Genomic DNA, 55,818 nt, shown 5'->3' with positions numbered 1-55,818 from the left:
CGCGCCGCCGCACCGTGGCACCCACCGCCACGGCGCGGCGGCCCGGCGGTCGGCGACCGCCGGGCCCCGCCGTGACCGACGACCCGCCACACCGGCCCGTCGGCCCCGTCGCGGGTCGGCAGGGGCAGAGCCGTCGTCGCCCCGGTGAACCGGTGGTCCGGGCGGGCGCGGTCGTGGGAGGCGGCCTCCCTCGTCACCGGGGCCGCGCGGCCCGGAGCAGTGGTGGACGGCCGGGACGGCAGAAGGGACCTCATGACCCCGCAGGCCGCTCGGCCGGCTTCGTCAGGGGGGATTTCTCGACGGCGGTGATGACCCACCGTCCCTTCACCTTGGCCAGGTCGACACTGCGGTGCTGGGTGTAGGGCACTTTCATGGAGAACCCGCCCTTCTTCAGGTAACCGGGGTCGCCCGCGGTGAACTCGATGACCGTGTCCATCTCGACCTTGGCGGTGGTGCGGTCCTGGAACACGGTCGACCGGTACCAGGCGGTGTTCTTCTGCCGGGTGGCGAGCTTGTTCGTGCGGAAGAGGGCCGTCAGCCGGGTTTCGTAGCCCTGAGCCCCGAGCCGTTCGGTGAAGGCGGGGGCGTAGAAGGAGAACTCGTCCCGCACGCTGGTGGTGATCGAACGGAAGTCCCGGTTGTCGGTGACGGCGGAGTGCAGCGCGACCGCCTTGCGTACGGCGGTGACGTCCGGATCGTCGTCGGGCAGCACCTTGATCGTCTTTCCCCGGCCGTCGATGAGGGACCACAGGGACTCGGCGGCCGCTCCCGTCGGCGGGCCTCCGTTCGGTGTGGCGGACGACGCGGCTCGGGCGGAGGGGGTCTCCTTCGTCGGCGGGGTGGAGTCGCAGCCGGTGAGCAGCAGGACCAGGGCGACCGGCAGGACGGCGAGGGCGGTGGTGGGCGGGCGCATGGGAGAGAAGGGCTCCTGGGGCTGAGGGCCGGGGGCGCGCCCCTGCCTGAAGGTGGAAGGTCAGGGGCGCGCCAAAGGGGTCACGGAATGCTCAGGACGCCGGTTCGCGGGTCCACTGGCTGCTCCAGTACGTGGTGGGCACGGCACCGTACTGGACGAGCCCGGTGGCGTTCTCGGTGTGCATGTACTGGCCCGTCTGGCGGTTCCGGAACCGGATGCGGCCGTCGACGGTCTCCTCGGTCCACTGGCTGGTCCAGTAGGTGGCGGGGACGGCGCCGTACTGGACGTTGCCGGTCGCGCCTTCCGTGTGCATGTATTCGCCGGTCGCGCGGTTCTTGTAGCGGTACCGGCCGTCGAACGGTTCGCGGACCCACTGGGAGGTGGGGTCGGTGGCCGGGACGTTGCCGTACTGCAGGTTCCCGGTCTTGCCCTGGATGTGCATGTACTGGCCGGTCTGGCGGTTCTTGAAGCGTTCGTAGGACGTGGGGTAGCCGCCGTTCTTCTTCCACACGCGCAGGTAGTCGACGCTCCACGTCTTCGGCCAGACGTCGTTGTGCTGGCCGGAGCCGGCGTCGGTGTAGAGGCCCAGGATCATGCCCATCGGCATGTTCGGCGCGTCGTTGATGGTCTTGTAGAGCTGGTTGTCGTAGTAGAACTTGAGCTCGGTCGGGGTCCACTCCATGCCGTAGACGTGGTACTCCTTCGTCGGCTGACCGCTCGGGACCGGGTCCTCCGACAGCGACCAGGACCCCAGGAACTCCGGATCGCCCCAGCCGTAGGCGGCGATGCGCCAGGTGTCGGGCTTGCTGAAGAACGTCTCGATGAAGTCGATCTCGGAGTTGGCCGAGGCACTGCTGGTGTCCCGGGTGCCGACCAGCCAGAGGGCCTGGTGGCCACCGCCGCCGACGTTCGACATGCGGGCCCTGGTCTCGAAGTAGCCGTACTGGGTGGTGTAGCCGTTGAAGTCCGGCTCGTGGTGGTCGTTCGGCATGGCCGAGTTGAACCGGTGCCACCAGTCCTTGTTGTACGTCTGGATGCTCGAGATCTTGACCGTGCCGTCGTACTTGGGGTTCCAGGCGGGGGTGTCCGGGTCGAGGCGTTCGGTCAGCACGCCGTTCGAGACGGTGTAGCGGGCCTTGGCGTTCTCCCGGTTGGACGTCCAGTGGGGGAGGTAGTACGGCAGCCACTTGCTCGTGTCGAGCGTGGTGCCGTCGAACTCCTCCTGGAAGTCGAGGGTGTAGCCCTCCTTGGTCGTGGGGTTGGCCGGGAAGTCGGCCGCCTGCGCGGTCTGCGCACCGGTCGCCGAACCGAGCAGGCACAGCCCGGCGGTCAGCACACCGGCGAGGGCGGCGCGGAGAGGACGCTGTCTCACCATGTCTCCTTCGTCATGGAGTTTCGAAGGCAACTTTCCTTCGATAGAGCCCGCAATGTGCCTGCCCGCGACGGCCGTGTCAACCGTTCATCGCCCGCGTCAGCCGCTCATCATCTGTTCCGTCATGGTGGGCATGCGCTCCCGCACCAGGTCCCGGGCCGCCTCGACGGCACCGACGGTCACCGGGTCCTCGCTCAGGGCGGTCAGCGCCACCGGGGGCACCTCGTAACAGATCTCCGCCAGTCGGCGCTCGATCGGTTCGAGGACGGCGGTGCCCTGCGCGGCCAGACCACCCCCCAGGACGATCAGCCGGGGATCGACGGCCAGCACCATCGCGCCGATGCCGTCGGCCAGCGTCCGCGCGTACGCGTCCACCGCCGCCCGCGCCTTCGGGTCACCGTGCAGCGCGCGGGTGAGGACGAGCGCCCCGGCCTCGTCGTGGGCGTCGTGCGGCGAGCCGGAGGCCGCGGCGAGCCGGGCCGGCGCGTCCTCCCAGCCCAGTCCCGGGTGGCGGCCGATCTCGCCGGCCGCTCCGCTCTGCCCGGTGAACGGCAGGCCGCCCACCAGGATGCCCACGCCGAGCCGCCGGTCCATCTGCACGTACAGCAGGTCGGACGTGCCGCGCGCGGCACCGATGCGGTGCTCGGCCAGGGCCGCCAGGTTGGTGTCCTTCACGGTCACCACCGGGCATCCCAGCCGCGCACCCAGCTCCTCGCCCAGCCGAACCCCGGCCCAGCCCGGGATGGCCGCGCTCACCCGCACCACGCCGGTCGCGTCGATGATCCCCGGCGTGCCCGCCGCCAGCGCCCACAACGGGACCTTCCGCCCCTCGATCCGCTCGCTCACCACGGCCGCCGCGGCATCGAGGCGCTCGGCGGCGCCGGCTTCGGCGGGCAGGGGGCGGTGGCCGGCGGCGACCGGCTCGCCGCCCAGGTCGGTCACCCGGACCCAGACGCCCTCCGTGTCGAACCGGACTCCGGCCAGCACTCCCGCGCTCCGGTCGAACGCGTAGCGCTGGGCCGGGCGTCCTCCGGTCCGCGCCGGGGCCTGACCGTCCAGCGCGAGCAGCTCCGCGTCCAGCAGCGAGGTGACGATGCCCCGCACGGTCGGCCGGGACAGGCCGGTGACCCGGGCGAGCGCGTTGACGGTCAACGGCCCTCCGTCGTAGAGGATCCGCAGGATCTTGCTGGTGTTCAGATGCCGCAGCGCGCTCTGGTCGCCCCCCGGCAGAACCCTGACGTCGTTCATCGCTCCCTCTTGCTGGGCCCGTGATGTACGCCACTCCGAAAGAAATTTTCTTTCGTAACTGTTGGGATGTGGCTACTCTCCCGACTCGTCATCCTGCCACATGGCGCCGCCGCCTTTTCTAGGAAGAACTCTCCCTCATGAAGATCAGAAACGTCCTGGCCGGGGCTGCCCTCGTCGCGCTCACCGCGACGGCCTGCGCCCCCGGCGCGGGCAGCGACACCGCGGCGGAGCCCTCCGGTCCGGTGAAGACGGGCGTGCCGGACGGGAAGGCCACCCTGTCCCTGGTGTCGACCCCCGAATCGGGCGCGGCCGTCAAGGCCATCATCAAGGCGTTCGAGGCCAAGCACCCCCAGGTGCGGATCGAGTACCAGGACACCAACTACGACGACTACAACAAGAGCCTGAACCTCGCGCTCGCCTCCGACCAGGCCCCCGACATCGCGCTGCTCAACTCGGTCGGCACCACCGTCAAGGACAAGCTGGTGCGCGACCTGTCGCCGTACGCGAAGGCGTACGGCTGGGAGAAGAGCTACCCGAGCAGCCAGCTCGACCAGTGGAGGGTCGCCGCCGACGGCACCACGCTCGGCGAGGGCGGCCTGTACGCGGCGCCCGCCGGGTTCTCCCTGGTCGGCGTCTACTACAACAAGGCCAAGGCCGCCGAACTGGGCATCACCAAGCCCCCGGCGACCCTGGCGGAGTTCGAGAACGCCCTCGCCAAGGCCAAGAAGGCCGGTGAGGTACCGCTCCAGCTCGGCAACTCCCAGGGCCACGCCTCCTTCACGGTGCAGCTGATCGGCCAGTCGACGGACGGCGCCGGAGCCGCGGCCAAGTGGACCTTCGGCCACGAGGGCAGCACGTTCGACACCCCGGGCAACCGCACCGGCGTCGACAGGCTCGCCCAGTGGGCGAAGAAGGGCTACCTGCCCAAGAGCGCCAACGGCACCGACCTCCAGGGCGCGGTGGACAAGTTCACCAAGGGCGAGGGCGTGTTCTTCGTCGACGGCAACTGGGACGCCGCGAAGATCGGCGACAAGCTCGGCAAGGACGCCGGGTTCTTCAGCTTCCCCGGTACCAAGGCCACGGCCATCGGCACCTCCGTCGCCTACGCCGTCTCCACCAGGAGCGAGCACCCGGACGCCGCCGCGGCGTTCCTCGACTTCCTCCACTCCCCCGAGGCGTCCGCCGAGCAGCTCAAGGCCGGCTTCATGCCCGCCGACATCACCATCGCCAAGCCGGAGGCCGGCACCGTGATGGCCGACGTCGTCGCCGCCTGGACGAAGGTCAACCACGACAACGGACTGGTCGGCTTCAACAACAACGCCACCGCCACCATGAACGACAAGCTCACCGCGGCCACCCAGGAACTCATCGCGGGCAGGACCGACACCGACGGCTTCGTCAAGGCCGTCCAGGACGAGTGGGCCGCGACCCATGGCTGATGTGCTCGCACGCGGTGACCGGGCGGCCGGAACCGTCCGGCCGCCGGGCACGCCGCCCGCCACCACGGCGCGGGCGGTCCGCCGCCACCGGCTCGTCCCCCTCCTCTACGTCGCGCCCGCCCTGCTCTTCTACGCCGCCTTCGTCATCCTCCCGTGGCTGCACAGCGTCTGGATCTCGTTCTGGGAGTGGAACGGCATCGGTGTCGCCACCTGGGCGGGCCTGGGCAACTACGCCGACGTGTTCGCGGAGCCCGCGCTGCGCAGCGCCCTGCTCCACGCGTTCGTCTTCGTCCTCTTCTACACGGTGGTCCCGGTCGCCCTGGGCCTGGTGCTGGCCGCCCTGGTCGCCGCCACGCCGTGGCGGGCCATGCCGGTGATCCGTACCGTCGTCTTCCTGCCCCAGGTCCTCCCCCTGGTCGCCGTCGGCGTCGTCTGGAAGTGGATCTACAGCGAGGACGGCCCCCTCAACGAGCTGCTGCACGCCGTCGGCCTCGGCGCACTGGCCCGTGCCTGGCTCGGCGACTTCACCTGGGCCCTGCCCTCCGTGGGTCTGATCGGCACCTGGGTCTCCACCGGCCTGTGCTTCCTGCTGCTGCTCTCCGGCATCGGCAAGATCGACCCCTCGCTGTACGAGGCCGCCGAACTCGACGGAGCGGGCCCGCTGCGCAGGTTCCGGCACATCACCGTGCCCGGGCTGCGCAACGAGATCGGCGTCGCCTGCACCGTCACCGTCATCGCCGCGCTGGCCGGGTTCGACGTGGTGTACGTGATGACCGGCGGCGGCCCCGGCTACTCGACCATGGTCCCCGGCGTCCAGGTCTACCAACTCGTCTTCACCGCCGGCCGCGTCGGCACCGCCTGCGCGCTCGCCACCGTACTGTCCGTCCTCACCTGCGCGGCCATGTACGCACTGAACCGGCTCACCCGGGAGCGATGACATGACCAAGTACCTGCCCCGTCTCGTCCTGCTCCTGGCCGCCGCCTCCGTCCTCTTCCCCTTCCTCGCCCTGTTCACCGCGGCCCTCCAGCCGCAGACCAACCTCTCGCCCGGTCTGGAGTGGCCCGACGACCCGCAGTGGGGGAACTTCGCCACCGCCTGGACCACTGCGGGCTTCGGCTCGCTGCTGAAGTCGAGCGCGGTCATCGCCCTCGGCGTGGTGCCGATCGCCCTGGTGCTCGCCACCCTCGCCGGCTACGGCCTGGCCACCATGCGCCTGGCCGTGAAGGGGCCGCTGTTCGCGCTGCTGATGCTGGGCATGGCGCTGCCCTACGAGGCCATCGTCATCCCGCTCTACTACGACCTGCAGAGCGTCGGCCTGCTGAACACCTACTGGGCCGTGATCCTGCCGCTGATCGGCCTGTTCATGCCCTTCGGCGTCTTCTGGATGCGGACCCACTTCGAGTCGCTGCCGCACGAGATCAGCGAGGCCGCCTCCGTGGACGGCGCCGGGAGCTGGCGCACGCTGACGAAGGTGTTGCTGCCCACCGCCGGCCCCGCCCTCACCACGCTCGGCCTTCTCTACTTCATGTGGGCGTGGAACCAGTTCCTGCTCGCCCTGGTGCTCATCCAGGACCCGATGATGCGGACTGCCCCTTCCGGACTCGGCAAGTTCGTCCAGCAGTTCGGCAAGAACATCCCGCTGCTGTCCGCCGGAACGCTCATCGTGATCGCCCCGATCGTCCTGCTCTACCTCTTCTTCCAGCGTCACTTCATCAAAGGCATCCTCCAGGGTGCCGTCAAATAAGGGGGAACCTTCTCCGTGACCGTCACTCTGGCGATCGTGGGTGCCGGGGCCCGAGGGGCCTCCTACGCCCGCATCGCAGCTTCCGAGGGCCTCGCGACCATTACGGCCGTCGCCGACCCGGACCCCCTGCGCCGGCACGCGCTGGCCGAGGAGTTCGGCCTGCCCGCCGACCGCGTCTTCCACGACTGGGCGGAGCTCGCCGCTCGGCCCCGCCTGGCCGACGCCGCCGTCGTGGCCACTCCCGACCGGCTCCACGCGGACCCCGCCGTCGCGCTCGCCGACCGCGGCTACGCGCTCCTGCTCGAAAAGCCGATGGCACCCACCGAGGACGAGGCGCGCCGGATCGTCGACGCCACCGTCCGCAACGACGTCCTCCTCGCCGTCTGCCACGTCCTGCGCTACACGCCCTACTCCCGCAAACTGAAGGAACTGATCGACGGCGGCCGGATCGGCGACGTCGTCAGCGTCGAGCACCTCGAACCGGTCGGCTGGTGGCACCAGGCGCACTCCTACGTCCGCGGTCAGTGGGCCGTGGAGGCGGAGTCCTCCTCGATGCTGCTGGCGAAGTCCTGCCACGACATCGACTGGCTCGGCCACCTGGTGGGCCTCCCCGTCGAGCAGGTCTCCTCCTTCGGCGGGCTGTACCACTTCCGCCCCGAGAACAAGCCCGCGGGCGCCGGTGACCGGTGCGTGAGCTGCCCGGTCGAACGCGACTGCGCGTACTCCGCGGTCCGCATCTACGAACGCTTCCTCGGCGATCCGGTGCACGAGCGCTGGCCGCTCGGCGTCCTCACCGAGGACGTTTCCGAGACCGGGCTGCGCAAGGCCCTGACGGACGGCCCGTACGGCACGTGCGTCTACTCCGGGCGCAACGACGTGGTGGACCACCAGGTCGTCAGCCTCCAGTACGCCGGAGGGGCCACCGCCTCCTTCACCATGACCGCCTTCACCCCACTGGACTTCCGCAAGACACGGATCTTCGGCACCCGCGGCTCCCTCGACGGGGACGGGCGCCGCATCGTCCTGCACGACTTCCTCACCGACACCACCGATGTCTTCGACCTCGACCCGGACGGCGGTGCCTCCGCGGCGGACGGCCACGGCGGCGCCGACAACGAACTGCTCCGCGCCTTCCTGACGGCCGTCGCCACTGGCGATCACTCCCCGGTGACCTCGGGCCCGTACGAAACCCTCCGCTCCCACCAAGTGGTCTGGGCCGCCGAACAGGCCCGTCACCAGGCCGCCGTCGTGAGATTGGAGCCGGAAACCACCTGACTCGGAGCGCGGGCCGACCGTCTGCCTGAGGCCGCCCCCCGGGAGTGGGCACCAGATTTCACGCGGCGAGTGCCAGTGCAGCCCATGTCGACGGTACGGGCCTCCTCTCCGCCCCGGCGAACTGTTGTCCTTGGACGGTGAAGCCAGTCGCTCTGTCACCCCATCGAGGCGTTTGACGGCGAACCCGGACGTCCCCGCCCCAGGTCGTCCCGGGAGAGCCGGGATCCGCCGGACGCCCGCCTCGTCGACGGTCTACCGTGCGGACACGCCATGGCCCCACGAGGAGGAAAACCGTGTCATCGCCCTGTGACCCCCAGCACGCTCCCGCCGGTGATGTCGGGGCAGCGATCATGATGATCGACTCTCGGCTCAAGCAGATCCACGGCGGCAGGACCAAGACCGACCCCGACCAGCAGGCGATGATCGGCCAGTACATCGCGTCCCTGGGCCCCGGGGGAGTCGATGACGTGTTGGACGGCACGTGCACGCTCATCTACATGTTCATGCAGTGGCTGCGGGCGGCCTACGAGGACCACGACGAGGACGTCATCGCGTGCGTGGTGCCCAACCTCGTGGCCACGATGCGCATGATGCCCAAGAGCGTCCGCCCCGAGGCCATCCCCACCATGGCCGGCCTGCTCGTCGCCGCGGGCACCGGTCTGAGTCCCAACCTGTGGCGCAAGCAGTACGGAGACTGGACCGAGGACGAGCTGACCCCCCTGGAAGCCACCACCTTCCTGCTCGCGGAGCACATCAACCGCCTCACCGACGACCCCGACTTCGCCACCCGCATGGTCACCGAGGCCCTGTCCAGTGCGGACGAAGACTGATGTGCCGCATCCCCCGCCGGAGCCTCCTCGCCCGACGGCGTCGCACCGGCCGGTGACGGTGTTCGCCGCGCGTCCGTGGAGTCGACCCGAGTACCCGGTCGGACTGCGCCCACTGTCCGTTCGCCTCGCGTGGACGGCAACGGACAACCGCTTTCCCCTGCCGTCCGGTCGATGCGTGCGTCAGGGGGCCCAGCCGTCCACGAGCGGGCCTTCCATCGGGGCGCCGATCGGGGTGGTGTCGCCGGCCGGCGGGAGAGCCGCAGCGCGCGGTGCTCCCGTGCGCTGGTGAAGGAGGTACTCGAAGTCCCGACCGCCGGCACGGGAGCCCCGTCGGTTCCCGTCCTGTCGTACCCGATCTGCCTCGTCCGGCGGTCGCCGCACGCCTCGACCACCTGCAAAGGCGGCTGAGCGTCGTCGGTGACCAGGTGAACACCACCAAGGGCGGACGGGAGCACGTCGCTCGCGGGCCGTCCGGCGCCTGACCCCGCACCGGGCGGTCCGTCGCGGTCGGGCCTGCGAAGCCGCACCACCCACGGCTCTTCTGGAAGGCGGTCGACAGGCGGCAGGCGGTGGGTGGCGGTCAGCGGGCGAGAGGGGGAACCGTCTCCCACTCGGCCGGGCCGGTGGTGGTCGCCGCCTCGTCGCGGTGGTGACCGCGGGGGGGCGCGGCTCGGCGTCGTGGTGCCGGGCCGGTCGGCCGGTCGGTCGGTCGGTGGGGGAACGCCGGAGCCCCGGCCGGTGCTGGTCGGGGCTCCGGTCGCGCGGGGTGGGTCAGTGGAGCTGGGTGTAGGTGTTCCAGCCCTTGCCGAGGCTCGTGCGGGTGGTGAAGGGGTTGGCCGTGCCGGTGTGGGCGGCGACGTAGCGGTACAGGATGCCGCCGGAGGTGACGGCCAGGAGGTCGGCGCGGCCGTCGCCGGTGATGTCGCCGGGGGCGACCAGCTTGGTGTAGGCGTTCCAGCCGGTGCCGACCTTGACCCGGGCCTTGAACGGGGCGTTGGCGCTGCCGGTGCCGGCGTACAGGTACAGCGTGCCGCCCGGGGTGCGGGCCAGCAGGTCGGCGCGGCCGTCGCCGGTGATGTCGCCCGCGCCGGCCAGGGCGTTGTAGGCGCCCCACCCGGTGCCGACGCCGACGCGGCCGGAGAAGGCGTAGCCCTTGCCGTCGCCGCGGTAGAGGTAGAGGGTGCCGCCGGTGGTGCGGGCCAGCAGGTCGCCCTTGCCGTCGCCGGTCAGGTCGCCGGGGCCGGTCAGGGTGTTGAACGCGTCCCAGCCGCGGCCCAGCGAGTGCACGCCGCCTTCGGCCCGCTCGAAGTTGTACAGGTGGCCCCGGTAGACCTCCAGCAGGTCGGCGTGGCCGTTGCCGTCCAGGGAGCTGGGGAAGTGCACGCGGGCGCCCGTCCAGCCACCGGTGCTGCTGATCTGGTCACGGGCGGTGAGCGTGCCGTTGTTGCGCGAGTAGTACAGGAACAGCGTGCCTTCCCGGTCGAGGCCCAGGATCTCGGCCTTGCCGGTCTGCGGGATGCCGCCGGCGCCGACGATCAGGTCCGCGACGTTCCAGCCGGAGGTGGCGAACGTGGTGCGCGCGGTGGGGCGGCCGGTGGTGGCGTTCGTGCCGTAGTAGTACAGCGCGCCGCCCGTGGTGCGGGCGAACAGCTCCGGGCGGCCGTCGCCGGTGATGTCGTCGGAGCTGCTGAGCTGGTTGTAGGCGTGCCAGCCGGTGCCGACCTTGACGCGCGTCTTGAACGGGGCGGCGGCCTTGCCGGTGCCCGCGTAGAAGACCAGGTCGCCGCCCGGGGTGCGGGCGTACAGGTCGCCGCGGCCGTCGCCGTCGGCGTCGTTCACGCCGACCAGTTGGTCGTAGGCGTGCCAGCCCGTGCCGACCTTGACGCGGGGCTTGAACGGGGCGTGGGGCACGCCCGTGCCGCGGAACAGGTACAGCTCACCGCCGAACGTGCGGGCCAGCACGTCGACCTTGCGGTCGCCGGTGACGTCGCCGAGCGAGAGGACCTTGTTGTAGATGTTCCAGCCGGTGCCGGTCCACTGCGGGCCGGTCGTGCCGCTGCCGCCCTGGTACGTCCCGCGCAGCGACAGGACGCCGTAGGGGGAGAGCGTCAGCACGTCGGCCGTGTTGTCGCCGGTGACGTCGCCGACCGGGATGACGTCCTTGAACTTCTCGCCCCCGCTCCCGTACAGGGAGAACTCGATGTCGTTGGCCGGGTCCTCGGAGCGCTTCAGGTAGTACCTGCCGTCGAGCCCGCGGTACAGCAGGTCGCTGGAGCCGTCACCGGTGAAGTCGTGGCGGGACGGCGCCGCGGCGCCCTTGGTCGCCCCCGTCGACATGCGGGTGCGCTCCTTTGGGAACTGCCCCTGCGGCAGCTCGATGCCGGGCGTGGCCCGCTCGACCGGCGCGCGGCCGGCCGGGGCGCCGCTGCCGTCGTCCGCGACCGCCGTGCCGGCCGTGCCCGACAGCAGCAGGCCGGAGGCGAGGGCGAGAGCGGTGCACGAAGCGAGTCTGCGGGCACGCGCGTGCGCGCGGCCCGTACGGTGAAATGCCATACGTACCCCCCCTGGGGTGAGTGATGAGAGGCCGCGAGCACGGCAGGCGTCGCCCGAAGGGGCGCACGCGCGGCTCGGCGGCGCATGGAGCATACAACTGGATCCCGAACCCCTGTAGGGATTTGTTGACACGTGGTCACGGGCGGGCCCCTTGCCGGTCGCGGAGCGGGGGGTGCGGGCGGCACCAGGGCCGGGGGGGGGCGCCAGGGCCGGGGCGGTGGCGAAGCGCGTACCGGGCACCCGTCCCCCGTCCCCCGTGGCCACCGCGCCGGTCGGCTTCGCGTGGCCCCGCTCCCCGTACGGACGGGCCCGGCCCGGGGCGAGTGACCGGCCCGGCCGGTCGTCGCGGTCCCGCCCGCTGTCGGTAGGGTGGGCGGGCTCCGGAGCACCGGAGCCCGCTGTGTCACGTCGTATGGGGTGGGGAATGCCGAAGCACCGGTTGTCCAGGAAGAACCGTTACATCGCCTTGGCCGCGACGGGTGCCGTCGTCGTGGCCGGTGCCGTGGTCGCGGCGCAGACCTCGATGGCCGCCCCGGCGTGGCCGGCGCAGAAGACCTACACGGGCCGGGCGTTCGACGCCTGCACGGCGCCCTCGCTCTCCGCGATGAAGGCGTGGAAGAAGAACGCCTACTACGGCGGCGTCGCCGTCTACGTCGGTGGCAAGAACCGCGGCTGCGCCCAGCCCAACCTGACCAAGTCCTGGGTGAAGTCGGTCGACACGCTCGGCTGGCGGGTCATCCCCCTGTACGTCGGCGCCCAGCCGCCCTGCCAGAAGAGCAGGAACAAGGAGAGGTTCACCGCGGCCACCGCGGCCTCGGTCGGGGTGAGCAACGCCAACGACGCGGTCGCCAAGGCGTCGGCGCTCGGCATGAAGGCCGGCAGCCCGATCTACCTCAACATGGAGTCGTACGACATCACCGACAAGGCGTGCAACGACGCCACCCTCGCCTACGTGCGCTCCTTCACCAAGACCCTGCGCGCCAAGACCTACCGCGCCGGCCTCTACGGCTTCAGCAGCTCCAGCGCCAAGGCGATCGCCACCGCCAAGGACCGCACGGACCTGCCGGGCAACCTCTGGTACGCCCTGTGGAACGGCCAGGAGACCACCACCAAGGACTGGCCCTGGGACCCGAAGCTGTACACCGGCCACAGCCGCGGCCACCAGTACCAGGCCAACAGCAAGGAGACCCGCCGCGGCTACACCATCACCGTCGACCGCAACGCCTGGGACGCCCCGGTCGCCATCATCGGCTGACCGGCGGCCCACCGGCCGTTCCGGTCCGGTGCCGCGCCGACCGGTCGGCGCGGCCGGTCACGCGCACGGCCGTGCCGCCACGCCGCCCTTGCCGGCCCTCGGCCACCGGCCGTCCCGCCTCCGGTCGACTTCGGCCGGGGCCGGCCACGCGGCGTGACGGCGCGGGGAGCGGCCGTGCGCCGCTCCTTCGGGTCGGCGGGCGGCGCGGTCCGCGACGCGGCAGCCGCACAGGGCCGGCGCACGCGGGACCAGTACGCGCTCAGGATCAGCGCACGCGGTTCGGGGCGCCGGGGCCGTGTGGAGCGGGCACGGCCCCGGCGCGGTGCGACCCGGTCAGTCCTGGAGCTCGCGCAGGTACTTCGCGAACTTCTCCAGGCCGTCGATGTTGCGCGGCCCGCTGACGCCCTCGTTGTAGTCGAGGATGAAGAAGTTGTTCTTCTTGACGGCGGGCAGTTCCTTCGTGTGGGGGGAGTTCTTCAGGAAGTCGATCTTCTTCTGGGCGGGCAGGTCCCCGTAGTCGAGGATCATGATGACTTCCGGTTCCGCTTCGGTGACGGCCTCCCAGTTCACCTGGGTCCACCGCTGGTCGAGGCCGTCGAAGACGTTCCTGCCGCCGGCGGTCTTGATGATGTCGTTGGGCGGGACCTGGTTGCCCGCGGTGAAGGGCTGGTCGGTGCCCGAGTCGTAGAGGAAGACCGGCACCGGGTCGCCCTTGGGTGCCTTCGCCTTGACGGCCTCCACCCGCTTCTTCAGCCCGTCGACGACCTCTTCCGCCTTGTCCTCGACCCGGAAGATCTTGCCCAGCCGATCGAGATCGGTGTAAAGGGCCTCGAACGGGGACAGCTTCTCCGGGTACTTCGGGTAGTTGAAGCAGCTCTCGCTGTGCATGAAGCTCTGGATCCCGAGCTTGTCCAGGATCTCCGGGGTGATGCCCCGCTCGTCCTTGAAGCCCGAGTTCCAGCCGGCCACCACGAAATCGGACTTGGCCTCGACGACGAGTTCCTTGTTGAGGAGGTCGTCGCTGAGCATCTTCACCTTGGCGTAGTCGTCGGCCCACGGTGACTCCTCCACCGGCGGGTTCGCCGGCGGCATCACGTAGCCGTGCACGTGGTCGACCAGGCCGAGGCTGAACAGCTTGTCGGCGCTTCCGCCCTCGTACGCCACGGCGCGCTGGGGGAGCGTGTATTCGACCGGCTCACCGCACCTGTTGACGGTGACCTTCTCGGACGCCTTGGCGTCCGTTTCCACCTCGGCGCCGCAGCCGCCGAGCAGCAGCGTGGCCGCGAGCGCGGAGCCGAGGACGGTGTGCTGCCGCACCGAGCGGGGGGATCGAGTCGTGGTCATGATCTGGTGGTGCCTTTCACAGGGAGGGGTTGAGCGAATACAACAACTGGGGGTCACCCGTGAGCGGGTGGGACACGACGCTGGCCTTGACGCCGAACACCTCGTCGACGAGTTCCGCGGTGAGTACGTCCTCGGGTGCGCCGGTGGCGACCAGGCGGCCTTCGCGGAGAACGCCGAGGCGGTCGCAGGCGGCTGCGGCGAGGTTGAGGTCGTGCAGCACGACGAGGACGGTGAGTCCCGAGCCGCGCAGGAGCGAGAGCAGTTCGACCTGGTGGCGTACGTCGAGGTGGTTGGTCGGCTCGTCGAGCACCAGGATCCTCGGCTCCTGGACGAGGGCCCGGGCCAGCAGGACGCGCTGGCGTTCCCCGCCCGAGAGCGTCAGGACCCCGCGCCGGGCGAGGTGGCGGATGTCGAGCCGGTCCATCGCCCGTTCGCACAGCTCCCGCTCCCGGCGGCTGAGGGCCTGGTTGCCCTGCAGGTGCGGTGTGCGTCCGAGTGCGACGACCTCCTCGACCGTGAAGTCGAGGTCGACGGCGCCGTCCTGGGTCATGGCCGCGATGACCTGCGCGGAGCGGCGCATCGTCAGGCCGGAGAGCTCCTCTTCGCCCACCCAGACGGTGCCGGAGCTGGGTCGGAGCGCGCGGTACACGCATCTGAGGGCGGTGGACTTGCCGCTCCCGTTGGGGCCGACCAGGCCCACCACCCGGCCGCTCTCCACCTCCAGGGACAGGTCGCGCACCAGGCTCTTACCGTCGGTCACCACCGAGAGTCCGTCGAGTCTGAGTTCCATCTTCAGCGGCCTCCGAACATGTAGCCCTTGCGGCGCATCAGGGTGATGAACACCGGCACCCCGACGAGTGCGGTGATGACGCCCAGGGGCAGTTCGCGCGGTGCCACCAGCGTCCGGGACACCAGGTCGACCCACACCATGAAGATCGCTCCGGCCAGTGGCGCCACGGCCAGCACGCGGGCGTGGGTGGCGCCGACGACCATCCGCACCAGGTGGGGCATGACCAGTCCGACGAAGGCGATGGCGCCGCTGACGGCGACCATCACCCCCGTCACGAGCGAGGCCAGGACGAGCAGGGCCTTGCGGTGCCGGTCGGGGTTGACGCCCAGGCTCGCGGCGGTCTCGTCCCCGAGGGCCAGCACGTCCAGCGCCCGGCCGTACCGGTACAGCACGACCAGGCCGAGGACGACGACCGCGGACACGACCGGGAGCGCACCCCAGCTCGCGGCGCCGAAGCTGCCCATCGTCCAGTACAGGACCATGCTGGTCGCCTCGCTGTCCGGCGCGAAGTAGATGATCAGGCTCATCACCGCCTGGAAGCCCAGCGACATGGCCACGCCCGTCAGGACGAGGCGCAGCGGGGAGAGCACGCCCCGGCTGGAGGAGGCGGCGTACACCAGGAGCGACGCGACCAGGGCCCCGAGGAAGGCACCGGCCGACACCGCGTAGACGCCCAGCGCCGCCAGCCCCCCGGTGACCGTGACGCCGACGGCCCCGACGGACGCGCCCGAGGAGACGCCCAGCACGAAGGGGTCGGCGAGCGCGTTGCGCACCATGGCCTGGATGGCCACGCCGATCGCGCTCAGCCCGGCCCCCACGAGCGCCGCGAGCAACACCCGCGGCGTACGGATCTGCCAGATGATCTGGTACGTGGTCACCTCGTCCGCGGCGATGCGGCCGCCGCTGACGGCCGCCCACACGTACCGGGCGGTCTCCCCCGGGGTGATCACGGCGGCCCCCAGGCCGATGGCCACCACGACCGAGGTGAGGAGGACGACGAACAGGACGGCGCAGGCCAGCGCCAGGCCCTTGCGGGAGGCGAGCCGGCCCTTCACCCCCGTCGCGGGGTCGGGGGGCGCCGCGTCGGCTGCCGTACCGGCGCCGCTGCTCGCCGGTGGCGCGGAGATCGCTGGGGGTGACACAGAACTCGGCCTTCCAAGTCGAACGGAACGTACTCATCAGGTGCGTGGTGTCCGCCCGTCGCTCCGGACGGACACGGGTACCGCGCTGCCACGCGGAAGCAGGTGCGCCGCTTGCTCCTTCCTGATCCACCCGGCCGCTCGACGCGGCCGGACGGCGGCCCTCGGCGCCACGACGCCCGGGGCACCGAAGACGACGGCGACACCCTGGCCGCCCGCCCGGGGCCGTGCCCGCGGCCCTGTCCGGTGGCGGTGGGGCGGCTCGTCCGCCCCTTCCGGCGCGGACCGGCTCAGGGCAGGTCGAAGGGCAGGGTCGTGCCGTCGAGCGCGCGGGCGGCGAGGGGCTCGTCGCTCTCGGGGAGCATCCCGGCGGCACCGAGCACGACGCAGCGGAGGCACTGGGTGTTCTCGGCGAAGACCTCGAAGACCTCTTCCCGGCCCGGCGTCTCCACGGTGACGCGGGAGACGGGGTCCTCCCGCAGCGACGCGTCGAGAATCGTGTCGCCGATCCGGTCAGCGGTCTTGTCGGGGTGCCCCTCGGTCACGGACTGCGGGGCGAAGAGAAGGCGGGGCATGGGTCTCCTGGGGGTCGACCGATCTGCGGGATCGGCCTGAGGTGTCGGCCGGCGGTCGGCAGGGGGCGGGCGCCCCGGGGGCGGCGGGGCGGGGCGACGCGACGGAGGCAGCCCGTGCCCACGAGCGCGGTGAAGTCGATCGTTTCGCGGCCCTCGGCGAGCAGGTCCGCCGTGAACCGCCGGCGGACGCGTTCCACCGCGGCGGCGGACAGGCCGTCGAGCAGGCCACCGCACCCGGTGCCGGGGAGCAGGGACCACAGCAGGGCCGGGTCGCCGGGCACGGCGAGCGGGACACGCCGCACGTCGACGCACGACAGCGAGCGGGCGGCGAGCCAGTCCCGGAACGACTCGGGTGTACCGGGGGGTTCGAGCGGGTCGGCCGGCCGCGGGACGTCGGCGAGGTGCGGCCGTTCCGGCACGACGGCCCGGCGGACCAGCTCGGTCAGCGGCGCGAGCGAGCCCCGGGACCAGATGGTCACGGTCAGCCGGCCGCCGGGCCGCATCAGCCTCAGCAGGCGCTCCGTCCCTGCCGCCGGGTCGGGGAACGAGGAGATCCCGAGCGAGCACACGACGGCGTCGTAACCGCCGGGAGGTGCCGGCCAGTCGAGGACGTCGCCGTGCGCGAAACGCACGTTGCCGAGACCGCGGGTCGCGGCCTTGGCGCGGCCCTGGTCGAGCAAGGGCCTCGCGAGGTCGACCGCGTCGACCACGCCGAGCGGGCCGGTCTGTTCGGCGGCCGGGATCGCGGACGCCCCCGAACCGCAGCACGCGTCGAGCACGTGCGCACCGGGGCGCAGGCGCGCGGCCTTGACGGTGGCCGCGCCGATCGGTGACCACAACGCGTTGAAGAGGTGGTCGAGGCTCCCCGTCCCGTCTGCGAAGTCGGCGGCCACGTCGCACTGTTCCATGCAAACTCCCGTCCGAGGGTGACAGCGGAGTCAGCGTATATGAAAATGATAATCAACACTACCGCCTTGGACGATCGTTGTCGGAGCGCTCACCGGAGTCGCCCCGAACGCCGGTGACGAGCGGGGGCGGACCCGGAACGCGATCGAGCGGCGCGCAGACGAGGCCGGCGATCGACGACCCGGCCGGCGCACCCTGGGGCGCGGCGGCGGTCACGGGCGGCCCCCCGCAGGGCCAAGGGGTGTTTGCGGTGCATCGCGGCCGGGTCGAGGGCGTGCGGGGCGACGGGAGGGTGAGCGCGCCGCCGCGATCCCACGTTTCGACTGATCATCAGGTTGTATTGACAATCGTTTTCACTTGTTGAATGCTGCTCACGCCCCGCACCCTTCCGCGCCGCCCCGCGGCCGTGGTCCGGGGTCCACCACGTGAGTCCTGGGAGCAACATGTCGATCCTCCGTAGCCGCCGAGAGCCCCTCGCCCTGCGCGGCACCGCCCCGACCGGCCCGCGGCGGAACGATTCACCGGCGGGGCGGCGAGGCCACTGACCGGCGGCCTCGGCACCTCCCCGGTCAGCGGCGGCCCGGTACGCGGCACCGCCGGCACCGCCCTGGTGCCCGGCGCGGTGACGCTCGCCGTACTGCCCGGTGTCGTGTCCGGTCTGCGCGGGAGCGGCAGCCCGGGCCGGGCGGTCACGTCGGTCGCCCCGGCGCTGAACGCCGCACCGGACTTCGTGCCGACACCGCCGTCCGTCGCCGGGTCACCCCTCGAGCCCGGTTCGCCGCCCACCACCCCGGCGAGGGTCAGGACGGCGGCCCTGCCCACCGAACCCGCGCCGCCGGCCCGTTCCCGGCACCGTACGCAGGAGGCACTCCGATGGCCCCGCTCCTCACCCTCCGCGGGCCGACCGCACGCCTCGGAGGCCCGGTCCCCCTCGACGCGGTCGGCCTCGCCCTCGAACCCCTCGCCGCCGACGCCCACCACGTCGTCGCCATCGACGACGGGCACGTCGTCGTGACCGGCACCCCCGACGAGGTGCTGCGCGCACCCCGGGCCACGCTCACCCGGCGACCCGTCAGCGCCATGGCCCCCGGTGGGGAACGAGCGGTCACGGACCTGACCGCACCGACCGCATCCGGCTCCTGACCACCCCAACTCCCCCTTCCCATCCGATCACGGAGGACCCATGACCGACCGGACCGCAGCCGACGCCCCGACGTTCCAGGACGACGCCCGCGCCCTGCTGGAATCGCTGCCCGACACGCTGCCCGAGGACGAGATCCTCGCCATCAACAGCGGCTCCAAGTCCGACATCCACACCGAGCGGACCTACGACTACAACGGCTGGACGTTCACGCTGCCGCCGGGGGTCTTCAAGCCGGGCGACACCAGCCGCATCGTCCACGACCGCCTGCTGGACGGCACGATCCCCGTCAAGGGCCGCTCGTACGCGGCGATGGGCGTCGGCCTCGGCGTCGAGGCCGTGATCGCCGGCACCCTGGGGGCGCGGGAGGTCTACGCGGTCGACATCCACCCGGACAGCGTGGCCACGGCGGCCGAGCACTACGCGCGCATCGTCGGGGACCGGCCGGGCACCCTCTTCCGGCCCCTGGTGTCGAACCTCTTCGAGGAGTTCCCGGACTCCGCCCGGCTGGACGTCATCACCTTCAACCCGCCCGCGGTGAGCACGAGGACGAGCGACGACCCGACGGTGGTGCGGAACGTCTGCGTGGGCGCCGAGATCGTCCTGCGCTTCTTCGACCAGATCGTCACCCGCGACCTGCTCGCGCCGGACGGTGAGATCCACCTGATCGTGTCCAACACCGCCGAACTCAAGCGGATCGTCGGCCACGGCATCGACGCCGGGTTCCGCCCCGTCGTGCTGCACCGCCAGACGTGGGAGGGCGACAACTGCCAGGCGTACCTGTTCAAGCTCATCCGGCACGACGCCGTCTGACGGGAGGACGAGGACATGCACGAGCACATAGCCGAGGCCGTCAAGGAGCCGGACGTGGTGGCCGTCCCGCCGGGGGCGATCTGTCTGCGCTTCGAGACCATGAAGCTGTACTCGGCGCTCGGCGCGGTACGCCATCTGCTGGAGACCGGGCAGGTCGAGCCCGGTGACACCCTCGTCGACAGCTCCAGCGGCATCTACGCCCACGCGCTCGCCCTGGCCTGTCACCGGTACGGCCTGAACTGCCACATCGTGGGCTCCACCACGGTGGACCGCACGCTCCGCGTGCAGTTGGAGATCCTCGGCGCCACCCTGGAGCAGGTCCGGCCCTCCAAGAACCTGCGCCTGGACCAGAACCTCCGTGTCGAGCGGATCGGCCAACTGCTGCGGGAGAACCCGCACTACCACTGGATGCGCCAGTACCACGACGCGATCCACTACCTCGGCTACCGCGACGTCGCCGACCTGATCCGCAAGGAGGTCCCCGAGGGCCCCCTGTCGCTCGTCGGAGGCGTGGGCACCGGCGCGTCCACCGGTGCCATCGCCACCTACCTGCGCGAGGCGGACCGGGACGTGACGCTCGTCGGGGTGCAGCCGTTCGGGAGCGTCACCTTCGGCGCCGAGCACGTCTCCGACCCCGACATGATCATCGCCGGTATCGGCAGCTCCATCCCGTTCCAGAACGTCCGGCACGACCTGTACGACCGCGTTCACTGGGTCAACTTCGACTACGCCATGTCGGGCGCCGTCGAACTCCTGCGGGTCAGCGGGATCTTCGCCGGCCTGTCCGCGGGCGCCGCGTACCTGGCCACGCTCTGGGAGCGCGAGCGCGACACCGACCGGACGTACGTCTTCCTCGCCGCCGACACCGGGCACCGCTACGTCGACAGCGCCTACGCCCACCACTCGCAGGCCAAGGGCCTCGGCGCCATGCGGCCCCACGAGGTGAGGGCGCGGGACGAGCTCAGGCACCCGTGGTCCGCCATGGACTGGCCACCGGCCGACGGCGCGCTGCCGCGTGGCGCGCCCGTCCTGGTGGCCGAGACGGCCTAGCGTCCGACGCGGGGCGGGCCGCCCGCTCCCCTCCCCCACCCGCGCCGACCGGAAGGTGCCTCCATGTCCCCCGCCTCCCACGACTCCCTCGACGAGCAGCTCGCACGCGGTTTCGTCCTCCTGCCGCGGCTCCTCGGGCCCACCGAGACGAGGGCCCTGGGCGAGGCGGCGGAGTCCGTGCTGGCGCGTGTGACCGGGAAGGCGCCGGACGGCGCGGCCGAGGTCACCGTGTGGCCGGACGGACACCGGCTGGAGAAGGTGGACGGCACCACCGTCCACTGGGAGCCGGAGGCCCGCCCGCCCGCCGTGCGCAGCCTGTCGCCCGTCACCCACCTGGACCCGGTGCTCGACGCCCTGTGGACCGACGACCGGATCACCGCGCCCGTGCGCCGGATCGTGGGCAGCGCGCGCCTGGGCAGGTTCACGTCCAAGGTGAACTTCAAGCGGGCGGGCGTCGGCTCGGAGTTCCACTGGCACCAGGACTACCCGTACTGGTACTGCTGCGCGGGCGCGGACGCCCGGGACGTCGCCACCGCGATGGTCTTCCTCGACGACGTCACCGCCGACAACGGCGCCCTGGAGATCGTGCCGGGCAGCCATCTGGCCGGGCCCGCGCCCCGGGACCGGTCCGAACCCACGGGGCTGCTGGTCGACACCGCGCGCACCGACGTGCGCGGCGCCGTGACCGTCGAGGCCCCGGCCGGTTCGGTGTTGGTGTTCCCCGGCCTCGCCGTGCACCGCTCCGGCCCCAACCGGACGGCCTCGGACAGGCGTTCCCTGCTGCTGTGCTTCCAGCCGGCCGGGCGGCCCGAGCTCGCCGCCCTGCCCTACCGCGCCGAGCGGCTGGCCGACCTGCCCTGACCCCCTCCCCGTACCGCGCCCCACCCCGCAACCCCCGCGGCACTTCCCGGTGCCGCGCACGCCCCTGCCCGCACCCACACGAGAAAGAACCGCCATGTCTCCCACACAGCCGCAGTCCGTGCCGGAACTCCAGCAGGCCGTCCTGGAAGGCGCCTTCGGGCCGCTCCCCGGCGAGCTGGCCGTCACCAGCGCCTTCTGGCTCCACCACACGACGCGCCTCGCCGGCAGCCAGGTCACGTACCGCAACCACTATCTGCTGCTCCGCTCCGGGGACGCCTTCGGCGCCTGCTCCTTCGAGGCCGGGGAGCTCCCCCCGGACTTCTGCGCCGACGCCTCCGGACACACCCTCGACACGCTGATCCGCCACGAGTCGGCGCCGGTGCGCGTCGCCGCGCTCGACGCCTACCTCGGACGCGTACGGCCGCACCGCGACGCGGCGACCGCCGAGACCGTCACCCTGCCGACCGGCACGCCGGAGGTGCGGGCGCAGGCCAGGGACGCGGCCGTCGCCGGGCTCCTCGACATCGCCCCGGGGGCGAAGGTCGCGCTCATCGGGGTCGTCAACCCGCTGGTCGCGGCGATACGCGAGCAGGGCGGCGTCCCGCTGCCCTGCGACTTCAACCTGCGCGCCACCCACTGGGGCGACCCCGTCACCGACGACATGAACCAGGTGCTGGCCGAGGCCGACGCGGTCGTCGCCACCGGCATGACCCTCAGCAACGGCAGCTTCGACCGGATCCTGGAGCACTGCCGCAAGCACGCGATCCCGCTGGTGGTGTACGCCCAGACCGGCAGCGCCGTCGCGCGGGCCTTCCTCGGCGCCGGCGTGACCGCGCTGTCCGCCGAGCCGTTCCCCTTCTCCCAGTTCAGCGCCGACGCCACCGCGCTGTACCGGTACCGGGCGGAGCGGGCATGAGCAGCGAGACCCGGGGCCCCGCGGCCTCTCCGCAGCCCGCCGGGGCCCCGCCCGGGCCGGCGGGCGACACGGGCCCGAACGCCGGGGCCGTACCCGGCGACCTGCGGATGGCCCGCCTCCTGTGGCCCTTCATGCTGGCCTCCGCCGTGGGCCTGGTGCCCTTCACCATCTACAGCACCTTCCTCGTCCCCATCGCCGACGAGTCGGACGGCGGCGTCGCGGCACTGGGCCAACTGCGCGGCCTCGGCGGCCTGGCCGCCCTCGCGGTGGGCACCGCGCTGGCGCCGCTGATCGACCGCGTGCGCAGGGAGTGGGCGGTCGCGGGCGGCCTGGCGGTGCTCGCGGTCTCGGCGGCGCTCGGCGCGAGCGGTGACCTCCTCCTGTTGGCCGCCTTCTGCCTGCTGGTCGGCGCCGGTACGGCCGTGCTGAACCCGGCGCTGACCGCCGCCGCGGCCGACCGCTTCGACAACGACGCCGCCGCGGGCCGTGCCGCGACCCTCATCACGGCCACCCAGTCGCTGACCGCGCTCCTCGCGGCGCCGCTCGTGGCGCTGCCGGCCCTGGTGTGGGGCTGGCGGGGCGACCTGTGGGCGATCGCCGCGCTCTGCTCCGCACTGGCCCTGTACTTCCTGCTGCGCGGCCGCCGGAAGGCCGGGCCCGGTGCGGAGGCGGAGGCCGCCGACCGGGCGAAGCGGCCCGGCTACCTGGAGTCGTTCCGGCTGCTGGGGGCCCTGCCCGGAGTGGTGCCGCTGGTTCTGGTCGCCATGCTGCGCACGGCCGCGTTCATGGGCTACCTCGCCTATCTCGCCGCGTTCTACGACGAGCGGTTCGGGCTCGCGCCGGAGCCCTTCGCGGTGGTGTGGACGCTCAGCGGCACGTCGTTCTTCCTCGGGAACCTGTTCGCCGGCCGGTTGCTGAGCGCCGAACGGGCGAGGGTCCCCGCGGAACGCCTGATGACGTTCGCGCTGGTGGTGGCGCTGGTCGCCCTGGTGGGCGTCTTCTTCGCCCGGTCGCTCTGGCTGGCCCTGCCGCTGACGGCGCTCGTCGGCGCCGGGCACGCGACGGTCGCGGCCTGTGTCACCACGCTGCTCGTACGGCGCTGCGGCTCCCTGCGCGGCACGGCCCTGAGCGTCAACGCCGCCGGGATGAGCTTCGGTGTCTTCGTCGGCGCCGGGCTCGGAGGGGTGGGCCTGGCCCTCGGCGGCTTCGCGGGCACGGCGGCGGTCCTCGGCGGACTGACCCTGGTGGCGCTCGTCCTCGCCCGCGTGGTCGCCCGGACCTCCGCTTCCGCCGGGACCTGAGCTTCCGCCGGGACCTGAGCGGGCGCCCACCGCGTGCTGTCGCGCACAGCACGCGGTGGCCTTCACGGCCCGGGGCCCGGGCCCCGGGGAACAGCAGCGGCCGATGGGGGCCGGCCGTGGCCGTCACGGCGGCCGGGGCGAACAGGCGCGCGGCCCGGCCGGCGCGCGGGCGACGCCGACGCCGCGCGCGACGACGCGGGAGAGGGGCGCTACCGCCCCGGGAACGGACACCGCCACCACCTCGTGTGCCGCCGCCGCGACGGGCCGCCGGACACGGACGCCGCCGAGGACCGGGTCACCACCGCCGTACGGTCGGCGGGCTTCCCGGGAGGTGCTGGCGCAGGGCGGCGGCGACCAGACCTTCGAGGGCCTCGCGCGGCACGTCGCCGCCGCTCACCAGCCGGTCGAAGACCAGTCCGTCGACGCAGGTCAGCAGGGTGTGAGCGCGGTCCTCGACGTCCCTCACGCCCTGATCGGCGAGGAACAGCCGGACGGCCTCGCGGGCGGCGTTCTCGCGGGGTACGAGGATCTCGCGCAGCTCCGGGTCGCGCACGCTCTCGACGGCGCAGGCGTAGCGGGCGAGCGAGCGGCGACGGCCCTCGCCGGTGAGTCGGCGCCGGGTGAGCAGCGCCATGCCGTCCACCAGCTCCTCGGGGGTGCGAAAGGGCGGGAGCCGCTCGGCCATCGTGTGCAGTTCCTCCTGGTCGAGGTGGACCAGGCGGGTGACGAGTCCGGTGAGCAGCGCGGCCCGGGTGCGGAAGTACGCCGACGTGGTGCCGGGCGGCAGGGAGGCTTCGCGGTCGACCGCCCGGTGGGTCAGGCCGCGGATCCCTTCGTCGGCGAGTACGGCGAGGGCCGCGTCCGCCAGGAGGGTGCGCCGGTCCGAAGTCATGGCTCCTTTCTACACCTGTAGAGCTCCAGGTAAGATCATTCTTCTACAGGTGTAGAAGGATCGGGGGTTCGACATGGGTGGCTCGGCAGTGGTGGTGGGAGGGGGCATCGGCGGGCTGGCCGCTGCGATCGGCCTGCGCCGCATCGGCTGGAAGGTGACGGTGGTCGAGCGCGCGTCCGTGCTCGACGACGCGGGGGCGGGCATCTCACTGGCCGCCAACGGCCTGCGGGCCCTGGACGAACTCGGCGTCGGCGGGGCGGTGCGGGCGGCCTCGCGAGGCCAGTACAGCGGCGGCACCCGCACACCGGGGGGCGGTTGGCTGGCCCGGATGGACGGGGCCGCGCTGGAGAGGGCGGTCGGCGCGCCGATCATGGGCATACCGCGCTCCACCCTGCACCGGCTGCTTCGCGAGGCCCTGCCCGCCGAGGCCCTGCTGATCGGCTCCGAGGCCGGCCCGGTCCGGCAGATCGACCCGGGGACGGTTCGGGTGAACTGCGGCGGCACGGCCCTGGACGCCGATCTGGTGGTGGCGGCCGACGGCATCGGCAGCAGGGTGCGCGGCCTCCTCTTCCCGGCCCACCCCGGCCCGGTCCACAGCGGCTCGACGGTGCTGCGCGCCATCACCGGGCGAGCGGTCGGGCTGCGCACCGACTTCGAGCTGACGTGGGGGCGGGGGGCCGAGTTCGGCCACATCGCCTTCCGCGACGGGCGGGCCGAGTGGCACGCCGTCCTCAGCCTGCCCGCCGGGACGCGGTTCGCCGACCCCCTGGCCGAACTGCGCCGGCGCTTCCACGGCTGGCACGACCCGATCCCCGCGCTGCTCGACGCGACGCCTCCCGACGCCGTGCTGCACCACGACGTCAACGAAGTCCGCACGCCGCTCCCGTCGTACGCGGTCGGCCGGATCGCGCTGCTCGGCGACGCGGCACACGCGATGACCCCCAACCTCGGCCAGGGCGCCTGCCAGGCGCTGGAGGACGCCGTCACCCTCGCCGCCGCCCTCGCCTCCGAACCCACCGTCGAAGCCGCCCTCGCCCGGTACGACGCCGAACGCCGCCCGCGCAGCCAGGCCGTCGCCCGCGCCGCCCGGCAGGCCGGGCGGATGGGGCAGCAGCTGTCCCACCCACTGGCCGTCGCCCTGCGCAACACGGCGATGCGGCTGACGCCTTCCCGGGCCGCCGTGCGCATGATCCTCCGGCACCACGGCTGGGTCCCCCCACGGTTGGGCTGACCCGCCCCGCACCCGGGCGACCCACCGGCGGACCGTGCCGCGCGGCGCGGGCGTTCCCGCCGGGGCCGCCGGCCGCTCCGGTGCCACCGCCGCTGCCGGCCCGGCGCCGGTTTCGCGACCGGACCGGGGCCGTCGCCCGGCCGCGCCGCGCACCCCGCCCCTCCCCCGCCGGCCGGGGCCGCGGCTCGGCGAGGACCGCCACCCGCCTCTGAGGCACGGCACCCCACCCGTGAACGCCCGTCACCGCGTCCCCCACGGCTCCGGACCGGGCGAGGCGCGCCGGGCGGTTGCGCCCGCCCCGGGCCGTTCGGCCACGAGGCCCCGCGGGCCGGTCGGGCCGCCACCCCGCGGGGCGCGGGGACGGGGCCGGGGCCGGGGCGGGGCCGTACGCCGTGGTCTGCGGGAGGAGGGGTTCGGGATCGTTCCGTGGTGGCCGTCCCGTAGCGGCCGTTCCGTGGCGGCCGTTCCGTGGCGCCGGACGCCCCACCGGGAGGAGACGGCCTCTCAGCCGCTCCGGAGCGGTGGGGAGTCAGGCGCTGATGGCCTGGTGGAGGGTGGGGCAGCAGTCGATGACGGTGTCGAGACCGACCAGCCGGATGGTGCGGAGCACGGGTTCGGTGGGTGCGGCCAGGCGCAGCCAGCCGCCCGCCCCGGTGACGGCGTGGTGAGCGGCGATGAGGAGGTTGATGCCGCTGGAGTCCATGAAGGTCACCTGCCCCAAGTCGAGCACGACACGGGGACGGGGAACGCCCGAGGTGTCCAGTGCCCGACGGAGCCGGTCGCCGGTGTGGTGGTCGATCTCGCCGGCCAGGGTGAGGACGCGAACGCCGTCGGTGGTGGTGGAGACGACCGACAGCTGGTCCGGCTGCTCAGCCTGTTCAGTGCCTGCCATCCGTTCATCAGCCATGTCGGTGATACTGGCACACCGGGGCCTTCGCCGGGAGGACCGCCTGCCGTGGTACAGGGCTGCCCCGTGTGGCGGAAGCAACAGTGGCGCGCAGGGCGTGCATCACCGACGTGGGGGTACGCGCGGGGGAGCGAACGGGGTAGCGAAGGCGGCCGTGATGGAACCAGTTCCCTCGGGAGAAGACGGCACGACACCGGACGGGTGCGCCACACGGGTCACGGCCGCACTGGCCGGGGACGGCGCGTGCATCGCCCGGGCCCGGCACTTGGCCGCCGACTTCCTCTCCCGGGTGCGGGTCGAACGCGGCCTGCCGGTCTCGCCCCGGGCCGTGGACCTGACCCAGCTGGTGGTGAGCGAGCTGGTCACCAACGCCTGCAAGTACGCGCCGGGCCCGGTGCTGATGGACCTGTGCATCACCGGCGAGATGGTCGAGGTGGTGGTGCGGGACTCCGATTCGGAACTGCCGGTGGCCCGCGCCGCCGAGGTCGGCCGGGTGGGCCAGCACGGCCTGGAGATCGTGATGGCCGTCGCCCAGGGCTTCGAGGTCCAGCGCGAACCCGTCGGGAAGCGCGTCACCGCCCGCATCGCCCTGCTGGACGACCCGGGCGGCGCCGTCGCCGGGCGCCGGCCCCTGTGACGGGCGCGGTCAGGCCGCGTCGCTTCAACAGGTGAACCGGCGGTGCCCGATGGCGGCCCGGGGCGGCCGATGAAGGCCGACGAGAGCCGACGGGGGATCCCGGCGGTCGGCGATGCCGGTGAGGGCGAGGGAGCGTTCACCGGGATCGACGCCGCCCGGTGGTCAGAAGCTCCGCTGATCAGAAGCTCCGGTGGTCAGAGGCTGGAGAACAGGTCGTCGAGCGGGGCCGGGACGCGGTCGGGGTCGAGGGCCTCGACGAGGACGCGACCGTAACGGATCTTGCGTCCCTTCTTCGTACCGAGGAAACGCCTGAACTGCCGCTGCGGGGCGCGGCCCCGCTGTGCGGGCTGGCGCAGGAAGGTCTGAAGGGCACGCAGGTCGCCTTCCGCCCCGACGAGTTCCTCCACCCGTGTCACGCCCAGCGCGCGGATGAGCTCGTCCTCCAGGTCCGCCGCGCAGACGAAGAAGTCCTGCCGTGCCGCACCGGCCCGTTCGAAGGCGCGGGCGTAGTAGGAGCGCTCCGCCTCGTCGCACAGGCCCGTGAGGCGGAGACCCAGGCCGGTCGGGCCGAGGAGCCGGACGTACCGTCCGATGCCCATCGCACCGCCGATCGGCAGGACGCAGATCCCCTCGGCCGCCAGGTTCCGGCCGCGTCTGTCTGCCAGGGCGTCGACTGCCGCGACGTCGCTCGCCCCTTCGAGCAGGACGGCCACCCGAACGGGCAACCGCGCGGCCAGCTCGCGCGCGGGGTCGCCGGGGCCGCCTCCCGCCCATGCGGTGACCGCGTCCCGGAACTCCCCCATGTCAGCCATGTGACGAGTCTCAGCCCGTCCCGGCCGCAGCGCGAGGGAATTTCCGCTCCGGTCCCGTCCGGGCTCGCCGGCTTCGGGCATGACGGGGGCGTGGGGACCGAGGGCGACGGTCGGGCCGGAGTGCCCGGGCCACCGGAGGGGCGTGACGACGGGCTCCCCGGCTCCGAGGACGGCCGGAGCACGGGCTGTCGGGGGGCGGAAGCCGTCCCTGGTGGTGCGGAGCTGACCCTGGTCACCACGTCGATGGTGAAATCCCGCCACGCCCAAAAAGCCTCCGCCCGGCCCTCCAAGCGGATGGGACCTCCCAGAACGCCCCCCGACAGGCGGGGTTCGGCTCACCTCCCCTCGCGTGGAGGTGAGCCGTGGCCCCGGCGGACGTGACGACGGCGATCAGCAGCAGGAGCCGGACGTACTTCGTGGTCTTCGCCCAGCGCGTCACCGCCGAGGTGATGAGTCGCTGGACCGGCTCGCCGGCCGTGTCGGCCGCGGGGTCCATCCCGTGGCCGACGGGCGCCCGCCCGCCCCGGTGGCGTCGAGCCGCACTTCCTGCCGCCGTACTCGCCGGAGCCGAACCCCGATAAACCCCGACGAACCGGTCCACGCGGACCTCAAGCACGACCTGCCCGAGCAGCACCGGACCGGGGGTCCGACCGAACCCGCCACCGAGACCCGGCGCTTCCCGAAGACGCCGACGCCGGCCACGCGTCGTCCGCTACGCCCGGAACGAGATCCCTTCGGGTTTCTGGTCGACCACTGTCCGGTGGCTCGGGTCGAGTTGCTCAGGCCGAGCACTGGCATTCCGCCGCACCCCCTCCGGACTTCTCATCTTTCACGAAAAGCCGGATGGCGCCGGAACCGCACTCGCCGTCCCGTCGACGCTCCGGCCTTGTGTGATCCGCCTGACAGTGGTCCGCCGTCCCCGCCAGACTGTGAGGCGTGCTCCAGCGAACTCCCAGGCGCTCGCGCCTCCGTACCGCCCGGGCCCTCTCTTTCGGCGCCCTGGCCTCGGCCGGACTCGTCTTCGCCGTCTGCGTGGCGGCTCAGGACAACAGCGACGCCCGCGACACCGTGGCCGCGATCGCCGGCCTGTTCGTCGGCCTGGCCGCGCTGGTCCCTCCGCTGTTGGAGTACTTCCGCACCGCGGAGGCGCCTCCGGATCCCGCCGCCCTCGCCGACGACCTCGCGCTCAAGCTGAGGGAGCAGTGGCTCGACGAGGCCCAGGGGCGCCGCCTGCGCGATCCGCGGGTGCTGCCGTTGGCGTGGGCGACGACCGGGAGGGACGTCGCCGACACCCTCCGCACCGGCCCCGCCGGTTCCCGCGTCCTGCGGGTGAGGCTGGACGGCCGGTTGGAGGGCCGGTTCGACGACGTGATCGCCCGCCTCGCCGAAGGCTACGACCGCGTCCCCAACCGCCGCCTGGTCGTCGTCGGCGAGCCCGGCTCCGGCAAGACCGTCCTCGCCGTCCTCCTCACCCTCGGCCTGCTCGCCGCCCGGGAGCAGGGCGCGCCGGTCCCCGTCCTGTTGCCGGTCTCCTCCTGGGACCCGGTCCGCGAGCGGCTGGACGACTGGATGGTCCGCACCATGGCCCAGCCCTACTACAACGGCCGCACCGACATCCCCCGCGCCCTCCTCGCCCACGGCCTCCTGATCCCCGTCCTCGACGGCCTCGACGAGATCCCCGAGTCCGCCCGCCGCAACGCGATCCGCGCCCTCAACCGGGCCACCGGCACCGACCTCCCCCTGGTCGTCACCTGCCGCGCCGTCGAGTACGAGGAACTGATCCGCGGCGGCGCGCCCACGCTGCGCCAGGCCGCGGTCGTCGAGGTCCTGCCCGTCGCGCCGACCGACGTCATCACCTACCTCCAGGACGCGGACCGGCCGCCCGGCGTCGACTGGGAACCGGTCTACGCCCACCTCCGCACCCAGCCGGACAGCCCGTTGACCAGGGCGCTGTCGACTCCGCTGATGGTCACCTCCGCCCGCCTGGTGTACTGCCGCGGCGGCGACCCCACCGAACTCCTCGACACCAGCCGCTTCGACTCCCAGTACGCCGTCGAGGAGCACCTCCTGCGCGGCCTGGTCGACGCCGCCTACGCCCCCGAGGACACCCGGCACCGGGGCCCCTGGACCGCGGAACAGGCCCACGCGTACCTGGCGTTCCTCGCCCGCTACCTCCACGAGCACCGCGAGCGGGACCTGGAGTGGTGGCGGCTCAGCGGCCGTCTGCTGTCCCCCCGGGCGGGCGTGTGGCCCGGCTTCGGGCTGGGAGGGCTGCTGATGGGGGGCGTCATGGTGTGGTCGCTGCTGAGTGGGGACCCGGGGCCGGACAGCCACGCCGGCGCGTTCGCCCTTTCCATGGTCGTCGGCATCGTCTTCGCGCTGCTCAACTCCCTTGTCTGGTACGCCTCCCGGTCACGTCCGCCGGGGCGGTTGACCTGGTCGTTCACACAGTCCCGAAGGCGGCTGTACGAGGGGTTCCGTACGGGAGCGAGCCTCTCCGCGCTGGTCCTCCTCCCCCTCAGCGCCACGTTCTTCGGGGTTGGCGTCCTCGAAAACCCGGCGAACAGCCGGACGCTGTCGGGGCTGGAGGAACTCGCGGAACTGTTCGGTGCCGTGGTCGCGCTCATCGTGGTCGCCGGCCTGGGCTTCGCCGTCCACAAGTGGTTCGACGCACCACCGGCGCACGCCGCCCAGGTCAGTCCGGCACTCCTGCTGGCCCAGGACCGGCGTTCGTCGATCGTCAGCGCCGGTGCGGCGGGGACGGTGGTGGCCCTGTTGGGAATGCCCGCTTGGTTCGCGGGGTGGTTCGGCGGTGATCTGCTGCTGCGGTCCCTGACGAACTGGGCGGGGCGGCCCGCGCGGTTCGACCTGACGATGCTCCTCGCGGAAAGTTGGGAGGACGTCTACGGAGGCTTCGAGGACTGGCGTGACCCGGTCGGGGCCGGTCTGCTGCTGCCCGGGGCGGTCCTGTCCCTCCTGCTGCTCATGAGCCGGGCCTGGCCCCGTTTCGTGGTGGCCCGGATCTGGCTGGCGGTGACGGGGAAACTGCCGTGGCGGCTGATGGGCTTCCTCGCGGACGCGCGGCGGCGCGAGGTCCTCCGCCAGGTGGGCGGCGCCTATCAGTTCCGCCACATCCGGCTGCAGGAGACGCTGGCCGGTGAGGCGGCGCCTCCGGCTGCCGAGGTCGCCGACGCGGGCGTCGACGTCCGGCGCAGGACGCTCCTGGTGGCCGGCATCGCCGTCGTGGCCGCCGGCGCCGCCGGGGCGTTCGCCCGGCGCCACTGGGACTCGAGTGTCGCCCAGTTCACCGGCCCCGCCGGGCGACCGGTGAGGGCGGTGCGGTTCAGGCCCGGAACGGGCCGTCAGATCGCCTTGGCCCTCGACGAAGGCCCGGTGCTGCTGTGGGACGACTGGTCGCGTGCCGCCTCGCGCTTCCCCGGTGGCGGACGGGGCGGCGGGCTCCGCGAGGTACGGGGGGCGCCCGTCGACACACGCGGCCTCGAGTTCTCGGCCGACGGAGGCGCCCTCTTCCTCCTTGGCGACCAGGGCGTTTCGGCCCTGCGGCTGAGCGATCTCACCGTGGCCGGCACGCTGGTGCCGGGTCCGCCGGAAGAAGTGGAGGGCGTGGCCTCCACGCTGCATCTCGCTCTCGACCCCGGCAACCGGTACATGGCGGCCTTGTACGACTACGGCGACGTGATCGTCTGGAAGCTGGGCGGCCTCTCCGCGGAGCCCCGGGGCGGCGGTCGTCCCTACCGGGTGCGCGGCACTCGGCTCGACGTGCCCCTGGAGGCTCCGACCGGCCTCGCGTTCCTCGACGACGGCACGCTGCTCGTACTGGGACCCCCCGGGGCCTGGCGCAGCGGGGCGTTCGACTCCGGTCGGGGGGAAAAGGCGCTGGCAGGCACGCGGTACGCCCTGACCACCGACGGCCAACCCTTTGAGATGACGGACGGCGGCTTCGGGAACTCGCTCCTCGTGAGCCGTTTCGACGGGCGGCTCGCCGCGGTCGGCCCGGGCAGGACGGAACTGTGGCGGGCGTCGGACGACGGCGGGGAGGGCCGGTGGTCCCCGCCTCAGCACCTACCGGCCATGCGCGCCGGGGCCTTCCACCCGACGGCGCCGTTGCTGGCCCTCTCCCAGTACCGGGGCGACGTCGCCACGGGGGACGCCCCCGCGGACGAGTACGCCATCGACTTCGAGGGCGGTGAGGTCCACCTCTACCGCTACGGCGAGGACGCGTGGAGCCTCCCCCGGCGCCTGGCCACCTTCCGCGGTCACGCGGCCCCCGTCCTCTGCCTGGACTTCAGCCCCGACGGCAGGTACCTGGTCACCGGGGACGACGAGGGCACGGTCCGCGTCTGGGACGTGAGCGAGTGGTCGCACAACGGCCTGTGACACCCGCGGCCGTCGAGGCGGACGGGCAAGCCCCGAGCCCGGCCGCCTACCCGCCGCTTCACCCCCGTACCGGCCGCCTTCAGCGGTGCCCGAAGGCCGCCGCCACGTCCTCACGGCCCCGCCGACGACCCGGAAACCGCCACCCTCTCGGGTCAGTACGCGACATCGTCCACCGCGAGGAACCCACGGCCCATCGGAACCGGACCTCCCCGCCCGGGGGCGTTGCACGCTCAGACGAGCACGGTCTGGTTTTCGCGCTCCTCTTCCGGAAGGACGACGAACACGCCGGAGCCGATGGGGTGTTCCGCTGACGCCCTGCGGACGCGGGCGGCCCATTCCTCCGAAGGCCACCGGGTGTTCTCGTCCCAGCGAACCCACGCCAGGTCGTGAGCGTCGAGGTCTCCGCCCGTGAGGTCCTCTCCGAGGAAGTCGTTGGCCGCGGCCATGAGGTTCTCGCAGGCGGCGGAGAGATCCGCGAAGAGGCGCGTGCCGAGATCGTGCGTGTGCCAGAAACCGAAGTCCCAGGAAAGCGTCCGGGTCATGTGCTCGATCACGTGGGCGACCCGGTGGTCGAGGGAGAAAGCGAGTGGGAGCGCGTCGTTCAGCAGGTGGCGAAGCCAACGGGCGGAACCCCGCTGACCGGACTTCTCGGCCAGGGCCGCCGTGTACCGCTGCACCGTCCTCAACCGGTCCGCGAGGGCCAGGAGCGTGTCGCGGTGCCGCAGTCTCGACGCCGCCGGCGCCCTCCTCCACTCCGCCGTCACCACGGCGAGACCGACCGATCCGACCAGGGCGTCGGTGGCCGTCGGTGCGACGGCCCGACCGCCACCACTCCTGGGTGCGGGCGCGGGTCGGAAGCCCGGCGAGCGGCGGGACACCACGGCCACGACACGGCCGACGAAGGATTCGGCAGCGAGGCTCACACCCCACCCCCGCTGCTCGCCGGGGGCGTGGCGTTCGGCTGGCCGGCGGTCGACGACGGTTGAGCGGGCGGCGGGACCGCCTGCTGCTGGGCCTGCTCGACCACACCGTTCAGGGCGGCACGACCCGCACTCCTGACCATCAAGGGCGCCAGTGTCGCGGCCTGTTGAACGGCCGTGAGCGCACCGAGCCCGACGAGAAACGACACCAGGGGATTGACGGCCTGGGGATAGCTGGCGGCGATGACGCCGGTCAATGCCCCACTGACGAACAACCGGAGCACGGTGGCGACACCGTAGGCCCGCCACCCGGGTGCCGGAAGACGTGTTTCCCCGGGCCGCACATCAGGGCTGCGCAGTGGTGGGTCGATGGTCTCCGACTGCACGTTCCAGGGCAGTTGCCGATGCCATTTGATGGATTTGATGATGTCGACGGCCTCCATACTGGCACCGCCGGCAGCCCCCACCCACGCCGCCATGAGCCAATCCATACTCGGAGAGTAGGCGGGACACGGGCCGGGGGGAAGCGGATTCGCACGTCCGGCGACGGCGGTCGTAGCGGGCGCGGCAGCACGAGGAACGAGACCGGCCCTCGGCCGGGTGAGCGTGGGCCCACCCGGGCCGGACCTGCCGCTCACGGGGTCGCAGGGCCTTTGCGGGGTGGAGCACTCGGGACTCGCGGGGACCACGGTCACGGGCGAGCCCGTCACCGGGCGGCGTTCGAAGCCGGTGGCCGCCCGGGGGCCGGCACCCCGGTGGCCTTCCGGGGGCCGGCACTCCGGTGGGTCCGGTCCGCCGGGGCAGGGGCGTCCCGTCGTCCGCGGATCCGGAGGGTGGAGACGCCGAACAGCGGGGCCTCAGACGGGTGCGGGGGCGCGGAGGGCGGCGGTGCGGCCGGCGGGGCCGGAGCCGACGGTGACGACGGCGTCGCGCCTCTCGCTCACGCCGTCCCCCGCTCGCTCACGCCGCCTTCTCCGGGGCGATCTCCTCGATCAGGCCCTCGACGAGGGTCTTGATCTCGTCGCGGATCGGGCGTACGGCCTCGACGCCCCGGCCGGCCGGGTCCTCCAGCCTCCAGTCCAGGTAGCGCTTCCCGGGGAAGACCGGGCAGGTGTCGCCGCAGCCCATGGTGACGCAGACGTCCGACTCCTCCACGGCGTCGGCGGTGAGGAGCTTCGGCGTCTCCCGGGAGATGTCGATGCCGACCTCGGCCATGGCCTCGACGGCGGCCGGGTTGACCTGGTCGCCGGGGCGGGAGCCGGCGGAGCGGACCTCGACGCGGTCACCGGCCAGGTGGGACAGCCAGGCGGCGGCCATCTGGGAACGGCCGGCGTTGTGGACGCAGACGAACAGGACGGACGGCTTGTCGGCCATGGTGATCGTTCTCTCCCGTCGCGCGGCGGAACCCGGCCGCCGATGACTTCAGCCCCCGCTGATACCAGCAGTTGGTGATGTGACAGTATCAGCACATGCTGACTTCAGTCGATCCTGATGTGATCCGGGCGCTGGGCGATCCGCTCCGCCTGAAGATCGTGACCCTGCTGGCGCGCGAGACGCTCTGCACGACGCACCTGGTCGAGGAGACCGGAGCCAAGCAGACCAACCTGTCCAACCACCTGAAGGTCCTGCGCGAGGCCGGGCTGGTGGAGACCGAGCCGTGCGGACGCTTCACCTACTACAAGCTCAGGCCCGAGGTCCTGGCCGGGCTCTCCGAGCGGTTCGCCGAACTGGCCGCCTCCGCCCGTACCGCCGGCGAGAACAAGAGGGCCTGCCCGTGACTCCCACCGAGCCCACCACCGCCCCCGCCCGGGGCGCCGGCCCGGCCGGGGACGACTCGATCGTCAAGAAGCTCTCCACCCTCGACCGCTACCTCGCCGTGTGGATCCTGCTGGCCATGGCCGCCGGCCTGGGCCTGGGCCGGATCGTCCCGGGCATGAACGACGCGCTGGCGAAGATCGAGATCGGTGGGATCTCCCTGCCGATCGCGCTCGGGCTGCTGACCATGATGTATCCGGTCCTGGCGAAGGTCCGCTACGACAGGCTGGACGCCGTCACCGGCGACCGCAGGCTGATGGTCTCCTCCCTGGTCGTCAACTGGGTCCTCGGGCCCGCGGTCATGTTCGCGCTCGCGTGGGTCTTCCTGCCGGACCTGCCCGAGTACCGCACCGGCCTGATCGTCGTCGGGCTGGCCCGCTGCATCGCCATGGTGATCATCTGGAACGACCTGGCCTGCGGCGACCGCGAGGCGGCGGCCGTCCTGGTGGCCCTCAACAGCGTCTTCCAGGTCATCGCGTTCGGCCTGCTGGGCTGGTTCTACCTCGACCTGCTGCCCGGCTGGCTGGGCCTCGGTGACGGCGAGCACCTGGACGTCTCGATGTGGGAGATCGCCCTGAACGTGGTCGTCTTCCTCGGCGTCCCGCTGCTGGCCGGCTTCCTCACCCGCCGGATCGGTGAGCGGAGGATGGGCCGCGAGGGCTACGAGGCGAAGGTCCTGCCGAAGATCGGGCCCTGGGCGCTGTACGGGCTGCTGTTCACGATCGTCGTCCTCTTCGCGCTGCAGGGCAGGACCATCACCTCCCAGCCCCTGGACGTCGCCCGGATCGCGCTGCCGCTGCTGGTGTACTTCGCGGTCATGTTCTTCGGCACCTTCCTCCTCGGCAAGGGCCTGGGGCTCGCCTACGACCGCACCGCGACCCTCGCCCTCACCGCGGCGGGCAACAACTTCGAGCTGGCCATCGCGGTCGCCATCGCCACCTTCGGCGTCACTTCCGGCCAGGCCCTGTCCGGCGTCGTCGGCCCGCTCATCGAAGTGCCGGTCCTGATCGGCCTGGTCCACGTCGCGCTCGCCTGGCGCAGGAGGTTCGCCACCGCCTCCCTGACGACGGCGCCGTGACGCGGCGCGTGGACGTGGTGGGCGGCGGCCGGACCTGTCCCGCCGCCCGTCATCCCGGCGTACCCACCGCCTAGATGCTCGGGCCCGCTGCCGCGCCGTCTCCTTGCTGCGGCTCCGCCGTCCTGGCCGGAACCAGGACGGCAAGGGTACTGCGTGCTTCGCGCCGCAGCGTGCGGCGCCGGGCGAAAGTCGCGGTGAGGGCGAGGACCGAGACCGTACCCCCGTAGAACACGGCGGCGATCGCGAAGAGGAGCCCGATCGTCATCGGGCACGCACCTTTCTTCCCCCGTTCGGCCCGCCCGGCTCACAGACCGGGGCGGGTGCTGATGCGTTTTCCCTCCCCCACATGCACGCCGTCAACCCTCGTCCGGTGCCCGACTGTTCGGCGGGCCTTCGCGGTCACGGCGGTGGCGGCCCGCCGGAAGAGGTCATCGGGTCGGTGCCCGCCCCTGGAGCGGTCGCCGGCCCGATGCGGTCCTCGGCGGGTCAGTGGCCGGCCGCGAGTTCGCCGCTGAGCCTGCCGTGCAGGTGGGCGCTGGGGGCGTTCAGGCCGGTGATCTCGACGGTCTTGCCGCGCTGGGCGTACTTCGCCTCGATCGCGTCCAGGGCCGCGACGGAGGAGGCGTCCCAGATGTGCGCGGCCGAGAGGTCGATGACGACCCTCTTCGGGTCGCCCGCGTAGTCGAACCGGCCGACGAGGTCGTTGGAGGAGGCGAAGAACAGCTCGCCGGTCACGGAGTAGACGACCGTGGTGTTGTCGGGGTCGGTGACGGCGGTGACGTGGGCCAGGTGGGCGACGCGCCTGGCGAAGACGGCCATGGCGGTGAGGGTGCCGGTGACGACGCCGATGGCGAGGTTGTCGGTGGCGACCACGACGACCACGGTGACGGCCATGACGGCGATCTCACCGGCGGGCATCCGCTTGAGCGTCTTCGGGGCGACGGAGTGCCAGTCGAAGGTGCCGAAGGCGACCATGACCATGACGGCGACGAGGGCGGCCATGGGGATGTCGGAGACGACCGGGCCGAAGACGACGCACAGCACCATCAGGAACACGCCCGCCAGGAGGGTCGAGACGCGGGTGCGGGCGCCGGAGACCTTCACGTTGATCATCGTCTGGCCGATCATGGCGCAGCCGCCCATGCCGCCGAAGAAGCCGGTGACGATGTTCGCGATGCCCTGGCCGATCGACTCGCGGGTCTTGGAGGAGTGGGTGTCGGTGATGTCGTCGACCAGTTTGGCGGTCATCAGCGACTCCATCAGGCCGACCAGCGCCATGGCGAGCGCGTAGGGGGCGACGGTGGCCAGGGTGTCCAGGGTGAAGGGCACGTCGGGCAGACCGGGCACCGGCAGGGAGGAGGGCAGTTCTCCCTTGTCGCCCACGGTGGGAACGGCGATCCCGGCGGCGACGGTGATCGCGGTGAGGGCGACGATGGAGGCCAGGGGGGCCGGAATCACCTTGGTGATCTTCGGGAAGAACACCATCAGCGCCAGACCGCCGATGATCAGCGGGTAGACCGGCCAGGGCACGTCGCGCATCTCCGGCACCTGCGCCATGAAGATCATGACGGCGAGGGCGTTGACGAATCCGGTCATCACCGAGCGGGGCACGAACCGCATGAGCTTGGCCACGCCGACCGCGCCGAGGACGACCTGGAAGACACCGGCCAGGATGACGGTCGCGATCAGGTGGCCCAGCCCGTGCTCGCGGTTCACGGGGGCGATGACGAGGGCGACCGCGCCGGTGGCGGCGGAGATCATGGCGCGGCGTCCGCCGACGACGGAGATCGTGACGGCCATGGTGAACGAGGCGAACAGACCGATCGCCGGGTCCACGCCGGCGATGATCGAGAAGGAGATGGCCTCCGGTATCAGGGCCAGGGCGACGACGAGGCCGGCCAGGACCTCCGTGCGCCAGACCTTCGGGTCGTCCAGCCAGTCCGGGCGCAGGCCGCGCAGGCGCGCGGCGGGAGTCACAGCGGGGGAAGACAAGGAGATGCGTACCTGTCGTGCTCGGGCACACCCCGCCGGCGGGCCGAGGCGTGGGGGAAGGACGCGCGGGAGCCGGGCCGGCACCCCCGCGGGCGACCCGAGGGGCGGGCCGGAAGTCGAGGGGAGGGACGGGAGGCGGGGCCTGCGCGGGCGCGCGGGCGGCTCACATCCGGGGGCGGGGGATCACGGCGGGCAGGCGGCGGCGATCGGCGTCATGGGCTCGCGCACGCTCTCTCCTGCAAGAATCAGATCTTCGCCGGGGGCGCCATCGACCCCGGAACAGCGGCGGCGGGACGGTCGGGCCGTCCTCGCCTCCATCAACCCTACCCTAACGTTAGGGTAGGGATGGGCGAGGTCGTACGGGACGCGACCCGCCGCGAAGAGGAGGACCGGCGTCGTGGGCGTGGACGGCAAGCACATGCAGATCGGCGAAGTCGCCGCGCGGACCGAACTGTCCCTGCGCACCATCCGCCACTACGAGGAGACCGGGCTCGTCATCCCCTCGGCACGCTCGCAGGGCGGCTTCCGCCTCTACACCGAGAACGACGTCGCCCGCCTCATGGTCATCCGGCGGATGAAGCCCCTCGGCTTCACCCTGGACCAGATGCGCGACCTGTTGGACGCCACCGACCGCCTCGACGCCGGTGCCGAGCTCGGCCCGGAGGAGCGCGAAGCGCTCCTCCAGCGCGTGCGCGGGTACGAGCAGGCCGCGGCGGAGCAGGTGGAGAAGCTGCGCGTCCAGCTCTCCCGCGCCGAGGACTTCGCCGCCACGCTGCGCGCCCGGCTGCCCGGGGGCGACCCGGCCCGCCCCTGACCGTGCGGTGGCCCCGGGGACGGTGTGGACGGCCCTGGGTACGGCACCGCCGACGCGGTCCCGGGGCGCACCGCTCTCCTGGTGGCCCGCGCGGCCGGGCCTTGCCGACGCCGATCCGACCCCGGCGCCCATGCCGACCCCGACGCCGGCGGGATCGTGGCGTTCGGCCGTGCCCGCCGCGTGGGGTCGGGAACCGGGGCGCGTCCGGTTCAGCGGCGCTGCCACTCCTCCGCGAGGAGGCGGTAGGAGCGCACCCGGTCGGCGTGGTCGTGGGTGAGGGTGGTGATGATCAGCTCGTCGGCTCCGGTGGCCTCCTGCAGTTGTTCGAGCTGGTCGGCGACGCGCCCCGGTGAACCGACGAACTGGGTGTCCACCCGGTCGGCCACCAGTGCCCGGTCCGCCTCGGTCCAGACGTGGGCGCGGGCCTCCTCCGGGCTCGGGAAGGGGATGGCGCCCTCGGCGCTGCGGATGCTGCGGACCCACAGGCCGTAGCCGGTGGCCAGTTCGCGGGCGGTCGCGTCGTCCTCGGCGACGACGACGTCGGCGGAGACGCTGACGTAGGGCTTGTCGAGGTGGTCGGACGGCTGGAACGCGGCACGGTACCCCTCGGCCGCCTCCAGCACGGTGGCCGGGCTGACGTGGTAGTTCGCGGTGAAGCGCAGTCCGTTGCGGCCCGCGACGTCGGCGCTCTCCCCGCCGCTGCTGCCGAGGATCCATATCTGCACCTCGGCGCCCTCGCCGGGGACGGCGTGCGCCTCGATCCCGTCCTCGGAGCGGTAGTCGCCGCGCAGCAGCGCGAGTATGTCGTCGACCTGCTCGCCGTAGTCCTGGGGGCGGGCGCCCGGCTGGCGCAGCAGCCGCTGCTGGAGCAGGAAGCGCGGCGAGCCGAGCAGGGGTTCGAGGGAGAACTTCGGTGGGATCCTCAGGCCGTTGGGGGCGCGCCCGTCGACGACGGGGATCGTGGTCGGCGGGGCCCCGGCCGCCTGTCCGGAGGGGCGTCCGCCCGAGCGGCCGAGGCCCAGGTCGAGCCGCCCGGGGTGCAGGGCGTCGATCAGGCCGAACTCCTCGACGGTGGAGAGGGCGGTGCGGTGCCCGAGCTGTACGGCCCCGGACCCGATCCTGATCGTGGAGGTCGCGGAGGCGGTCAGGGCCAGCACGACCGCGGGGGAGGCCCCGGCCACGCCCGGGTTGAGGTGGTGCTCGGCGAACCAGTAGCGGGTGTAGCCGAACCGTTCGGCCTGCTGCGCAAGATCGATCGTGTTGCGCAGCGCCTCGGCGGCGGTGGAGCCGGACGTGATCGGGACGAGGTCGAGGACTCCGAGGGGGATGCCGGACATGATCGGGTGCTCCTCAGCGGTCGGTGGGCGCGGACGCGGATACGGGGCCGGGGGCGGGGGCGGGGCCGGGCTCGGGTTCGGGGCCGGGCTCGGCGGGGGTGTCGGCCGGGGGCCTCACGAGGCCACCCGCCGGGTCTCCGGCTCCGTGCCGGCGTCGGGGTGTGCCAGGCCGAGGTGGTCGCGGAGCGTCGTGCCCGTGTAGTCGTGGCGGAACACCCCGCGTTCCTGGAGCAGCGGGACGACCGTGTCGGCGAACTCGTCCAGGCCGCCGGGGGTGATGTGCGGGACCAGGATGAACCCGTCGGCGGCGTCCGCCTGGACGAAGGCGTCGATGGTCTCGGCGACGGTGGCCGGGGAGCCGACGAACGACTGGCGGGCGGTGGTCTCGATGACCAGCTCGCGGATCGAGAGCTTCTCCGCCGCGGCGCGTTCGCGCCACTCCCTGGCGACGGCGAGCGGGTCGCGGAAGGTCCGGACGGCGGCCCGGCCACGGGCGACGGTGTGCTCGCCGGGTGCCGGGTCGATGTCGGGGAGCGGGCCGTCCGGGTCGTAGCCGGACAGGTCGCGGTTCCAGACCTGCTCCAGGTACGCGATCGCGGTCTGGCCGCTGACCTGCTGGCGGCGCACCTCGTGGGCCAGCTCCTGCGCCTCGGCGTCGGTGTCGCCGAGGACGAAGGTCGCCGCGGGCAGGATCAGCAGTTGGTCGGGGGTCCGGCCGTAACGGGCCAGCCGGCCCTTGACGTCGGCGTAGAAGTCCCGCCCCGCGTCGAGGGTGCTGTGCCGGCTGAAGATCGCGTCCGCGCTGGAGGCGGCGAACTCGCGTCCCTCGTCGGAGTCGCCGGCCTGGAAGACCACCGGGCGGCCCTGCGGGCCGCGCGGGACGTTGAACCGGCCGGTGATGTCGAAGTGCCGTCCCCGGTGGGCGAAGGCCCCGGCCCGCGCGTCCTTCAGGAAGACGCCGGACTCCCGGTCGGCGACGATCTCGTCACCGGTCCAGGAGTCGAACAGTTCGATGGCGGTGGCCAGGAACTCTTCGGCCCTGGAGTAGCGCTCCTCCTCCGGGAGGAAGCCGCCGCGCCGGAAGTTCTCGCCGGTGAAGGCGTCCCAGGAGGTGACGACGTTCCAGGCGGCGCGTCCGCCCGACAGGTGGTCCAGGCTGGCGAACTGACGGGCCACCTCGTAGGGCTCGTTGAAGGTGGAGTTGATGGTGCCGGTCAGGCCGATCCGTTCGGTGACGGCGGCGAGCGCCGACAGGACGGTGAAGGTGTCGGGGCGCCCCACCACGTCCAGGTCGTATATTCGTCCGCCCTGTTCGCGCAGGCGCAGTCCCTCGGCGAGGAACAAGAAGTCGAACTTGGCGCGTTCGGCCGTCCGCGCGAAGTGCGCGAACGAGTCGAACTCGATGTGGCTGCCCGCCCGCGGGTCGCTCCACACGGTGGTGTTGTTGACCCCGGGGAAGTGGGCGGCGAGGTGGATCTGCTTCACGGGCTTGCCCGTTTCCGGCCTGTTCACGGTCGTACGGCTCCTCCGGCTCGGACGGACGAGGGTGCCCCCTGCTCCTGGAGGACCTTCCGCCCGGACGGGGCCGGGACGGGGAAGGGGACCGGGGGCTGGGGGGCGTAGCGGTTGGCGGGGCGGGCGAGCCCCAGCAGCCCGCGCAGGGTGTCCGCCTCGTAGGCGTGCCGGAAGGCGCCCCGGCGCTGGAGTTCGGGCACCAGGCCCCGTGTGACCTGCTCCAGGTCGTGGCCGATTGTCCCGGGGCGCAGCCGGAAGCCGCTCAGTCCGGCCCGGCGCCGCTCCAGCAGCAGGTCCGCCAGTTGCCCGGGGGTCCCCGTGAACACCTCGGCGTCGCTGGTGAACCCGTGGCCCGCGAGGGCGTCGAGGCGGGCCTTGCGGTCCTCGGCCGCTGCGGGGTCGGCGTCCAGGAACACGACCAGGTCGCCGAAGACGTGCAGCGGCTCCCCGGCCCGTCCCGCGGCGGCCTGGGCGGCGCGGATCTCGGCGACGACGGCGCGGGCCTGGTCCGTGTCGTGCGGGGTGACGTAGCCGATGTCGGCCGAACGGCCCACCAACTGGTACGGCACGCTCTGGTGTGCGAGCGCGCTGACGACGGGCTGCCCCTGCGGCGGGCGCGGGGTGATGGAGGGGCCCTTGACCCGGAAGTGCCTGCCCTCGAAGTCGATGTAGTGCAGCTTGTCGCGGTCGATGAAGCGCCCGGTGGCGACGTCGCGGATCTCCGCGTCGTCCTCCCAACTGTCCCAGAGGCGGCGCACCACCTCGACGTAGTCGGCGGCCTCGTCGAACAGCTCGGCGACCAGTTCCCGGCCGGCCGGGGTGTCCAGGTCGTCGAGGTCGAGGCGCGGGAACGTACGGCGGCCGAAGTGCGCGGCCTCGTTCTGCCGCGCCGACACCTGGACGCGCAGGCCCGCGCGGCCGGTGCTGACGTAGTCCAGGGTGGCGATCGCCTTGGAGAGGTGGAACGGCTCGGTGTGGGTGACCACCGCGGTCGGCACCAGCCCGATGTGCCGGGTCAACGGCGCGACCCGGGCGGCGACGAGCACGGCGTCCAGCCGGCCCCGCACCTGGTCGGTGCGCTCGTCCGGCTCCGTGGAGTGCGCGGACTGGAGCCCGAGCGAGTCCTCGAACGTCACGAAGTCGAGCAGGCCGCGTTCGGCCTCGGAGACGACGGCGGCCCAGTAGCCGGGGGTGAACAGGTCGTGGGGCCGGGCGCCGGGCTCGCGCCACGCGGCCGGGTGCCATCCGGCGCCGTCCAGCGCGACGGCGAGGTGGAGCGGAGGGGGTGCGGACACGAGAGGGATGCCTTCCTGTTCGACCGTACGTGATCACCGGCCCTCGCGCGGAGGGCTCGGCGGCGGGGAGGGGCAGCCGGCTCGCGCGGGGCGCGCGGGCGGTTCGGCGCGGCCCGACGGTTCGTCCCCCTCCCCTCGGGGCGACGCCGTTCCCCGACCCCCGGCGGGCCGCCGGTGGCGGCGCGCCACCGTGGTGGCCCCCTGCCGTCGCAGGCTAGGCGGAGCCGGACGGGGGCAGGTGGAGGGCGTATTGCGGTTCCGTGAAATCGCCCGGGGGCGCGGGGGCGGGCCGGGCGGCGGTCCCCTCCGCGACGTGCACCGCCCAGTCCAGGATCTGTACCGCCTCCCCCGCGGCCTCCAGCCCCCGGCAGTGGGCGTGGTGCCTGCGGGCGATGCCCTCCAGATCGAGGTGGGGGCCGAAGGCGGGGTGGGCGGCCAGTCGCCGCGCGTAGGCCCACACGTGCGGATGGTCGGCGATGCGGTGGACCGCGGCGGCGTCCAGGTGCCGGCGGTGCACGCCGTCGAGTTCCACCAGGGTCACCCACAGCCGCACGTCGGCGGCGGTCGGCTCGTCGCCGAGGACGAAGTCCCGGGTGGCGAGCCGCCGCTCCACTGAGCCCAGGGCGCGGTACAGGGAGGCGAGGGCGGCGCGGCGTGCCGTGGCGTCGGTGCCGGCCTGCCCGGCGTGTTGCGCGGCTCGGCCGATGTGGTGCGCGCAGAGGCGTTCGACGGCGTCGATCTGCGCCTCCGCGCCGCGCGGGTACAGCGCGGGCCGGCCGGGGCCGTCACCGCCGAAGCCCCGGGCCAGGTCGCGCAGGATCTCCGGGGTGTGGGTGCTGACGATCCGTCCCGTCCAGTCGTCGCTCAGTACCGGTGCCGCGGTCGGTCCGGGGTACCGGTGCGCACTGGTCTCGTACAGCGGGCGCAGGGCGGAGTGGCCGCCGTCGGGCTCGTCGGGCACGGCCGGCAGGAGCACCACCGGGAGGACGCCGTCGAGGGCGAGCAGGCTGTGGGTGATGGCGATGCGCAGACAGTGGGGGCAGGAGAGCGAGAGGTGGAGGCGGTAGCGGTGCGGCACGGCGTGGTAGCCGCTGTTCGCGTCGGAGCCGATCCTGCCCCGGAACGGCGGGAGGGACGGCACGGTGGTCGGGGGTGCGGCGGGCATGGGTCTCCCTGGGTCCGGTCCGGCTTCTGGTTCTCGGGACGCGGCGGTCGGCGTGCGTCGGGTGAGGGGCTCTCGGCGGCGGCACGGACCCGTACGCGACGGGGGCGCGGTGCCGGCGGGCGCCGTGGGTTCAGCGCCGGGGGCTCGCCGCGCTGCAGACGCGCAGGAGATCGATGTGGCGGCGGGACGTCAGGAGGAGGGGCGGCCGGCCCGCGCACACGGCGCGGCCGGCGGGCGGCTCCAGACGCTCCATCATTCCCTACCCATCCACTAGGGATCCTTCCCTGGAGTGTCGGGCCGCCCGCGGGTCCCGTCAAGGGGGCCCGCTCCCGGCGCGCTCCGGCCGCGGCCCCCGCTCAGGCCGCCCGCACCCCGGGACCCGAGGTCATCGCCGTCGCCCGGGGCCGTGGACGGGACCCGCACCGCGGGCCGGGCGGCCCCGCCGGCCCGCCCGGAGCGGGCCCGCGGCCCCGGGCGATGGGGCGCGGCGGGCCGCGGCGCTCATCCGGCAGCCGCCAGCAGGGCCGTACGGCTGTCGAGGGCTTCGGAGAACCGGTCGACGACCCGTGCGAGGGCCTCGGCCGGGCCCGGCGCGACGGTCAGGGAGCCGTCGTCGGCCACCGCGAGGTCCTTGTCGAGCGTGAACCAGCCCTGGACGATGTGCGCGGCGCCCATGGAGCTGAGCACGGGGCGCAGCGCGTAGTCGATCACCAGGACGTGCGCCGTGGTCCCGCCGGTGGCCAGCGGGAGGACCGTCTTGCCGCCCAGGCCGTACTGCGGCAGCAGGTCCAGCAGGGACTTCAGCAGTCCGGAGTAGGCGGCCTTGTAGACGGGCGTGCCGATCACGACCCCGTCGGCGCGGTCGAACAGCGCGATCGCCTCCACGATCGCCGGGTGCCGGAAGTCGGCGCCGAGCAGGGCGTCGGCGGGGAGGGTGCGGACGTCCAGCGGGACCACCTCGTGGCCCTGGGCCCTGAGCCGTGCGTCCAGGTGGCGGAGGAGGCGGGCGGTACGGGAGGTGGCGGAGGGGCTTCCGGAGACGGACAGGACGGTGGCCATGGTGGACCCTTCGGGGGGTGGGGTTTTCGTGGGACCGGTGCGGGGCCGTGTGTCCGGGCCCCGCACCCTGCGGCTGCTACGCGCCGGTCTCGGGCAGGCCGGGCGGGTTGACCTCGGACTTGGTCACGGCCTCGTCGGCCAGGCCCCAGCGCTCCAGCACCTTCCCGTACGTGCCGTTGTCGATGATCTCGTCGAGCGCGTCGGCGAGCGGCTCGGCCAGTCCGCTGTCCTTCTTGGTGGTGGCCGCGATGAGGCCCTGGAGGGTGTCGCCGGCACCGGAGTAGGTGCCGACGACCTCCGTCTTCCCCGTGGTGGCCGCGTGGTGGGCGGCGGTCGGGTGGGGGCCGAGGTAGAGGTCGATCCGGCCGGACTGGAGGGCGAGGTGCACGTCGCTGTCGTTCTGGTAGTACTTGATGTCCACCGGCTTCCGGCCGGCCTTCTCGTTCTCCTCGCTCCACTCCACGAGCAGTTTCTCCTGGTTGGTGCCGCTGCCGACGGCGACGGTCCGACCCGCCACGTCCTCGGGTCCGGTGACCTTCAGGCCGCTGCCCTTCTTCGCCTCGAAGCCCAGGGTGTCCTTGCGGTAGGTGGCGAAGTCGTACTTCTTCTTGCGTTCCTCGGTGACGGTGATGTTGCTGAAGCCGACGTCGTACTTGCCGCTGTCGAGGCCGACGAAGACGTTCTCCCACGAGGCGGTGGTGAGGCGCAGTTCGAGGCCGAGCACGTCGGCGACCAGGGAGGCGATGTCGGGCTCGACGCCGATGACGGTCTTGTCGTCGGTGGCGTAGAAGGCCAGCGGCGGGGCGGAGCCGGGCGATCCGACGACCTCCAGCGTGCCTCTCTCGCGGATCTCCGCCGGGACCTCGGCGGCGATGGAGTCGACCTTGGCGGTGGTGACGCGGTCCTGGTCGGGGCTGAGGTTGATCTTCGTCTTGGTGCCCGACGCGGCGGCGACCTCGACGGTGCCGCCGTCGGAGGGGGTGCCGCAGGCGGTGAGGGCGAGGGCGGAGGCGAGTCCCAGCGCGGTCGCGGTGGCGCGACGGGTGAGGCCGGTGGTCACGTGCGTACTCCTTGCGAAGGGGAAGAGGGGGGACGGGCGTGGGGGCCGGTCAGAGGACCTTGGAGAGGAAGGCGCGGGTGCGCTCGTGCCGCGGGGCGTCCAGGACGGCGGCGGGCGGGCCCTGCTCCACGACGACGCCGCCGTCCATGAACACCACGGTGTCGGCGACCTCGCGGGCGAAGCCGATCTCGTGGGTGACGACGATCATGGTGGTTCCGGTGCGGGCCAGGTCCTTGATGACGTCGAGGACCTCGCCGACGAGCTCCGGGTCGAGCGCCGAGGTGGGCTCGTCGAAGAGGAGCACCTTGGGTTCGAGGGCGAGTGCGCGCGCGATGGCCACCCGCTGCTGCTGTCCTCCGGAGAGCTGCCGGGGGTGGGCGTCGGCCTTGTCCGCGAGCCCCACCCGCTCCAGCAACCGGCGCGCGGTCCCCTCCGCCTCCCCGCGCGGGCGGCGCAGCGCGGAGACCGGGGCCTCGACGAGGTTCTCCAGCACGGTCAGGTGCGGGAAGAGGTTGAAGTCCTGGAAGACGAACCCGATGTGCGTGCGCTGCTTCAGGACCTCCTTCTCCTTCAGTTCGTACAGCTTGTCGCCGGAGCGGCGGTAACCGATGAGCTCCCCGTCGATGCTGATCCAGCCGCGGTCGACCTTCTCCAGGTGGTTGATGCTGCGCAGCAGCGTGGACTTCCCCGAGCCGGACGGGCCGAGGATCACGGAGACCTCGCCGGTGCGGACCTTCAGATCGACACCGCGCAGCACCTCCAGCGGGCCGAAGCTCTTGTGGACGCCGCGGACGTCCACCATCACCTCGTTCATCGACTGCCTCCCAGGGGTTTCAGGGGGACGACGGGCTCGTCGCGCCGCTCCGCCGCGGCGCGCAGGGCGCGTACGAAGCGCCCGGCGCGCTGGAACGGGGTGGGCGGCGGGGTGCGGTCGGCGCCCCGCGCAAAGTGCCGCTCCACGTAGTACTGCGCGACCGACAGCACGGAGGTGAGGAAGACGTACCAGGCGGTGGCGACCAGCAGCAGCGGGACCACCCGGCCGTTGCGGCCGTAGACCACCTGCACCTGGTAGAAGAGTTCGCCGATCGCCATCACGTAGACCACCGAGGTGCCCTTGAGCAGGCCGATGACCTCGTTGCCCGCCGTGGGCAGGATGGCGCGCATGGCCTGCGGCAGCACGATCCGGCGGATCTGCCGCAGCCGGGGGATGCCCAGGGCGGCGGCGGCCTCGAACTGCCCGCGGTCGACGGCGGCGACGCCGCCGCGGACCGTCTCCGCGGCGTACGCGGCCTGGTGCAGCGACAGGCCGATGAGCGCCGCCCCGATGGTGCCGATCAGGGTGTCGCTGTCGACCGACCAGAACACCGGCCCGAAGGGGATGCCGACGCCCAACTCCTCGTACAGGGCACCGAGGTTGAACCAGAACACGAGCTGGACGATCATCGGGACGGACCGGAAGATCCAGACGTAGGTCCAGGCGACGGTCCGCAGCACCGGGCTGTGCGACAGCCGCATGAAGGCCAGTACGGTGCCCAGGAGGAAGCCCAGCACCGTGGCGCAGGCGGTGAGTTGGAGGGTGACCCCCACGGCCCGGACGATCGTCTCGGACAGGACGTAGTCGCGGAAGACGTCCCACTCCCAGACGGGGTTGGTGGCCAGGCCGTGCGCGAACTGGGCGACCAGCACGGTCACGGCGACGGCCGCCACCCATCGGGCGCGGTGGCGGGCGGGGACGACCTTGGGCGGGGCCGGGTCGTCCCCGGTGGGCGGGGCTTCGGGGCCCGTGCCCGGGGAGGCCGCGCCGGGTGGCGCGACGGCGGAATCGGCGGTGAGTCCCATCGTGGTGTTCTGCTCGGCTCTCAGGTGTGCTCGGACGGATTGATCTGCGAGGTGTCGATCGCGGAGGCGGTGGTGCCCCACTTCTCGAGGATCCGGGCGTACGTGCCGTTCTCGATCAGCTCGTTGACGGCGGCCTGGAACGCCTTGGTGAGGGGGGAGCCCTTCTTGAAGGCGAAGCCGACGTCGAGGCGGTGGTACTCGCCGAGGAAGGTGGTCCGCGCCGCGGGCTGGGCCGCCTGGTGGCGCAGGCCGTTGATGGTCGACATGACCACGTCGATCCGGCCCTGCTGGAGCGCGGTGAGCGTCGCCCCGTTCTCCGAGTAGACCTTCACGTCGTACGGTTTCTTGCCCGCCTTCGCGCACACCCCCTTGTGGGCGATGAGGGTCGCCTCGAAGGTGGTGCCGGCTCCGGTGCCGATGGTCAGTCCGCACAACTGGGTGAGCTCGGTGACCTTCCCCTTGAGCGCGGTGCTGCCCTTCCTCACCGCGAAGCCCTGGCCGTCGTTGATGTAGGTGACGAAGTCGACGCTCTTCAGACGCTCGGTGGTGACGCCGAAGTTGCCGGTCCCCACGTCGTACTTGCCGCTGCCGAGGGCGGGCAGGATCGTCTCGAAGGACGCGTTCTGCCGCTCCAGCTTCACGCCGAGGACCTTGGCCACCGCGTCGGCGATGTCGATGTCCTGGCCCGCGGGGGCCTTGTCCGACCCGTTCGGGTAGTACGCGCCGGGCGGCGTCCCGATGGAGCTGCCGATCCTCAGGGTGCCCGACGCGCGGACGTCGGCGGGCAGCAGGGCGGCCACCGACTCCACCTTGTCCACGGCGGCGACCGGGTCGCCGGCCGGCGCGGCGGACGCCCCGGCGCCCGCCGCCGTGGCGCCGGGGGCGCCGCCCGAGCCGCAGCCGGTCAGCGCCAGTACGGGTGGCAGCGCGAGGGCGGCGATGACGCGCCGCCGGGTCCTGCGCCGGGTTCTGGTCGTGCGAGGGTTCACAGGTCGGCTGCCTTTCCCGGGTGTGCGGGGTGTGTTCCGGTGGTCAGGTGCTTCTCGAAGGGCAGCGGACCGATGGTCTCCGGGTCCGCCTCGACGTCGAACAGGGGGGTGTAGCCGGCGGCCAGGTACAGGCCGCGCGCCTCGGGCTGGCGCGGCCCCGTGGTGAGGTGGATCCGCCGGTACCCGCGGGCGACCGCCTCGCGTTCCAGCGCGGCGACGACGCGTCTGGCGAGGCCGCGCCGGCGGTGGACGGAGTGCGTCCAGATCCGTTTCAGTTCGGCCGTGGTCCCGTCGTACCGGCGGAAGGCCCCGCCCGCCACCGGCTCGCCGTGTTCGAGGAGCAGGAGCAGTACGCCGCCGCGAGGCGCGGTGAACTCCTCGTCGGGGTAGCGGGAGAGTTCGGCGTGGGCGACCTCGCCGTAGCGGGCCGCGTACTCGCTGCCGAGTTCCCGCAGCATCGGCTCCGCCCGGGGGTCCGACACCTGTACCTGAATGAACGTCAGTTCCGGCTCGAAGGACAGGGGTTGAGCGGCGGAGGTCATCCGTTCACCGCCGCGAGGGCCTGTGCGCCGCGGGCCGCCCGCTCGGCGTCGCGCTTGGCGACCTCCTCGCGGACGAGGGGGATCACGTACCGGCCGAAGTCGATCGCGTCGTCCAGCAGGTCGTAGCCGCGGGCGGAGAGGATGTCGACGCCGAGGTCGTAGTAGTCGAGGAGCGCCTGGGCCACGGTCTCGGGGGTGCCGACCAGGGCGTTGGAGTTGCCCGCGCCGCCGGTGGCGGCGGCCGTCGGGGTCCACAGGGCGCGGTCGTAGCGCTCCCCCGCCTCGGCGATGGCGATCAGCCGTTGCGAGCCGGTGTTCTGCGGCCTCGCGTGGGCGTCGCGGCGCCTGGAGACCGCCTCGCCCCTCGCCCTGCGTTCCTTGATCGCGCCGACCGTGCGGTGGGCCTTCTCCCAGGCCAGCTCCTCGGTCGGGGCGATGATCGGGCGGAAGGCGACCTGGATGCGGGGGGTGTCGGCGCGGCCCGCGGCCCGCGCGGCGGCCTTCACGGCCTCGATCTGCTCGGCGGTCTTCACGAGGGGCTCGCCCCACAGGCAGTAGATGTCGGCCTCGGCGCCTCCCGCGGCGTAGGCGGCGGGCGACGAGCCGCCGAACGACACGCCGGGGCGCGGCTGCTGGACCGGGAAGACGTCGCTGACGAAGTCGTGGAAGCGGTAGTGCTCGCCCTCGTGGTCGAAGGGCTCGTGGGTGGTCCAGATCTTCTTGACGATCCGGATGTACTCGCGGGTGCGGGCGTAGCGCTCGTCCTTGGTCAGGGTGTCGCCCTCGCGGCCCTGTTCCCGGTCGTCGCCGCCGGTGATGAAGTGCACGGTCAGCCGGCCCTCGCTGATCTGGTCGAGGGTGGCGAAGGTCTTGGCGGCGAAGGTCGGGTACGAGACGTTGGGCCGGTGGGCGAGCAGGATCTGGAGGCGGTCCACTCTGCTCGCGACGTACGCGGCGGCCGGTGCCGGGTCCGGCGATCCGGAGCCGTAGGCGAACAGCACGCGGTCCCAGCCGTGGTCCTCGTGCGCCCGGGCGAGCCGGAGCGTGTACTCCTTGTCGAAGGCGGCGCCAGAGCGCGGGGTGGTTTCGGAGCCGTTGTTGGTCGCGGCGATGCCGAGGAACTCCACGGGCATGGGTGATGGCCTTTCCTGACGTGCTTCGGGGCCGTGCCGTGGCAGCACGCGGGCACGGCGGAGCCGCCCTCGGTGCGACCGTGTGCGACGGCGCTTCGGGTACTGGGAGCCGGGGGTGAACAGGTGTGATGACGCCGGGGCACGGGCCTCGGGCGAAAGAGGGGGGCGGCGGCAGCGCGTGCCAGGTCTCGCGGGGCGGGCCGTACGCGGGACCAGCGCGTGTCCAGCGCTTGTCCCGACGCGTGCCCAGCGCTGGTCTCAGCGCGTTGCGGCACGTGTCTCAGCGCGTGTTCAACGCCTGCGCACGGCGGTTTCGCGAGGGGAGGACTCGGCCCGCGACGGGGTCACCGAGGGAGGGAAGGGCCGGTCGGACGGCCTACTGCCGCGTCAGGCGCTACACGCGGCAGACCACACCCGACCGAAGTCGATGTGGTCACGGGTGACCAGGCGCTGCTCGACATTCATGGGTCCAATTGAGCAGTACATCTCGCTCCCCGTCAACCACGAGCCGTATGGCGGACGGGTGTTGGGCGATTCCCGCGCGTGGTTGACAGGGGCCCGCGCGGGACCCATACGATCAGCGGGGACGGCTCCGCCGCGTGCGGCAGCCGCACCGGCCGCGTTGAGGGACGCGGTGAGCGTGATGACGTCGAAACCCGGGCCGCCGCTCCGTGCCCGCGCCGTGTCCGCGCGGGGCTCGGGCGGAATCCGCGTACACGTGCCGCCGGGTGACCGCCTTCGCCGGGTGATCACCTCCGCCCCCGCTTCCCTCCCCTGGAGAGCCCCTGATGGTCTCGCCGTCCGACATCACCGTCTCCCCCGGCGTCTCCGCGTCCGTCCCCCCGCAGGGGCGCCGGAAAGCCCCCGGCCGCGACCCCGGCGGCGATCCGCCGCGGATCGTGCCGCGCCGGCGCGTCGGCCGCTGGCTGACCACCGCCCTCGCGCTGTTGGTCTTCGCCATGGTGGTCAACTCCGTCGTCCGCAACCGGGCCTTCCAGTGGGAGGTGGTCGGCCGGTACTTCACCACCCCCGCCGTGCTCGACGGGCTGCTGCTCACCCTGTGGCTGACCGGCGCGGTGATGGTGCTCGGCTTCCTGCTCGGCATCCCCCTGGCCGTGATGCGGCTTTCCTCCAACCCGGTGCTGCGCACCCTGAGTTGGGGGTACGTGTGGATCTTCCGGTCCACCCCGCTGCTGGTGCAGTTGCTGTTCTGGTTCAACATCGGCGCCCTCTACCCGACGCTCGGCCTCGGCATCCCCTTCGGGCCGCAGTTCGTCACCGTCGAGACGGTCAACCTGCTCGGCCCCGTCCTCACCGCCGTCATCGGCCTGACCCTGCACGAGGCCGCCTACGCCGCCGAGGTGGTGCGCGGCGGCATCCTCTCGGTGGACGCCGGCCAGACGGAGGCCGCCCAGGCCCTCGGCATCGGCAGGCGGCGCACCCTGCGCAGGATCGTCATTCCGCAGGCGATGCGCTCCATCGTGCCGACCGCGGGGAACATGCTGATCGGCACCCTGAAGGGCACCAGCATCGTCAGCGTGCTGGCGGTGCACGACCTGCTGTACTCGGTGCAGTTGGTCTACAACCAGACCTACCAGGTCATCCCACTGCTGATGGTCGCCACCCTCTGGTACGTCGCCGTCACGACCGTGCTCAGCGCGGGACAGTTCTACGTCGAACGCCACTACGCGCGGGGCTCCACCCGTGCGCTGCCGCCCACCCCGGTGCAAAGGCTCAGGAGCAACCTGGCCGCACTGCGCGCCCGGCTGGACACGGCGACCGCGTCCGACGCCCGCCCGGCGACCGGTGGCGCCCGACGGTGACCGGCGGGCCCGCCGGAGGCGGGGCGGGGGCACGGGGCGCCGGGAGGTCGACTTCCCGGCGGCCCCGGGGGGCGTGGAGAATGGGGCCATGAGCGACGGGACGCGCGCGAGGAGCCGGCGGGACGTGCGGGAGGCGGAGCGCCCGCTCGCCCTGGTCACGGGAGCGGGACGTTCGGCGGGGATCGCGACGTCCGTGGTACTGGATCTGGCCCGGGCCGGCTGGGACACGGCCTTCACGTACTGGAGCCCCTACGACGCGCGGATGCCGTGGGGGGCGGAGCCGGGGGCGCCCGGCCGGCTGCGGGAGGAGGCGGCTTCCCTCGGGGCAAGGACCTTCGCGGTCGAGGCGGACCTGGGCGACCCGGCCGTACCGGCCCGGATCTTCGACGAAGTCGAGCACGCGCTGGGGAACGTCACCGCGCTGGTGCTCTGCCACTGCGAGTCGGTCGACTCCGGCCTGCTGGACACCACGGTGGAGAGCTTCGACCGACACTTCGCGGTCAACGCGCGGGCGACGTGGCTGCTGATCCGGGAGTACGGGCTGCGGTTCCGCGGGCAGCACGGAAGCGGCCGGGTCATCAGCCTGACCAGCGACCACACCGTCGGCAACCTCCCCTACGGGGCGAGCAAGGGGGCGATGGACCGGATCACGCTCGCCGCCGCCCGCGAACTCGCCCACCTGGGAGTGACCTGCAACGCGGTCGACCCCGGGCCGACCGACACGGGGTGGATGACCGCGGAGCAGAAGGCGGACATGATCCGCTTCACGCCCCTGGGGCGCCTCGGCGTGCCGCAGGACTGCGCGAACCTGGTCACGTTCCTCTGCTCGGCAAAGGGCGGGTGGATCAACGGCCGGCTCCTCCGGAGTGATGGCGGCCTCGCGTAGCCGGGTCGTGGAGCACGCCCCCTCCGGGGCGGCGGCACGGGGCGCCAAGGACCGCCCGGTCGGTACGCCGCGCGGAGGCACGCTGTTGACACTCCAAAGTGTGAGCGGTTGAGTACTCACGTGAAAGGAGAACAGCGTCCACGCCGGTTGGCCACGGCGGAGGAGCGCCGGGAGACGGTGCTGCGCACCGCCATCGGCGCCTTCGCGGCCCGGGGGTACTTCGGCACCACGACGTCGGAGGTCGCCAAGGCCGCCGGGATCTCGCAGGCGTACGTCTACCGGCTCTTCCCCAACAAGGAGGCCCTCTTCGTCGCGGTCGTGGAGCACTGCTTCGTCCGGGTGCGCGCGGCGCTGGAGCGCGGCGCGGCCGAGGCGAAGGGCGGCGACCCGGAGGCGGTGCTGTCCTCCATGGGAGACGCGTACGCGCACCTGATCCGGGACAACGACCTGATGCTGGTGCAGTTGCACGCCCAGGCGGCAGCCGTCTCCGAACCGGCGGTGCGGGAGGCGGTGCGGGCCGGCTACGCCCGCACGGTCGAGTACGTCCGCGGGGCGTCGGGCGGCGACGAGCGGCAGGTCCAGGAGTTCTTCGCGGTCGGCATGCTCTGCCACCTGCTCGTGTCGATCGACGCGGAGGCGATCGACGCGCCGTGGACGCGCACGCTCACCGCGGGCATCACGCACCGCTGACCGCCCCCCGCGGCGCGGGCGGCGGCGGGCCTCACGGGTCCCGACGGTCGCCTTCCTTTCGCACCGGGCAGTGAGTGGCCGACCACACGTGAGGCAGGTGGGCTGCGGACAGCTACGCCCGCCCCGTCGAGGAGCACCCGGGGAACCCGCCGTCCCGATCGTGTCGTCCCCTCCCACCGGCGTCGACCCGCACGCCCCGGTCGTCGTCCGCCCCTCCACCGTCGTCGGCGCCCCGCCCGCCGCCGTCCGGGCCGTCCCCGCCGCGGTCCACGGCTCCTGGATCCCCGACACCGCCCCCTGACCCGCGCGTACGGCCGGCGCCCGTCGATCAGCTCGCGGGTGGCGACGGTCAGGCCCTGCCCCGCGCGCGTACGGCCGGTGCTTCAGCCCGCGGCGCCTCGGCGGAGCGGCCAGGCCCAGGACATGCCGTGCACGCCGGGCGTGCACTTGCCGGGGTACAGGTGGGCCGTGTGCGACCCGTCGATCACGAGGCGGGCGACCTGCTCGCGCGGGGCGTCGGTCCGGTGCCGGTAGTACTTGCGGCAGCTCGCGGGCACCGCCTCCGGCGCGAAGGAGACGTGCAGCAGGTACTCGCGCAGGTTCGTCCGGACGCGGCGCTCGTAGAACGTGCTGGGGGTGGGGCCGGAGGGGAAGCACACGTCGTAGCGGACCACGGCGGTCTCCCCGCGTCTCAGCCGCCGGCCCAGCAGGATGTCGGCGACGACGCAGCGCAGCGGTTCCTCGACCCGCACCGCGCCGAGGGTGCCGCAGCCGACGGTGAAGTCGACGTCCGGCGACACGTCCTCGTCGACCTGGTGCACGAGGGTCAGCCGGTCGGGCCCGTCACAGATCGCGCGGAGCACCTGGGTGACGGACATGCGGCGGATGCAGCGGTCCGCGCCCAGGAAGACCGCCTCGTGGATGGAGAGGGGGGTGATGTCCTGGTTGAAGTGCGCGAACGCGTCTCCGAGGGCCCGCTCCACCTCCGAACCGGGGGCGAAGACGCGCCGCGAGGCGGTGACGTCCTGCCCGTGGGTGCGCGCCCTGCCCCGCGGCCGGTGCGGTTGCAGGAGGCCCACGAGGTGGTCGTGCGGTACGGCCAGGATCTCCTCCAGCTTCCGCACCGCCCGCAGGGACTGCGGCCGTTCGGGCAGGCTGCGCCCGCGCTGCCAGTGGCTGAGCGTGGCGGGGCTGATCCGTACGCCGTGTTCGGCCAGCCGGTCGCACACGCGTTGCAGGGGGAGGCCCCGCAGGCGCAGGGCCTGGCGGAGCGCGTCGGCGAAGGTGGCCGGGGGGTGCGCCGCGGGCGCGGGCGCGTCTGCCGTGCGCGGCGGGGTTCCCGGAGGGTTGTCAGCGAAGGTGTGCGGCATGGGGCCTTCACGAGCGGGGGCCAGGTGGGGGGAGAACTGTACGGGGGGGGGGGCCCCCGCCCGGGGGCCGCCCCCCCCGGCTGGGTCTGTTTTTTTTTGGTTGAGCGCTGAACAAAGCGGGGGGTTGTGCGGGGGGTCGTAGGTCGAGCACCC

At 72.8% G+C, this 55,818-nt stretch carries 50 protein-coding genes and 1 pseudogene; 22 read left to right on the top strand and 29 right to left on the bottom strand.

Features of this window, described 5'->3' with window-relative positions; translation table 11 throughout:
- Positions 1–250: 250 nt before the first annotated feature.
- The 3 genes from AC07D6_RS23575 to AC07D6_RS23565 form a co-directional block, all read right to left on the bottom strand.
- Positions 251–913, bottom strand: a complete 663-nt coding sequence (locus AC07D6_RS23575; RefSeq protein WP_479047302.1) for a hypothetical protein — start codon at positions 911–913, stop codon at positions 251–253.
- Positions 914–1,004: 91 nt separating this feature from the next.
- Entirely contained in the window at positions 1,005–2,285 is a 1,281-nt protein-coding gene (locus AC07D6_RS23570; RefSeq protein ID WP_479047300.1) for a family 16 glycosylhydrolase, read from the bottom strand.
- Positions 2,286–2,384: 99 nt separating this feature from the next.
- Positions 2,385–3,533: an ROK family transcriptional regulator gene (locus AC07D6_RS23565; RefSeq protein ID WP_479047296.1), complete on the bottom strand. Its 1,149-nt coding sequence runs from the start codon at positions 3,531–3,533 to the stop codon at positions 2,385–2,387.
- 137 nt (positions 3,534–3,670) lie between these two features.
- On the opposite strand from AC07D6_RS23565, the gene AC07D6_RS23560 reads away from it, so the two are divergent.
- The 5 genes from AC07D6_RS23560 to AC07D6_RS23540 all read left to right on the top strand — a co-directional run bounded on the left by AC07D6_RS23560 (position 3,671) and on the right by AC07D6_RS23540 (position 8,822).
- The gene (locus AC07D6_RS23560; RefSeq protein WP_479047293.1) at positions 3,671–4,972 is read left to right on the top strand and encodes an ABC transporter substrate-binding protein; all 1,302 of its coding nucleotides are present in this window, start codon (positions 3,671–3,673) and stop codon (positions 4,970–4,972) included.
- Complete coding sequence (locus tag AC07D6_RS23555; protein ID WP_479047290.1) at positions 4,965–5,909, top strand: carbohydrate ABC transporter permease; 945 nt, start codon at positions 4,965–4,967, stop codon at positions 5,907–5,909. Before AC07D6_RS23560 ends, AC07D6_RS23555 begins: the two co-directional genes overlap by 8 nt.
- 1 nt (position 5,910) lies before the next feature.
- Positions 5,911–6,717: a carbohydrate ABC transporter permease gene (locus tag AC07D6_RS23550; protein WP_479047287.1), complete on the top strand. Its 807-nt coding sequence runs from the start codon at positions 5,911–5,913 to the stop codon at positions 6,715–6,717.
- Positions 6,718–6,732: 15 nt separating this feature from the next.
- Complete coding sequence (locus tag AC07D6_RS23545) at positions 6,733–7,992, top strand: Gfo/Idh/MocA family protein (protein WP_479047285.1); 1,260 nt, start codon at positions 6,733–6,735, stop codon at positions 7,990–7,992.
- 293 nt (positions 7,993–8,285) lie between these two features.
- The gene (locus AC07D6_RS23540; protein WP_479047282.1) at positions 8,286–8,822 is read left to right on the top strand and encodes a hypothetical protein; all 537 of its coding nucleotides are present in this window, start codon (positions 8,286–8,288) and stop codon (positions 8,820–8,822) included.
- Between the two features lie 771 nt (positions 8,823–9,593).
- On the opposite strand, the gene AC07D6_RS23535 is transcribed toward AC07D6_RS23540, so the two are convergent.
- Entirely contained in the window at positions 9,594–11,375 is a 1,782-nt protein-coding gene (locus AC07D6_RS23535; protein ID WP_479047279.1) for an FG-GAP-like repeat-containing protein, read from the bottom strand.
- A gap of 424 nt (positions 11,376–11,799) precedes the next feature.
- Between AC07D6_RS23535 and AC07D6_RS23530 the strand changes: the two genes are divergently transcribed.
- Positions 11,800–12,630 carry a glycoside hydrolase domain-containing protein gene (locus tag AC07D6_RS23530; RefSeq protein ID WP_315881519.1) on the top strand — a complete coding sequence of 277 codons (831 nt, stop codon included), beginning with the start codon at positions 11,800–11,802 and terminating at the stop codon, positions 12,628–12,630.
- Between the two features lie 333 nt (positions 12,631–12,963).
- Here the strand turns inward: AC07D6_RS23530 and AC07D6_RS23525 are convergent, their stop codons facing one another.
- The 5 genes and pseudogenes from AC07D6_RS23525 to AC07D6_RS23505 all read right to left on the bottom strand — a co-directional run bounded on the left by AC07D6_RS23525 (position 12,964) and on the right by AC07D6_RS23505 (position 17,386).
- Positions 12,964–13,974 (bottom strand): ABC transporter substrate-binding protein, encoded by a 1,011-nt coding sequence (locus AC07D6_RS23525; RefSeq protein ID WP_479047275.1) that lies wholly within the window; start codon positions 13,972–13,974, stop codon positions 12,964–12,966.
- A 16-nt stretch (positions 13,975–13,990) separates the two neighbouring features.
- Positions 13,991–14,764, bottom strand: coding sequence for an ABC transporter ATP-binding protein (locus AC07D6_RS23520; protein WP_479047272.1), 774 nt, complete (start codon positions 14,762–14,764; stop codon positions 13,991–13,993).
- 2 nt (positions 14,765–14,766) lie between these two features.
- On the bottom strand, positions 14,767–15,819 hold the full coding sequence (locus AC07D6_RS23515) for a FecCD family ABC transporter permease (RefSeq protein WP_479047325.1): 1,053 nt from the start codon (positions 15,817–15,819) through the stop codon (positions 14,767–14,769).
- Positions 15,820–16,346: 527 nt separating this feature from the next.
- A pseudogene (locus AC07D6_RS23510) lies at positions 16,347–16,478 on the bottom strand (S-adenosylmethionine synthetase N-terminal domain-containing protein); the annotation flags it as partial.
- Entirely contained in the window at positions 16,445–17,386 is a 942-nt protein-coding gene (locus AC07D6_RS23505; RefSeq protein ID WP_479047269.1) for a class I SAM-dependent methyltransferase, read from the bottom strand. The gene AC07D6_RS23505 and the pseudogene AC07D6_RS23510, both read right to left, overlap by 34 nt.
- A gap of 871 nt (positions 17,387–18,257) precedes the next feature.
- Between AC07D6_RS23505 and AC07D6_RS23500 the strand changes: the two genes are divergently transcribed.
- The 6 genes from AC07D6_RS23500 (at position 18,258) to AC07D6_RS23475 (ending at position 23,466) form a co-directional block, all read left to right on the top strand.
- Complete coding sequence (locus AC07D6_RS23500) at positions 18,258–18,527, top strand: hypothetical protein (protein WP_479047265.1); 270 nt, start codon at positions 18,258–18,260, stop codon at positions 18,525–18,527.
- A gap of 40 nt (positions 18,528–18,567) precedes the next feature.
- Positions 18,568–19,338 carry a class I SAM-dependent methyltransferase gene (locus AC07D6_RS23495; protein ID WP_479047263.1) on the top strand — a complete coding sequence of 257 codons (771 nt, stop codon included), beginning with the start codon at positions 18,568–18,570 and terminating at the stop codon, positions 19,336–19,338.
- A 15-nt stretch (positions 19,339–19,353) separates the two neighbouring features.
- Entirely contained in the window at positions 19,354–20,388 is a 1,035-nt protein-coding gene (locus tag AC07D6_RS23490) for a pyridoxal-phosphate dependent enzyme (protein ID WP_479047260.1), read from the top strand.
- A 63-nt stretch (positions 20,389–20,451) separates the two neighbouring features.
- Complete coding sequence (locus tag AC07D6_RS23485) at positions 20,452–21,249, top strand: phytanoyl-CoA dioxygenase family protein (RefSeq protein WP_479047257.1); 798 nt, start codon at positions 20,452–20,454, stop codon at positions 21,247–21,249.
- 94 nt (positions 21,250–21,343) lie between these two features.
- Entirely contained in the window at positions 21,344–22,165 is an 822-nt protein-coding gene (locus AC07D6_RS23480) for a Rossmann-like domain-containing protein (protein ID WP_479047255.1), read from the top strand.
- Complete coding sequence (locus AC07D6_RS23475) at positions 22,162–23,466, top strand: MFS transporter (RefSeq protein WP_479047252.1); 1,305 nt, start codon at positions 22,162–22,164, stop codon at positions 23,464–23,466. Before AC07D6_RS23480 ends, AC07D6_RS23475 begins: the two co-directional genes overlap by 4 nt.
- 295 nt (positions 23,467–23,761) lie before the next feature.
- On the opposite strand, the gene AC07D6_RS23470 is transcribed toward AC07D6_RS23475, so the two are convergent.
- Positions 23,762–24,358 carry a TetR/AcrR family transcriptional regulator gene (locus AC07D6_RS23470; RefSeq protein ID WP_479047249.1) on the bottom strand — a complete coding sequence of 199 codons (597 nt, stop codon included), beginning with the start codon at positions 24,356–24,358 and terminating at the stop codon, positions 23,762–23,764.
- Between the two features lie 73 nt (positions 24,359–24,431).
- Here AC07D6_RS23470 and AC07D6_RS23465 point away from each other — a divergent pair, with 73 nt between their 5' ends.
- A complete protein-coding gene (locus AC07D6_RS23465; protein WP_479047246.1) occupies positions 24,432–25,589 on the top strand; it encodes an FAD-dependent monooxygenase in 1,158 nt (385 codons plus the stop codon).
- Positions 25,590–26,118: 529 nt separating this feature from the next.
- On the opposite strand, the gene AC07D6_RS23460 is transcribed toward AC07D6_RS23465, so the two are convergent.
- A complete protein-coding gene (locus AC07D6_RS23460) occupies positions 26,119–26,481 on the bottom strand; it encodes an STAS domain-containing protein (RefSeq protein ID WP_479047243.1) in 363 nt (120 codons plus the stop codon).
- Positions 26,482–26,653: 172 nt separating this feature from the next.
- On the opposite strand from AC07D6_RS23460, the gene AC07D6_RS23455 reads away from it, so the two are divergent.
- Positions 26,654–27,133 (top strand): ATP-binding protein, encoded by a 480-nt coding sequence (locus AC07D6_RS23455; protein ID WP_479047240.1) that lies wholly within the window; start codon positions 26,654–26,656, stop codon positions 27,131–27,133.
- 194 nt (positions 27,134–27,327) lie between these two features.
- Here the strand turns inward: AC07D6_RS23455 and AC07D6_RS23450 are convergent, their stop codons facing one another.
- Positions 27,328–27,945 (bottom strand): TOPRIM nucleotidyl transferase/hydrolase domain-containing protein, encoded by a 618-nt coding sequence (locus AC07D6_RS23450; protein ID WP_479047237.1) that lies wholly within the window; start codon positions 27,943–27,945, stop codon positions 27,328–27,330.
- Positions 27,946–28,881: 936 nt separating this feature from the next.
- Between AC07D6_RS23450 and AC07D6_RS23445 the strand changes: the two genes are divergently transcribed.
- The gene (locus tag AC07D6_RS23445; protein ID WP_479047234.1) at positions 28,882–32,343 is read left to right on the top strand and encodes an NACHT domain-containing protein; all 3,462 of its coding nucleotides are present in this window, start codon (positions 28,882–28,884) and stop codon (positions 32,341–32,343) included.
- 230 nt (positions 32,344–32,573) lie between these two features.
- Here the strand turns inward: AC07D6_RS23445 and AC07D6_RS23440 are convergent, their stop codons facing one another.
- The 3 genes from AC07D6_RS23440 to AC07D6_RS23430 all read right to left on the bottom strand — a co-directional run bounded on the left by AC07D6_RS23440 (position 32,574) and on the right by AC07D6_RS23430 (position 34,637).
- Complete coding sequence (locus tag AC07D6_RS23440) at positions 32,574–33,266, bottom strand: hypothetical protein (protein ID WP_479047232.1); 693 nt, start codon at positions 33,264–33,266, stop codon at positions 32,574–32,576.
- Entirely contained in the window at positions 33,263–33,754 is a 492-nt protein-coding gene (locus AC07D6_RS23435) for a hypothetical protein (protein WP_479047229.1), read from the bottom strand. The genes AC07D6_RS23440 and AC07D6_RS23435 overlap by 4 nt, the downstream gene beginning before the upstream one ends.
- Positions 33,755–34,223: 469 nt before the next feature.
- Entirely contained in the window at positions 34,224–34,637 is a 414-nt protein-coding gene (locus AC07D6_RS23430) for an arsenate reductase ArsC (RefSeq protein ID WP_315881255.1), read from the bottom strand.
- 95 nt (positions 34,638–34,732) lie between these two features.
- On the opposite strand from AC07D6_RS23430, the gene AC07D6_RS23425 reads away from it, so the two are divergent.
- Positions 34,733–35,041 carry an ArsR/SmtB family transcription factor gene (locus AC07D6_RS23425; RefSeq protein WP_479047225.1) on the top strand — a complete coding sequence of 103 codons (309 nt, stop codon included), beginning with the start codon at positions 34,733–34,735 and terminating at the stop codon, positions 35,039–35,041.
- Positions 35,038–36,156, top strand: a complete 1,119-nt coding sequence (arsB, locus tag AC07D6_RS23420) for an ACR3 family arsenite efflux transporter (protein WP_479047223.1) — start codon at positions 35,038–35,040, stop codon at positions 36,154–36,156. Before AC07D6_RS23425 ends, arsB begins: the two co-directional genes overlap by 4 nt.
- Before the next feature lie 70 nt (positions 36,157–36,226).
- Here the strand turns inward: arsB and AC07D6_RS23415 are convergent, their stop codons facing one another.
- Together AC07D6_RS23415 and AC07D6_RS23410 are read right to left on the bottom strand one after the other, a co-directional pair.
- The gene (locus AC07D6_RS23415; protein WP_479047221.1) at positions 36,227–36,421 is read right to left on the bottom strand and encodes a hypothetical protein; all 195 of its coding nucleotides are present in this window, start codon (positions 36,419–36,421) and stop codon (positions 36,227–36,229) included.
- A 221-nt stretch (positions 36,422–36,642) separates the two neighbouring features.
- Entirely contained in the window at positions 36,643–38,133 is a 1,491-nt protein-coding gene (locus AC07D6_RS23410) for a SulP family inorganic anion transporter (RefSeq protein ID WP_479047322.1), read from the bottom strand.
- A gap of 418 nt (positions 38,134–38,551) precedes the next feature.
- Between AC07D6_RS23410 and AC07D6_RS23405 the strand changes: the two genes are divergently transcribed.
- Positions 38,552–38,962: a MerR family transcriptional regulator gene (locus tag AC07D6_RS23405; protein WP_315881277.1), complete on the top strand. Its 411-nt coding sequence runs from the start codon at positions 38,552–38,554 to the stop codon at positions 38,960–38,962.
- A 209-nt stretch (positions 38,963–39,171) separates the two neighbouring features.
- On the opposite strand, the gene AC07D6_RS23400 is transcribed toward AC07D6_RS23405, so the two are convergent.
- From AC07D6_RS23400 to AC07D6_RS23350, 11 genes are all read right to left on the bottom strand, one after another.
- Positions 39,172–40,299, bottom strand: coding sequence for an MsnO8 family LLM class oxidoreductase (locus AC07D6_RS23400; protein WP_479047218.1), 1,128 nt, complete (start codon positions 40,297–40,299; stop codon positions 39,172–39,174).
- A 114-nt stretch (positions 40,300–40,413) separates the two neighbouring features.
- Positions 40,414–41,811, bottom strand: a complete 1,398-nt coding sequence (locus AC07D6_RS23395) for an NtaA/DmoA family FMN-dependent monooxygenase (protein ID WP_479047215.1) — start codon at positions 41,809–41,811, stop codon at positions 40,414–40,416.
- Complete coding sequence (locus AC07D6_RS23390; protein WP_479047213.1) at positions 41,808–43,109, bottom strand: LLM class flavin-dependent oxidoreductase; 1,302 nt, start codon at positions 43,107–43,109, stop codon at positions 41,808–41,810. Before AC07D6_RS23390 ends, AC07D6_RS23395 begins: the two co-directional genes overlap by 4 nt.
- 214 nt (positions 43,110–43,323) lie before the next feature.
- On the bottom strand, positions 43,324–44,274 hold the full coding sequence (locus AC07D6_RS23385; RefSeq protein WP_479047210.1) for a glutathione S-transferase C-terminal domain-containing protein: 951 nt from the start codon (positions 44,272–44,274) through the stop codon (positions 43,324–43,326).
- Positions 44,275–44,775: 501 nt separating this feature from the next.
- Complete coding sequence (gene ssuE / locus AC07D6_RS23380; protein WP_479047207.1) at positions 44,776–45,333, bottom strand: NADPH-dependent FMN reductase; 558 nt, start codon at positions 45,331–45,333, stop codon at positions 44,776–44,778.
- Positions 45,334–45,409: 76 nt separating this feature from the next.
- Complete coding sequence (locus AC07D6_RS23375; protein ID WP_315881266.1) at positions 45,410–46,393, bottom strand: ABC transporter substrate-binding protein; 984 nt, start codon at positions 46,391–46,393, stop codon at positions 45,410–45,412.
- Positions 46,394–46,442: 49 nt separating this feature from the next.
- Positions 46,443–47,207, bottom strand: coding sequence for an amino acid ABC transporter ATP-binding protein (locus tag AC07D6_RS23370; RefSeq protein ID WP_315881267.1), 765 nt, complete (start codon positions 47,205–47,207; stop codon positions 46,443–46,445).
- A complete protein-coding gene (locus AC07D6_RS23365) occupies positions 47,204–48,232 on the bottom strand; it encodes an amino acid ABC transporter permease (protein WP_315881268.1) in 1,029 nt (342 codons plus the stop codon). Before AC07D6_RS23365 ends, AC07D6_RS23370 begins: the two co-directional genes overlap by 4 nt.
- A 20-nt stretch (positions 48,233–48,252) precedes the next feature.
- Positions 48,253–49,221, bottom strand: a complete 969-nt coding sequence (locus AC07D6_RS23360) for an ABC transporter substrate-binding protein (protein ID WP_479047205.1) — start codon at positions 49,219–49,221, stop codon at positions 48,253–48,255.
- Positions 49,218–49,763 carry a GNAT family N-acetyltransferase gene (locus AC07D6_RS23355; protein WP_479047202.1) on the bottom strand — a complete coding sequence of 182 codons (546 nt, stop codon included), beginning with the start codon at positions 49,761–49,763 and terminating at the stop codon, positions 49,218–49,220. The genes AC07D6_RS23360 and AC07D6_RS23355 overlap by 4 nt, the downstream gene beginning before the upstream one ends.
- Positions 49,760–50,896, bottom strand: coding sequence for an LLM class flavin-dependent oxidoreductase (locus tag AC07D6_RS23350; RefSeq protein ID WP_479047200.1), 1,137 nt, complete (start codon positions 50,894–50,896; stop codon positions 49,760–49,762). The genes AC07D6_RS23355 and AC07D6_RS23350 overlap by 4 nt, the downstream gene beginning before the upstream one ends.
- Positions 50,897–51,684: 788 nt before the next feature.
- Between AC07D6_RS23350 and AC07D6_RS23345 the strand changes: the two genes are divergently transcribed.
- The 4 genes from AC07D6_RS23345 to AC07D6_RS23330 all read left to right on the top strand — a co-directional run bounded on the left by AC07D6_RS23345 (position 51,685) and on the right by AC07D6_RS23330 (position 54,596).
- Positions 51,685–52,719: an amino acid ABC transporter permease gene (locus AC07D6_RS23345; protein ID WP_479047198.1), complete on the top strand. Its 1,035-nt coding sequence runs from the start codon at positions 51,685–51,687 to the stop codon at positions 52,717–52,719.
- An 88-nt stretch (positions 52,720–52,807) separates the two neighbouring features.
- The gene (locus tag AC07D6_RS23340) at positions 52,808–53,605 is read left to right on the top strand and encodes an SDR family oxidoreductase (protein ID WP_479047195.1); all 798 of its coding nucleotides are present in this window, start codon (positions 52,808–52,810) and stop codon (positions 53,603–53,605) included.
- A gap of 147 nt (positions 53,606–53,752) precedes the next feature.
- A complete protein-coding gene (locus tag AC07D6_RS23335) occupies positions 53,753–54,295 on the top strand; it encodes a TetR/AcrR family transcriptional regulator (protein WP_479047192.1) in 543 nt (180 codons plus the stop codon).
- Positions 54,296–54,455: 160 nt separating this feature from the next.
- Positions 54,456–54,596, top strand: a complete 141-nt coding sequence (locus tag AC07D6_RS23330; protein ID WP_479047191.1) for a hypothetical protein — start codon at positions 54,456–54,458, stop codon at positions 54,594–54,596.
- A gap of 82 nt (positions 54,597–54,678) precedes the next feature.
- Here the strand turns inward: AC07D6_RS23330 and AC07D6_RS23325 are convergent, their stop codons facing one another.
- Positions 54,679–55,665: a helix-turn-helix domain-containing protein gene (locus AC07D6_RS23325; protein ID WP_479047189.1), complete on the bottom strand. Its 987-nt coding sequence runs from the start codon at positions 55,663–55,665 to the stop codon at positions 54,679–54,681.
- Positions 55,666–55,818: the final 153 nt, after the last annotated feature.

It is taken from the genome of Streptomyces sp. NPDC045287 (assembly GCF_056432325.1).
Note: the sequence above shows the minus strand (reverse complement) of the source record. Positions and strands in the feature narration are given on the sequence as shown.

Bases quoted from the DNA above. Each gene is read 5' to 3' on its own strand.
- AC07D6_RS23575 (WP_479047302.1), bottom strand. From the start codon at position 913: ATGCGCCCGCCCACCACCGCCCTCGCCGTCCTGCCGGTCGCCCTGGTC.
- AC07D6_RS23565 (WP_479047296.1), bottom strand. From the start codon at position 3,533: ATGAACGACGTCAGGGTTCTGCCGGGGGGCGACCAGAGCGCGCTGCGG.
- AC07D6_RS23560 (WP_479047293.1), top strand. From the start codon at position 3,671: ATGAAGATCAGAAACGTCCTGGCCGGGGCTGCCCTCGTCGCGCTCACC.
- AC07D6_RS23555 (WP_479047290.1), top strand. From the start codon at position 4,965: ATGGCTGATGTGCTCGCACGCGGTGACCGGGCGGCCGGAACCGTCCGG.
- AC07D6_RS23550 (WP_479047287.1), top strand. From the start codon at position 5,911: ATGACCAAGTACCTGCCCCGTCTCGTCCTGCTCCTGGCCGCCGCCTCC.
- AC07D6_RS23535 (WP_479047279.1), bottom strand. From the start codon at position 11,375: ATGGCATTTCACCGTACGGGCCGCGCGCACGCGCGTGCCCGCAGACTC.
- AC07D6_RS23530 (WP_315881519.1), top strand. From the start codon at position 11,800: ATGCCGAAGCACCGGTTGTCCAGGAAGAACCGTTACATCGCCTTGGCC.
- AC07D6_RS23525 (WP_479047275.1), bottom strand. From the start codon at position 13,974: ATGACCACGACTCGATCCCCCCGCTCGGTGCGGCAGCACACCGTCCTC.
- AC07D6_RS23520 (WP_479047272.1), bottom strand. From the start codon at position 14,764: ATGGAACTCAGACTCGACGGACTCTCGGTGGTGACCGACGGTAAGAGC.
- AC07D6_RS23505 (WP_479047269.1), bottom strand. From the start codon at position 17,386: ATGGAACAGTGCGACGTGGCCGCCGACTTCGCAGACGGGACGGGGAGC.
- AC07D6_RS23500 (WP_479047265.1), top strand. From the start codon at position 18,258: ATGGCCCCGCTCCTCACCCTCCGCGGGCCGACCGCACGCCTCGGAGGC.
- AC07D6_RS23495 (WP_479047263.1), top strand. From the start codon at position 18,568: ATGACCGACCGGACCGCAGCCGACGCCCCGACGTTCCAGGACGACGCC.
- AC07D6_RS23490 (WP_479047260.1), top strand. From the start codon at position 19,354: ATGCACGAGCACATAGCCGAGGCCGTCAAGGAGCCGGACGTGGTGGCC.
- AC07D6_RS23485 (WP_479047257.1), top strand. From the start codon at position 20,452: ATGTCCCCCGCCTCCCACGACTCCCTCGACGAGCAGCTCGCACGCGGT.
- AC07D6_RS23480 (WP_479047255.1), top strand. From the start codon at position 21,344: ATGTCTCCCACACAGCCGCAGTCCGTGCCGGAACTCCAGCAGGCCGTC.
- AC07D6_RS23475 (WP_479047252.1), top strand. From the start codon at position 22,162: ATGAGCAGCGAGACCCGGGGCCCCGCGGCCTCTCCGCAGCCCGCCGGG.
- AC07D6_RS23470 (WP_479047249.1), bottom strand. From the start codon at position 24,358: ATGACTTCGGACCGGCGCACCCTCCTGGCGGACGCGGCCCTCGCCGTA.
- AC07D6_RS23465 (WP_479047246.1), top strand. From the start codon at position 24,432: ATGGGTGGCTCGGCAGTGGTGGTGGGAGGGGGCATCGGCGGGCTGGCC.
- AC07D6_RS23460 (WP_479047243.1), bottom strand. From the start codon at position 26,481: ATGGCAGGCACTGAACAGGCTGAGCAGCCGGACCAGCTGTCGGTCGTC.
- AC07D6_RS23455 (WP_479047240.1), top strand. From the start codon at position 26,654: ATGGAACCAGTTCCCTCGGGAGAAGACGGCACGACACCGGACGGGTGC.
- AC07D6_RS23450 (WP_479047237.1), bottom strand. From the start codon at position 27,945: ATGGCTGACATGGGGGAGTTCCGGGACGCGGTCACCGCATGGGCGGGA.
- AC07D6_RS23435 (WP_479047229.1), bottom strand. From the start codon at position 33,754: ATGGATTGGCTCATGGCGGCGTGGGTGGGGGCTGCCGGCGGTGCCAGT.
- AC07D6_RS23430 (WP_315881255.1), bottom strand. From the start codon at position 34,637: ATGGCCGACAAGCCGTCCGTCCTGTTCGTCTGCGTCCACAACGCCGGC.
- AC07D6_RS23425 (WP_479047225.1), top strand. From the start codon at position 34,733: ATGCTGACTTCAGTCGATCCTGATGTGATCCGGGCGCTGGGCGATCCG.
- AC07D6_RS23415 (WP_479047221.1), bottom strand. From the start codon at position 36,421: ATGACGATCGGGCTCCTCTTCGCGATCGCCGCCGTGTTCTACGGGGGT.
- AC07D6_RS23400 (WP_479047218.1), bottom strand. From the start codon at position 40,299: ATGTCCGGCATCCCCCTCGGAGTCCTCGACCTCGTCCCGATCACGTCC.
- AC07D6_RS23385 (WP_479047210.1), bottom strand. From the start codon at position 44,274: ATGCCCGCCGCACCCCCGACCACCGTGCCGTCCCTCCCGCCGTTCCGG.
- ssuE (WP_479047207.1), bottom strand. From the start codon at position 45,333: ATGGCCACCGTCCTGTCCGTCTCCGGAAGCCCCTCCGCCACCTCCCGT.
- AC07D6_RS23370 (WP_315881267.1), bottom strand. From the start codon at position 47,207: ATGAACGAGGTGATGGTGGACGTCCGCGGCGTCCACAAGAGCTTCGGC.
- AC07D6_RS23365 (WP_315881268.1), bottom strand. From the start codon at position 48,232: ATGGGACTCACCGCCGATTCCGCCGTCGCGCCACCCGGCGCGGCCTCC.
- AC07D6_RS23355 (WP_479047202.1), bottom strand. From the start codon at position 49,763: ATGACCTCCGCCGCTCAACCCCTGTCCTTCGAGCCGGAACTGACGTTC.
- AC07D6_RS23350 (WP_479047200.1), bottom strand. From the start codon at position 50,896: ATGCCCGTGGAGTTCCTCGGCATCGCCGCGACCAACAACGGCTCCGAA.
- AC07D6_RS23345 (WP_479047198.1), top strand. From the start codon at position 51,685: ATGGTCTCGCCGTCCGACATCACCGTCTCCCCCGGCGTCTCCGCGTCC.
- AC07D6_RS23340 (WP_479047195.1), top strand. From the start codon at position 52,808: ATGAGCGACGGGACGCGCGCGAGGAGCCGGCGGGACGTGCGGGAGGCG.
- AC07D6_RS23325 (WP_479047189.1), bottom strand. From the start codon at position 55,665: ATGCCGCACACCTTCGCTGACAACCCTCCGGGAACCCCGCCGCGCACG.